The organism is Lachnospira multipara ATCC 19207 (genome assembly GCF_000424105.1).
Taxonomy (GTDB): Bacteria; Bacillota; Clostridia; order Lachnospirales; family Lachnospiraceae; genus Lachnospira; species Lachnospira multipara.
The window spans coordinates 1-57671 of the sequence record NZ_AUJG01000002.1; the positions used below are offsets into that span (position 1 = coordinate 1).

General features: G+C 35.6%; 70 protein-coding genes and 2 pseudogenes (1 of these 72 running past the window's edge). 67 read left to right on the plus strand and 5 right to left on the minus strand.

Translation table 11 applies throughout. From position 1 onward, the window contains the following. From G600_RS0102395 to G600_RS0102505, 24 genes and pseudogenes are all read left to right on the plus strand, one after another. Positions 1–192, plus strand: a 192-nt coding sequence (locus G600_RS0102395) for a GNAT family N-acetyltransferase (protein WP_027430502.1), incomplete at its 5' end; no start/stop codon positions are given. Positions 193–264: 72 nt separating this feature from the next. Continuing rightward, on the plus strand, positions 265–690 hold the full coding sequence (locus G600_RS0102400; protein WP_330361968.1) for a GNAT family N-acetyltransferase: 426 nt from the start codon (positions 265–267) through the stop codon (positions 688–690). Positions 691–715: 25 nt separating this feature from the next. After that, the gene (locus tag G600_RS0102405; protein ID WP_027430504.1) at positions 716–1150 is read left to right on the plus strand and encodes a cytidine deaminase family protein; all 435 of its coding nucleotides are present in this window, start codon (positions 716–718) and stop codon (positions 1148–1150) included. An 87-nt stretch (positions 1151–1237) separates the two neighbouring features. After that, complete coding sequence (locus G600_RS0102410; RefSeq protein WP_027430505.1) at positions 1238–2038, plus strand: hypothetical protein; 801 nt, start codon at positions 1238–1240, stop codon at positions 2036–2038. Between the two features lie 137 nt (positions 2039–2175). Beyond that, positions 2176–2922 (plus strand): N-acetyltransferase, encoded by a 747-nt coding sequence (locus G600_RS0102415; protein ID WP_027430506.1) that lies wholly within the window; start codon positions 2176–2178, stop codon positions 2920–2922. Between the two features lie 20 nt (positions 2923–2942). Next, positions 2943–3386 carry a GNAT family N-acetyltransferase gene (locus tag G600_RS13535; RefSeq protein WP_051195326.1) on the plus strand — a complete coding sequence of 148 codons (444 nt, stop codon included), beginning with the start codon at positions 2943–2945 and terminating at the stop codon, positions 3384–3386. A 32-nt stretch (positions 3387–3418) separates the two neighbouring features. Next, positions 3419–3508: pseudogene (locus G600_RS16135) on the plus strand (VOC family protein); the annotation flags it as partial. 34 nt (positions 3509–3542) lie between these two features. Beyond that, positions 3543–4064 (plus strand): DUF4256 domain-containing protein, encoded by a 522-nt coding sequence (locus G600_RS0102430; RefSeq protein WP_027430507.1) that lies wholly within the window; start codon positions 3543–3545, stop codon positions 4062–4064. Between the two features lie 20 nt (positions 4065–4084). Continuing rightward, on the plus strand, positions 4085–4756 hold the full coding sequence (locus tag G600_RS0102435; RefSeq protein ID WP_027430508.1) for a methyltransferase family protein: 672 nt from the start codon (positions 4085–4087) through the stop codon (positions 4754–4756). A 33-nt stretch (positions 4757–4789) separates the two neighbouring features. Continuing rightward, positions 4790–5446 (plus strand): C39 family peptidase, encoded by a 657-nt coding sequence (locus tag G600_RS0102440; protein WP_027430509.1) that lies wholly within the window; start codon positions 4790–4792, stop codon positions 5444–5446. An 83-nt stretch (positions 5447–5529) separates the two neighbouring features. Further along, complete coding sequence (locus G600_RS16220) at positions 5530–5745, plus strand: GNAT family N-acetyltransferase (RefSeq protein ID WP_408605547.1); 216 nt, start codon at positions 5530–5532, stop codon at positions 5743–5745. A gap of 366 nt (positions 5746–6111) precedes the next feature. After that, a complete protein-coding gene (locus tag G600_RS0102445; protein WP_027430510.1) occupies positions 6112–7059 on the plus strand; it encodes a hypothetical protein in 948 nt (315 codons plus the stop codon). After that, on the plus strand, positions 7053–7802 hold the full coding sequence (locus G600_RS0102450) for a hypothetical protein (protein WP_027430511.1): 750 nt from the start codon (positions 7053–7055) through the stop codon (positions 7800–7802). Before G600_RS0102445 ends, G600_RS0102450 begins: the two co-directional genes overlap by 7 nt. Positions 7803–7868: 66 nt before the next feature. Next, positions 7869–8666: a carbon-nitrogen hydrolase family protein gene (locus G600_RS0102455; protein WP_027430512.1), complete on the plus strand. Its 798-nt coding sequence runs from the start codon at positions 7869–7871 to the stop codon at positions 8664–8666. A gap of 161 nt (positions 8667–8827) precedes the next feature. After that, a complete protein-coding gene (locus G600_RS0102460; RefSeq protein WP_027430513.1) occupies positions 8828–9325 on the plus strand; it encodes a helix-turn-helix domain-containing protein in 498 nt (165 codons plus the stop codon). 287 nt (positions 9326–9612) lie between these two features. Further along, positions 9613–10578, plus strand: coding sequence for a GNAT family N-acetyltransferase (locus G600_RS15370; RefSeq protein ID WP_081669385.1), 966 nt, complete (start codon positions 9613–9615; stop codon positions 10576–10578). A 37-nt stretch (positions 10579–10615) separates the two neighbouring features. Beyond that, positions 10616–10825, plus strand: coding sequence for a hypothetical protein (locus G600_RS0102470; RefSeq protein WP_027430514.1), 210 nt, complete (start codon positions 10616–10618; stop codon positions 10823–10825). Further along, on the plus strand, positions 10825–11193 hold the full coding sequence (locus tag G600_RS13545) for a DUF2085 domain-containing protein (RefSeq protein ID WP_034245339.1): 369 nt from the start codon (positions 10825–10827) through the stop codon (positions 11191–11193). The genes G600_RS0102470 and G600_RS13545 overlap by 1 nt, the downstream gene beginning before the upstream one ends. Before the next feature lie 72 nt (positions 11194–11265). Next, a complete protein-coding gene (locus G600_RS0102480; protein ID WP_027430515.1) occupies positions 11266–12015 on the plus strand; it encodes an N-acetyltransferase in 750 nt (249 codons plus the stop codon). Positions 12016–12106: 91 nt separating this feature from the next. Beyond that, positions 12107–12550, plus strand: coding sequence for a hypothetical protein (locus tag G600_RS0102485; protein ID WP_027430516.1), 444 nt, complete (start codon positions 12107–12109; stop codon positions 12548–12550). A 24-nt stretch (positions 12551–12574) separates the two neighbouring features. After that, positions 12575–12772 (plus strand): hypothetical protein, encoded by a 198-nt coding sequence (locus G600_RS0102490; protein WP_155885925.1) that lies wholly within the window; start codon positions 12575–12577, stop codon positions 12770–12772. Then, positions 12763–12957 (plus strand): hypothetical protein, encoded by a 195-nt coding sequence (locus G600_RS0102495; protein WP_027430518.1) that lies wholly within the window; start codon positions 12763–12765, stop codon positions 12955–12957. Before G600_RS0102490 ends, G600_RS0102495 begins: the two co-directional genes overlap by 10 nt. 27 nt (positions 12958–12984) lie before the next feature. Then, positions 12985–13338: an immunity protein Imm33 domain-containing protein gene (locus G600_RS0102500; protein ID WP_051195327.1), complete on the plus strand. Its 354-nt coding sequence runs from the start codon at positions 12985–12987 to the stop codon at positions 13336–13338. A 25-nt stretch (positions 13339–13363) separates the two neighbouring features. Further along, the gene (locus tag G600_RS0102505; protein WP_027430520.1) at positions 13364–14014 is read left to right on the plus strand and encodes a CatA-like O-acetyltransferase, family 3; all 651 of its coding nucleotides are present in this window, start codon (positions 13364–13366) and stop codon (positions 14012–14014) included. A gap of 98 nt (positions 14015–14112) precedes the next feature. Here G600_RS0102505 and G600_RS0102510 read toward each other — a convergent pair whose 3' ends face one another. Together G600_RS0102510 and G600_RS13550 are read right to left on the minus strand one after the other, a co-directional pair. Next, positions 14113–14901: a DAPG hydrolase family protein gene (locus G600_RS0102510; RefSeq protein WP_027430521.1), complete on the minus strand. Its 789-nt coding sequence runs from the start codon at positions 14899–14901 to the stop codon at positions 14113–14115. 32 nt (positions 14902–14933) lie between these two features. After that, positions 14934–15302, minus strand: a pseudogene (locus G600_RS13550) (DUF1097 family protein); the annotation flags it as partial. 74 nt (positions 15303–15376) lie between these two features. Between G600_RS13550 and G600_RS0102520 the strand changes: the two are divergent. The 13 genes from G600_RS0102520 to G600_RS13560 all read left to right on the plus strand — a co-directional run bounded on the left by G600_RS0102520 (position 15377) and on the right by G600_RS13560 (position 25094). Further along, complete coding sequence (locus G600_RS0102520; protein ID WP_027430522.1) at positions 15377–16273, plus strand: LysR family transcriptional regulator; 897 nt, start codon at positions 15377–15379, stop codon at positions 16271–16273. Between the two features lie 197 nt (positions 16274–16470). After that, entirely contained in the window at positions 16471–17490 is a 1020-nt protein-coding gene (locus G600_RS0102525) for an NAD-dependent epimerase/dehydratase family protein (RefSeq protein WP_027430523.1), read from the plus strand. Positions 17491–17566: 76 nt separating this feature from the next. Further along, positions 17567–17875: a hypothetical protein gene (locus G600_RS0102530; protein ID WP_027430524.1), complete on the plus strand. Its 309-nt coding sequence runs from the start codon at positions 17567–17569 to the stop codon at positions 17873–17875. Further along, positions 17826–18929, plus strand: coding sequence for a hypothetical protein (locus tag G600_RS0102535; protein WP_155885926.1), 1104 nt, complete (start codon positions 17826–17828; stop codon positions 18927–18929). Before G600_RS0102530 ends, G600_RS0102535 begins: the two co-directional genes overlap by 50 nt. Positions 18930–18960: 31 nt before the next feature. Continuing rightward, entirely contained in the window at positions 18961–19779 is an 819-nt protein-coding gene (locus G600_RS0102540) for an SDR family oxidoreductase (RefSeq protein ID WP_027430526.1), read from the plus strand. Positions 19780–19997: 218 nt separating this feature from the next. Continuing rightward, positions 19998–20630, plus strand: coding sequence for a sugar O-acetyltransferase (locus G600_RS0102545; protein ID WP_027430527.1), 633 nt, complete (start codon positions 19998–20000; stop codon positions 20628–20630). Between the two features lie 52 nt (positions 20631–20682). Next, the gene (locus tag G600_RS0102550) at positions 20683–21225 is read left to right on the plus strand and encodes a DapH/DapD/GlmU-related protein (protein WP_027430528.1); all 543 of its coding nucleotides are present in this window, start codon (positions 20683–20685) and stop codon (positions 21223–21225) included. Positions 21226–21303: 78 nt separating this feature from the next. After that, entirely contained in the window at positions 21304–21783 is a 480-nt protein-coding gene (locus G600_RS0102555; RefSeq protein WP_027430529.1) for a YbaK/EbsC family protein, read from the plus strand. A gap of 28 nt (positions 21784–21811) precedes the next feature. Continuing rightward, on the plus strand, positions 21812–22348 hold the full coding sequence (locus G600_RS0102560; RefSeq protein WP_027430530.1) for a 2'-5' RNA ligase family protein: 537 nt from the start codon (positions 21812–21814) through the stop codon (positions 22346–22348). 59 nt (positions 22349–22407) lie between these two features. Further along, positions 22408–22818, plus strand: coding sequence for a peptide deformylase (locus G600_RS0102565; protein WP_027430531.1), 411 nt, complete (start codon positions 22408–22410; stop codon positions 22816–22818). A 63-nt stretch (positions 22819–22881) separates the two neighbouring features. Beyond that, entirely contained in the window at positions 22882–23694 is an 813-nt protein-coding gene (locus G600_RS0102570) for a nitroreductase family protein (RefSeq protein ID WP_027430532.1), read from the plus strand. Between the two features lie 263 nt (positions 23695–23957). Then, positions 23958–24572 (plus strand): DUF6088 family protein, encoded by a 615-nt coding sequence (locus tag G600_RS14905; RefSeq protein ID WP_051195329.1) that lies wholly within the window; start codon positions 23958–23960, stop codon positions 24570–24572. A gap of 48 nt (positions 24573–24620) precedes the next feature. Beyond that, positions 24621–25094 carry a GNAT family N-acetyltransferase gene (locus tag G600_RS13560; protein ID WP_051195330.1) on the plus strand — a complete coding sequence of 158 codons (474 nt, stop codon included), beginning with the start codon at positions 24621–24623 and terminating at the stop codon, positions 25092–25094. Positions 25095–25249: 155 nt separating this feature from the next. Here the strand turns inward: G600_RS13560 and G600_RS13565 are convergent, their stop codons facing one another. Further along, positions 25250–25915: a LysR substrate-binding domain-containing protein gene (locus tag G600_RS13565; protein WP_278244389.1), complete on the minus strand. Its 666-nt coding sequence runs from the start codon at positions 25913–25915 to the stop codon at positions 25250–25252. Positions 25916–25982: 67 nt separating this feature from the next. On the opposite strand from G600_RS13565, the gene G600_RS0102590 reads away from it, so the two are divergent. From G600_RS0102590 to G600_RS0102705, 23 genes are all read left to right on the plus strand, one after another. Further along, complete coding sequence (locus G600_RS0102590) at positions 25983–26777, plus strand: formyltransferase family protein (RefSeq protein ID WP_027430533.1); 795 nt, start codon at positions 25983–25985, stop codon at positions 26775–26777. 57 nt (positions 26778–26834) lie between these two features. Further along, positions 26835–27425, plus strand: a complete 591-nt coding sequence (locus G600_RS0102595) for a TetR/AcrR family transcriptional regulator (protein ID WP_027430534.1) — start codon at positions 26835–26837, stop codon at positions 27423–27425. A gap of 260 nt (positions 27426–27685) precedes the next feature. Then, positions 27686–28039, plus strand: a complete 354-nt coding sequence (locus G600_RS0102600) for a hypothetical protein (protein ID WP_027430535.1) — start codon at positions 27686–27688, stop codon at positions 28037–28039. Positions 28040–28226: 187 nt separating this feature from the next. Next, positions 28227–29369, plus strand: coding sequence for an ATP-binding protein (locus G600_RS0102605; protein WP_027430536.1), 1143 nt, complete (start codon positions 28227–28229; stop codon positions 29367–29369). Positions 29370–29524: 155 nt separating this feature from the next. Continuing rightward, positions 29525–29980 carry a MerR family transcriptional regulator gene (locus tag G600_RS0102610; protein ID WP_027430537.1) on the plus strand — a complete coding sequence of 152 codons (456 nt, stop codon included), beginning with the start codon at positions 29525–29527 and terminating at the stop codon, positions 29978–29980. Positions 29981–30026: 46 nt separating this feature from the next. Next, entirely contained in the window at positions 30027–31775 is a 1749-nt protein-coding gene (locus G600_RS0102615; RefSeq protein ID WP_027430538.1) for a 1-deoxy-D-xylulose-5-phosphate synthase, read from the plus strand. A gap of 175 nt (positions 31776–31950) precedes the next feature. Continuing rightward, positions 31951–32802 (plus strand): transporter substrate-binding domain-containing protein, encoded by an 852-nt coding sequence (locus tag G600_RS0102620; RefSeq protein WP_051195331.1) that lies wholly within the window; start codon positions 31951–31953, stop codon positions 32800–32802. A 2-nt stretch (positions 32803–32804) separates the two neighbouring features. Beyond that, positions 32805–33506 (plus strand): amino acid ABC transporter permease, encoded by a 702-nt coding sequence (locus tag G600_RS0102625; RefSeq protein ID WP_027430540.1) that lies wholly within the window; start codon positions 32805–32807, stop codon positions 33504–33506. A gap of 4 nt (positions 33507–33510) precedes the next feature. After that, positions 33511–34227: an amino acid ABC transporter permease gene (locus tag G600_RS13570; protein WP_051195332.1), complete on the plus strand. Its 717-nt coding sequence runs from the start codon at positions 33511–33513 to the stop codon at positions 34225–34227. Next, positions 34220–34972, plus strand: coding sequence for an amino acid ABC transporter ATP-binding protein (locus G600_RS0102635; protein WP_027430541.1), 753 nt, complete (start codon positions 34220–34222; stop codon positions 34970–34972). The genes G600_RS13570 and G600_RS0102635 overlap by 8 nt, the downstream gene beginning before the upstream one ends. Before the next feature lie 123 nt (positions 34973–35095). Next, positions 35096–35773 carry a B3/B4 domain-containing protein gene (locus G600_RS0102640; RefSeq protein ID WP_027430542.1) on the plus strand — a complete coding sequence of 226 codons (678 nt, stop codon included), beginning with the start codon at positions 35096–35098 and terminating at the stop codon, positions 35771–35773. A gap of 194 nt (positions 35774–35967) precedes the next feature. Next, entirely contained in the window at positions 35968–36381 is a 414-nt protein-coding gene (locus tag G600_RS0102645; RefSeq protein ID WP_027430543.1) for an aldo/keto reductase, read from the plus strand. 86 nt (positions 36382–36467) lie between these two features. Then, positions 36468–37088, plus strand: coding sequence for a TetR/AcrR family transcriptional regulator (locus G600_RS0102650; protein ID WP_027430544.1), 621 nt, complete (start codon positions 36468–36470; stop codon positions 37086–37088). An 11-nt stretch (positions 37089–37099) separates the two neighbouring features. Next, positions 37100–37642, plus strand: coding sequence for a flavin reductase family protein (locus G600_RS0102655; protein ID WP_027430545.1), 543 nt, complete (start codon positions 37100–37102; stop codon positions 37640–37642). A gap of 22 nt (positions 37643–37664) precedes the next feature. Continuing rightward, a complete protein-coding gene (locus G600_RS0102660; RefSeq protein ID WP_027430546.1) occupies positions 37665–37994 on the plus strand; it encodes a putative quinol monooxygenase in 330 nt (109 codons plus the stop codon). Positions 37995–38001: 7 nt separating this feature from the next. Continuing rightward, positions 38002–38811: a carboxymuconolactone decarboxylase family protein gene (locus G600_RS0102665; protein WP_027430547.1), complete on the plus strand. Its 810-nt coding sequence runs from the start codon at positions 38002–38004 to the stop codon at positions 38809–38811. A gap of 28 nt (positions 38812–38839) precedes the next feature. After that, positions 38840–39499 (plus strand): metal-dependent hydrolase, encoded by a 660-nt coding sequence (locus G600_RS14910; protein WP_027430548.1) that lies wholly within the window; start codon positions 38840–38842, stop codon positions 39497–39499. A gap of 33 nt (positions 39500–39532) precedes the next feature. Next, complete coding sequence (locus tag G600_RS0102675) at positions 39533–40375, plus strand: hypothetical protein (protein WP_027430549.1); 843 nt, start codon at positions 39533–39535, stop codon at positions 40373–40375. A 615-nt stretch (positions 40376–40990) separates the two neighbouring features. Further along, the gene (locus tag G600_RS0102685; protein WP_155885928.1) at positions 40991–41920 is read left to right on the plus strand and encodes a LysR family transcriptional regulator; all 930 of its coding nucleotides are present in this window, start codon (positions 40991–40993) and stop codon (positions 41918–41920) included. A 75-nt stretch (positions 41921–41995) separates the two neighbouring features. Next, positions 41996–43072, plus strand: coding sequence for an alpha/beta fold hydrolase (locus G600_RS0102690; protein ID WP_027430552.1), 1077 nt, complete (start codon positions 41996–41998; stop codon positions 43070–43072). 262 nt (positions 43073–43334) lie between these two features. Then, entirely contained in the window at positions 43335–44279 is a 945-nt protein-coding gene (locus G600_RS0102695) for an NmrA family NAD(P)-binding protein (RefSeq protein WP_027430553.1), read from the plus strand. 226 nt (positions 44280–44505) lie between these two features. Further along, entirely contained in the window at positions 44506–46875 is a 2370-nt protein-coding gene (metE, locus tag G600_RS13580; RefSeq protein ID WP_051195333.1) for a 5-methyltetrahydropteroyltriglutamate--homocysteine S-methyltransferase, read from the plus strand. Positions 46876–47130: 255 nt separating this feature from the next. After that, complete coding sequence (locus G600_RS0102705) at positions 47131–47409, plus strand: acylphosphatase (protein ID WP_027430554.1); 279 nt, start codon at positions 47131–47133, stop codon at positions 47407–47409. Between the two features lie 141 nt (positions 47410–47550). Here G600_RS0102705 and G600_RS0102710 read toward each other — a convergent pair whose 3' ends face one another. Beyond that, positions 47551–48807, minus strand: coding sequence for a GntP family permease (locus G600_RS0102710; protein WP_027430555.1), 1257 nt, complete (start codon positions 48805–48807; stop codon positions 47551–47553). A 78-nt stretch (positions 48808–48885) separates the two neighbouring features. Then, on the minus strand, positions 48886–50028 hold the full coding sequence (locus tag G600_RS0102715) for a glycerate kinase family protein (protein ID WP_027430556.1): 1143 nt from the start codon (positions 50026–50028) through the stop codon (positions 48886–48888). A gap of 201 nt (positions 50029–50229) precedes the next feature. Here G600_RS0102715 and G600_RS0102720 point away from each other — a divergent pair, with 201 nt between their 5' ends. The 7 genes from G600_RS0102720 to G600_RS13595 all read left to right on the plus strand — a co-directional run. After that, a complete protein-coding gene (locus tag G600_RS0102720; protein WP_027430557.1) occupies positions 50230–51327 on the plus strand; it encodes a CdaR family transcriptional regulator in 1098 nt (365 codons plus the stop codon). 10 nt (positions 51328–51337) lie between these two features. After that, the gene (locus G600_RS0102725; protein ID WP_027430558.1) at positions 51338–52273 is read left to right on the plus strand and encodes an ROK family protein; all 936 of its coding nucleotides are present in this window, start codon (positions 51338–51340) and stop codon (positions 52271–52273) included. A gap of 149 nt (positions 52274–52422) precedes the next feature. After that, on the plus strand, positions 52423–53034 hold the full coding sequence (locus G600_RS0102730; RefSeq protein ID WP_027430559.1) for an ECF transporter S component: 612 nt from the start codon (positions 52423–52425) through the stop codon (positions 53032–53034). A gap of 142 nt (positions 53035–53176) precedes the next feature. Next, a complete protein-coding gene (locus G600_RS0102735; protein WP_027430560.1) occupies positions 53177–53419 on the plus strand; it encodes a hypothetical protein in 243 nt (80 codons plus the stop codon). A gap of 300 nt (positions 53420–53719) precedes the next feature. Further along, positions 53720–55717, plus strand: coding sequence for a BMP family ABC transporter substrate-binding protein (locus tag G600_RS13585; RefSeq protein ID WP_034245347.1), 1998 nt, complete (start codon positions 53720–53722; stop codon positions 55715–55717). Then, positions 55718–56416 carry a metallophosphoesterase family protein gene (locus G600_RS13590; RefSeq protein WP_081669391.1) on the plus strand — a complete coding sequence of 233 codons (699 nt, stop codon included), beginning with the start codon at positions 55718–55720 and terminating at the stop codon, positions 56414–56416. Positions 56417–57017: 601 nt separating this feature from the next. Continuing rightward, positions 57018–57671, plus strand: the 5' portion of a protein-coding gene (locus tag G600_RS13595; RefSeq protein WP_051195334.1) for a pectate lyase family protein. It continues 1593 nt past the right edge of the window; the window shows 654 of its 2247 coding nt (coding positions 1–654); its start codon is at positions 57018–57020; its stop codon lies beyond the right edge, outside the window.

A 57671-nucleotide genomic window follows, 5' to 3' on the forward strand; every position in this document is an offset into this window, starting at 1 on the left:
AATGTGCTTCTTGTCATCAGAAAGTCAGATATGAAAATGGTTGGATGCATGCAGGTCCATAATGTTTTAACTGAAAGAATGAAGAAATATACAGGACATGTTGGCTACTCAGTGCGACCATCAGAAAGAAGAAAGGGATATGCAAAAAAGATGCTGGCTGAGGCATTAGATTTCCTTTCAAGTTTCGGATAAGCGGTCTTATACTTAAGTTTTTATAGACGATGGCAAATAGGAGTTTGTGATATAGATATGAGTATACGTTTAATGACAATTGATGATTATAAAAAAGTGTATAAGCTGTGGATGTCCTGTGCAGGGATGGGTTTAAATAATCTTGATGATTCAATAGAAGGCATAGAAAAATTCCTCAAAAGAAATCCTGATACTTGTTTTGTTGCAGAAGTAGATAACAATATTGTTGGTGTGATTATTGTTGGAAATGACGGTAGGAGAGGATATATTTATCATACAGCAGTAAATCCACAATATAGAAAGCGAGGCATCGCAAAGAGTCTTGTAGATACGGCTATGGAAGCATTACAGAAACATGGAATCAATAAGGCAGCGTTGGTTGTTTTCGATAGAAACGAAGTTGGAAATGACTTTTGGGAGAAAATGGGCTTTATCGTCCGTGATGATTTAGTATATCGAAACAAAGCTCTTGCTGAAATCATCAGAATAGACACATAAATTTAAATTTGTAATGGAGGATTCAATGGATATTTGGCAAAGAATGTATGAAAAAGCAAAGGAGCAATATCATCCGGAGGATGTATCGCCCTTTATATATGCGCATAATGTTGTGTGCGCAATTGAAGCTGATAATGGCGAGATTTATACGGGATTTTGTATTGAGAGCTGCAGCGGAGTAATGAATTTATGCGCTGATAGAGTAGCTGCTCTTAATATGTATGTAAATAGTGGGCAAACTAAAGTAAAAAGGTTTATTGCTTTTCGAGATAGTGCTCCAAATGGAGGTGGGAGCGGGATGCCTTGTGGAGCCTGTAGAGAATTCTATTATCAATTGGATGAAGCAAATGAAGACATGGAAATCATGGTTGACTACGAAAAAAGAGAAAGTATCACTTTAAAAGAGCTTATGCCAAATTGGTGGGGAAAAGAACGCTACGCTGAAGCAAAGAAAAACTAACAAATTCAAATTTTTCGGGGGAGGAATATCAATGAAAGTTGAAGATAATACAATCAGTGATTTTTTGATGGCGAGGAGGGAAATTAGATGAAGAGAAAAATATATATTTTATTGGCATGTATTACAATGGCTTTTATGTTAGGTGCATGTTCAGCTAAAACTGAAAAGCAGGATGAAGAAGTGGTAGAAACAAAGCAGGATGAAGAAGTAGTGCTATCTGAAAAGCAGAAAAAAATATTAAAAGAAGCTGGGCTTCCACAAAACTATGATGAGTTGGATGCTATGCAGCAAATAAATATTATAAACATTGGCTTAATGCTAGATTATATAGAAAATAAATATGATAAGGAATTTGAATTTTATAAATTTTATGCAGACTCAACCGGTTTTGAGGCTCCATCATTAGAAGTTTATCCTGTTGATGACAGTAAATGCATAGTAACCGTTAAAAGTGAAACTAAATCTGATTCAAAAAAAGTTACTTATACCGATGATTACCTAGAATTACAGTCGATGACCGAATATGAACAGGAAATAAGAAATTGTATAAAAGATAAGTTTCCAGAAACTGAATATGAGGTGTTTTCAACAATAAATATCCTAGAAGAAGGAGAAGGGGATGCATTATCCAGAGCATCAGCTACAACATACATATGCATGGTTGATCCTTTTGAAAAAGAAGAGGATGCTTTAAAAGCTGCAGAGGATGTAATTAGCTATATACAGGATAAAAATGGGAATAAACCTAATGGTGTTTATTATTATATGCAGACTGAAGAGCAGTTTAATCATACTTACGTCACATCTGCAAATGACGACTTCTCAGATGTTGAATACAAATATAGAATAACAACAAACAACAGCTATAGTAAAATAGAGGAAAAATAATTTTGTATGATTTGGATTAGTTGTAAAAATATTGAACTTTTCCAAGACTGGAAATCTAATCTTTTTCCAGACTTTTTTCTTGATTTGGGCAATTCGGCTAGTAACTTGGAGGTTTAGGATTACTGAAAGGAGCGGTTATGGAATATGTTTATGTAACAAAAGACAACCTCGAAGAGGAGCATATTTGCTGCGCAATATCAAATAATAAGGATGTTCAGGTTTCTTCTAAGAAGGCATGGCTTACGGAGAGGTTTGATGAAGGACTTGTTTTCCTAAAGAGCGTAGAGCGCGGAAAGTGCTTTATCGAATATATCCCGGCGGAAAATGCATGGATTCCGATAGAGGCAGATGGATATATGTACATTGACTGTCTCTGGGTGTCCGGGGCTTTCAAAGGACATGGATATTCTACTGATTTACTTACTGCCTGCATCGAGGATAGTAAGGGGAAGGGAAAAAAAGGGCTTTGTATTCTTTGCGCTTCAAAGAAGAAACCGTTTCTGGCTGATCCGAAGTTTCTGAAGTACAAAGGATTTGTCGTGAGCGATGAAGCTGATAATGGTATTCAGCTTTGGTATATGCCATTTGATAAAAATGCAAAAGCTCCGGTGTTTAAGGAATGTGCAAAACATCCGCATATAGAAGAGAAGGGATATGTTCTGTACTATACGAATCAGTGCCCGTTCAATGCAAAATATGTTCCGGTTTTGGAGCAGACGGCAAAAGAAAATGGTATTGCATTCAAGGCAATACATCTTGAAAGCAAAGAAGAAGCACAGAATGCACCGACACCAATCACGAATTATGCGTTATTCCATGATGGGGAGTATGTTACAAACGAGCAAATGAACGAGAAGAAATTCTTAAAACTTGCAGGAAAATAATAAAAAGGAGATAGTAAGAATTGGGAACTTTTGAGGTAAAAGAATGTAATGATACTGAAGTGGCAAAAGCATTATTCATTGAGTATTCTCAGATAAAAGGTGCCGAGGGGTGCTTTGTTTCTTTTGACAAAGAATTAGCTGATTTAAACAATTTTTACAAGGGTGGAGCAATTCTTGTTGGTTATGAAAATGGTAAACCTGCAGGCTGTATAGCGATAAAAAAAGTAGATGCCACGACCTGCGAAGGAAAACGACTGTTTATTAAACCAGAGTATCGTGGGAAAGGGTATGCAAGAGTTCTACTTAATTCCATGATAGAAAAATCGCGAATGCTTGGGTATGACCAACTGACATTTACTACTAAACCTGAAGTAATGAAAACAGCCTATGAATTATATAAGCGTATGGAGTTTGAGGAATTAGGCTGTGAAAACGGAACGGTATCTATGAGAATAGTATTATAGGACTTAATATTCAGTTGAAAGAAAGGTAAATGATGAAACTGAAAAATGTATTGATTGTAGTTAAAGATATAGAGAAGTCCAAACAGTTTTATCATGATTTGTTTGGAATTGTCGTTTACTTGAAGCATGTCAAAGCGAGGATTGGAGGGGTAAATCATGTTAGAAATATTAAAAGCGAGGTTTCAGGATAATAAGAATCTTCATATGGAACTGAGTTGGCTTGACGTGGAGAAACGTTTGCTTGAGCATCCGGAATCCATGGACGTTTTGAGAAGGATGGAGGAGAGCGGTGGAGAACCGGATACCATCGGCTATGATGAAAAGACGGGAAAGCTAATTTTCTGCGACTGCGCAAAGGAGTCCCCTTCTGGTCGCAGAAGCCTGTGCTATGACGAAAAGGCATTACAGGGGCGTACTAAAAACCCGCCGTCAGGCAGCGCCGAATGGAAAGCAAAAGAAATCGGCGTTTTGATTATGACGGAGGAACTCTATCGCCGACTGCAAAGTCTCGGGGAATTTGATTTGAAAACGTCAAGTTGGATTGCTACGCCGGATGATATTCGCGACAAGGGCGGTGCATTGTTCTGTGAACGACGTTACGGAACGGTTTTCACATTTCATAACGGAGCGGAATCGTACTATTCTGTGCGCGGGTTCAGAGGTTATACGCTTATATGATGACTCAGGGGGAGGACAGTATGACAAGCAAACTATTATTACAGGCAATTGGAAAATATGTGTTGGGATTACTGCTGTTTGGAGTGCTTCTTTTTGTCCCGGCAGGGACGGTATTCTATCCAAACGGATGGCTGCTGATGGCTGTTTTGTTTATTCCAATGCTCATTGCGGGAATCATCTTGATATTCAAGAATCCGAGTCTTTTGAAAAAGCGTCTGAATGCCAAAGAAAAGGAAAAAGAGCAGAAGTCTGTTGTGGTTTGTAGTGGTGTGATGTTTTTGGCGGCGTTTATTGTTGCTGGGCTTAACTTCCGGTTTCAGTGGCTTTTGCTCCCGAACGTAGCTGTTATTGTCGGGACGGTGCTTTTTTTATTGGCATATGCCATGTATGCGGAGGTCCTAAGGGAGAATACATACCTTTCCCGAACGGTCGAAGTACAGGAAAATCAAAAAGTAATTGATACCGGATTATACGGCATTGTTCGTCACCCAATGTATTCAGCAACGCTTGTTCTGTTCCTCTCAATGGGAATTATCCTTGGTTCGCTGTTTTCTTTTGGAATTCTACTGTTCTATATTCCGATTATTGCAAAGCGAATGAAGAATGAGGAAGCAGTTCTTGAGGAGGGCCTTGAGGGATACAAAGAGTACAAAACAAAAGTGAAATACAAAGTAATACCGTATATTTGGTAATGATCCAAAATAAAGGAAAGAAAAGGAAGAAAGATGAAAAAAGCAGCAAAAATCATAGGAATAATCTTAGCCGTGTTGGTAGCAATCCCCCTTGTATTGCTCCTAATTGTTAGCATTCGCACTGCACTAACGCAGGATGACTATTCGGCGGTGTATACGGATCCGAAGTATCAGAATCCGGTAAAAGTAGCTGACGTGGAAGTGATTCAGCAACACATTTCTTGTGGGTATGCTGTCATTGAGATGTTCTCTGCATGGAATGGGGGAAATGTGACAGAGGATAGTCTCTTCGATGAATATGGAACAGTTGTGACTTCCTCCGGCAAAAATTTTTGCAAGGAGATGAACAAGCAGTTCCCGGAATATACCACGACCATGCATAAGTACGTGAAGAATACCGAGTTTATCGATATCATGTATGAAACTTTAGAATCCGGCAAGCCGGTTCCATTTGAATGGGCGGCGATGTATGGGGATGAATGGACGCTGCATTATTCCCTGATTGTAGGCGCTGACATTCCAAATGATACGATTACGGTTGCAAATCCCTATGGCTATTACGAAGAGCTGACGCTGGAAGAATTATTGGAGCGCACCAGCTTCCGGGCGTATGAACATATGCCATTATTCATGCGAATGGGATTTGCAATTGGATTGTTTGAGAAGAACACACTCTATTCCGTGGAATAATGACTCTTTTGGTGCTCTTTTTTAAATTGTAACATAAAATACGTTACAAATTAAAAAAGGTTATTCGATTAAATCAAGATGAAATTGTAAAACTTTATGTTGAACCGCATTTTCAAGGAGAAAAGATAGGAAGTAAATTATTAAGTTTTGCAACCTCAGACAAAGGAGCAAAATGGCTTTGGGTTCTAGAACAAAATGAGCGAGGCATTAAGTTTTATAAGAAGAATGGATTTGATTTTACTGGGGAGAGGATGATAGAGGACGACTGGATTACATTAAAGAAAATGTCAATTAATTAACTTTAGATTAAATGAGACAAATTCCAGTTTGTCGATTTCTTTCAAACTTTAATAATAAATGTTACATAGAGCAGTTATCAGAAGATAGCTGCTCTTCTTTATTTCGCAAAAATTTAACTCAGTCGGGGTACAAGCTCCGACTGAGTTAAACGCTCCGCGAGGATGCGCACGGATTCGGACAGGAATTTGTCTGCTGAAGCAGACCCGAATCCGGCGCGCAAGACTCGCGAGCGAGTCTTGACATATTGTTGATTTGCGAAATTCGCAGATGAAATTAAAATATGATTTGTCTTGATTTTAGGCACTAAAGGTGCTATTTTTAAATTGTAACATAAAATACGTTACAATTTAAAAAGAGGTTTACATATGAAAGAATTTATAGAGAAGAGCATTGGGATGGAAGTAGATATTAAAGACATAGACTATAATAAAAGACTTCCAATGATCTATTCTTCATTATATGATTTCAAGATTGCGAGTATGCATAATATAGAGTGGCTAATAGCAATTCCAAAAGAAAAAATCAATTTGGCTCAATTACGAAAGAACCATAGGCAAATTGAAAAGCTTTTGGATATGCGTTGTGCTTTGTATATAAAGAATACCAGCACTTACTCTAAGAATGCAATGATAGCAGATGGAATTCCTTTTATTGTAGAAGATAAGGAAATATATCTTCCATTTTTAGGTATCCTTCTTAATTCTGCTCGTGAAAGAACTATAAAGCCAGTTCAAAGAATATCATTTTTAACTCAAAAAATGATTCTTACAGCAATCTATGAAAAATGGAATGGAATTACTGTTACAAAAGCAGCAGAACAGCTAGACATCACAAAAATGTCTGCCTCTAGGTGTTTTGACGAGATAGATTTTTTTGATATACCAATTCTTGGAACCAAGGGCAAGTCACGTGTCATCAATGTATCGGATGATATAAAGGAACTGTGGAATAGTATTGAAGTTTATATGAGAAATCCTGTGATTAATATCTTTTATATTAATGATAATCTGAATCTTCCTGTCTTTGGTGGAATGTCAGCGCTTGCTGAATATTCGATGATATCTGATAATAAATATCCGACTTATGTCGTGGCAAAGAAAGATATAAAAGATTTGGCACTGAAGGATAGGTTAGTTGATATAAAAAAAGACGAACCTGGCTGTATTATACAGGAAGTGGGTTACGTGGTTTCTTTCGGTAAAGGTGATGCTATTGATCCACTGTCACTGTTATTATCATTGTCAGATAATGAAAAAGCGGATGAAAGAATTGAGATTTCTATAAGAGAAATGTTGGAGGAATATGTATGGTAGCAGGGTTGCTAAAATTTAAAGAGTATTTTAAAGACTACTCAGATAGTTATGTATTAATTGGTGGTGCCGCATGTGATATTTTATTTACAGAGAATGAGGCAGCTTTTCGAGCAACAAGAGATTTGGATATGGTGCTCATTGTAGAGACACTTACACCAGAGTTTGCCGGAATCTTTTGGAATTTTATTAAAGATGGTGATTATAGGCATATAAGTGGAAGTACGGGAAAGCCACAGTTCTATCGTTTTGATAAACCGCAGGTAGAAGGCTTTCCAAAAATGATAGAGTTATTTTCTCGAACAGATTTTGAGCTTAAAAGTCACATTGGTATAACACCACTTCATGTGAGTGATGATATTTCAAGCCTATCGGCCATTCTTTTGGATGATGATTATTATAAGGTCCTTTTGAATGGACGAGTGATAGAGAATGGATTTTCTGTTTTAAGACCAGAGTATTTGATTTTATTTAAGGCTAAGGCGTATTTGGACTTGAGTTCACGAAAAGCAAAAGGAGAAAAGGTGGACTCTGCGGATATTAAAAAGCATAAGAAAGATGTTTTGAGATTGGCGGTTGAGATGGTTTTGAATCCTGTATCGGATTTGCCAGAATCTGTTATGGAGGATATTCGCCATTTCATTAATAATCTTCGAGAAGATGAATTTGACCAGAATAGTTTAAAGACGTATAGAGTTACAAATGATCAGGTGGTGAGTCGCTTGATAAGTGTTTTCGAAGCTTAAGGCTCAATAAGTACGTATTTTTGGGATAATGAAATTTATAAATCGGAATTTGTGAAGGAGAAGAGAATGAGAATTGCATTAGCTCAGATGAAGATGTCATCTGTTATTCGGAGCAACTATGAAAAGTCGCTGCAATTTATCAGGCAGGCTGCGGAGAATAAAGCGGAACTAATTTGCTTTCCTGAGATTCAGTTATGTCCCTTTTTTCCTCAAAATCCTGACCGCGATGTGGAGCAATATGTTCTTACGGAAGATAGTCAATATGTGAAGGGAATAAGAGATGCATGCCGGGAAAACCACATATTTGCTTCCCCCAACTTTTATATTGAGGAAAAAGGGCATAGATACGATATGAGCCTTTTGATTGATGATCAGGGAGAAATCATCGGCAGACAGAAGATGGTTCATGTCGCTCAATGTGAAATGTTCTATGAGCAGAGCTATTACACTCCGTCTGAAGAAGGGTTTATGGTTTTTGATACGAAGTTAGGTAAAATCGGGATTGTTGTGTGCTTTGATCGCCATTATCCTGAGAGCATTCGTACGGAAGTTCTACGCGGTGCGGAGCTGATTATTGTCCCTACAGCAAATACTAAGTCAGAGCCTTCTGATGTGTTTCAATGGGAGATAAAGGTTCAAGCATTCCAAAACAGTGTCAATGTAGCAATGTGCAACAGAGTTGGAGTGGAAGGAAGCATGGAGTTCTCCGGCGAGTCGCTAGTTGCAGGTTTTGATGGCGAGACGATTGAAATGGCGGGAGATCAGGAAGAGTTAATGCTGGCAGAGGTGAATCTTTCCGGAGCAACCCTAAAACGTCACCAACGGCCATACACATCTCTTCGAAGAACGGATCTGTATGAGTGAAGATAATTGTAAATGACGACAATTCAAGTTTTTGGGGCTAAAGCCAATATAAATAATACTAGACAGATTTGTCCAATAGCGTAAATACGACATTTTCTCGCTTTGTGTCGTGTTATGTTTAGTAGAATAATATTACTCTGTCAATGAAAGGAGGAAACAGTATGGATCAGAAAAAGATTGGACGTTTTTTAAAAGAACTTAGGAAAGAAAAGGATATTACACAGGAACAGCTTGCCGAAAAGATAAAAGTTTCAGGACGAACGGTTTCTAGATGGGAAACAGGTTCTAATATGCCTGATATTAGTTTGTTGGCTGAATTGGCTGATTTTTATGATGTTAGTATACCTGAAATCATTGATGGAGAAAGGAAAAGCGAGAATATGAATGAAGAAGTAAAAGAAACAGTATTGAAATTATCTGATTATACAGAGACAATTAATCAGAAAATTAAAGGAAGGTTATTTGTACTTACGGTTATTGCAATAATAGGAATGATTGCGTTCGTGATTATTGAATTTACAGGATTAGATACACCTGGAACTGTCTATGAAAGAGTAGCAGGTGCAGGTCTTGGGTTAGATTGTGGTATATTAATAGTCCTTGCAGTGTATCTTTCTGGACTTTTAGGAAAGATTAAGACAAGACGAGAAATGAAATAGTATTATTTGAAACAAAGGATAAGGAGATAAAGCTTTCTGTTCCAGTGAATAAGGGAAACGTTTAGCTGCTTTGAACAAAACTGTTGAGATTCAATCAAAGATTATTACAAATTCATTAGATATCGAAGAAGCAGAAGTTCTTCGAGCAGCAAACCTTTATACAGACGCGCTTGTTCTCTTGGATCAATATAATCATCAGTCACTGAGTAAATGAATTTATTGAAGATGTTGGCAAATAATATTTCAGCATAACTGACTAATAATAATTACAACATGAGGAAGACATAATGACAGATAAAGAGTTATGGGCAGAATTCTGTTCAAAAAATAATATTGATATAAATACACCTTATGAAGCATGGGCCTTTGGAGGTGCCACAGAGGCTGATACGGATAGGCTTGCGGAACTTGTTTTGAAGGGAAAGAAATTTGGAACCGCGAGCTCCTATGACGAATATGTAATGGAGAATGCTCTGGATGAGATTCCCAAGCCAGGGGATTATAGCGTGATTTTGAACAGTAAAGATGAGGCTATTTGTGTAATTAGAGACTATGATGTATATGTGAGGGCATTTGGGGACGTACCACCATTTCATGCTTATGCAGAAGGTGAAGGCGACAGATCACTAAAATATTGGCGTGATGTTCACACAAGTTTTTTCAAGGATTGCCTTAATGAAACGGATAAGCCATTTACACAGGAATCACGTGTAGTATGTGAGAAGTTCAGCGTAGAATACATTCCGGGAAAAGATATTCCGGAAGATGAACTGCTTTTTGTTGAGCCTACTATGGCATTGGCAAATGAAATAGCGGCTTACAGGCAGGAAATGTTGGATTCAGAGTCTTCTTTTGATGGCTGTTTTTCCATGAAGAGGATGCCAGATATACAAGAATATGTTGATTATTGCATAGGCTGGGCAAATCCAAGACGAGAAGCGGGTGAGCATGGCGAATCGGGAAATGTGCTTCTTGTCATCAGAAAGTCAGATATGAAAATGGTTGGATGCATGCAGGTCCATAATGTTTTAACTGATAGAATGAAGAAATATACAGGACATGTAGGCTATTCAGTACGCCCATCAGAAAGAAGAAAGGGATATGCAAAAAAGATGCTGGCTAAGGCATTAGATTTCCTTTCAAGTTTCGGATTTGAAGAAGTTAACGTAAGTTGTTTTCCGGAAAATGAAGCAAGCAAAAAAACATCTTGGCAAATTGGTAATAGTTGTTATAGTTTTAAAAATACCTTATAATATAATAAAATATTGACTTAGTATAGGAGGAGCCAAAATGATATGTCCAAAATGTGGTAGTGAAAATTGCAATGTTATTAATGAAACATATACTTCTGGAAGTGATTTCAGTGCAAGTAAGGGATGTCTTGGTGCATTATTATTTGGACCTATAGGAATTCTTTGTGGAGCTTGTGGAGAAGGAAAGCAGACCCATAATGTAAATTATTGGGTATGTAATTCATGTGGTTATAAGTGGCGAAGATAATGAATAAGAAGGATGAAGTATGGATTAAGTTAATGCATATAGGTCATGTGCTAGGTTGCCATCAAATGGAATGCAGGAGTTTTTCAATTGCTGGATATCAATTTCCTTTATGTGCTCGATGCACTGGAGTTTTAATAGGTGAGTTACTTGGAATAGCATGTATTATAGGTGGATTTCGTATATCTTGGATTACAATTCTGATATTTATTGCTATTATGGGAATTGATTGGTTCATTCAGTATATTAGGTTACTTATGTCAAATAATTTTCGACGTGTTGTGACAGGTATATTTTGTGGATTTGCTGTGACATACGTTTATTTTTATTTGATAAGTGAAGTTATTAGATTAGTTCAGGCAATATTTTGACTTTTATAAAGCTGGTACTTCTAGTGAAAATTAGTTGTACTAGCTAAATTTTTATATAAAAAAGGAGCGGTTATGGAATATGTTTATGTAACAAAAGATAACCTCGAAGAGGAACATATTTGCTGCGCGATATCAAATAATAAGGATGTTCAGGTTTCTTCTAAGAAGGCATGGCTTTCGGAGAGGTTTGATGAAGGACTTGTTTTCCTAAAGAGCGTAGAGCGTGGAAAGTGCTTTATCGAATATATCCCGGCGGAAAACGCATGGATTCCGATAGAGGCAGATGGATATATGTATATTGACTGTCTCTGGGTGTCCGGGGCTTTCAAAGGACATGGATATTCTACTAATCTACTTAATGCCTGCATTGAGGATAGTAAGGAAAAGGGGAAAAAAGGGCTTTGTATTCTTTGCGCTTCAAAGAAAAAACCGTTTCTGGCTGATCCGAAGTTTCTGAAGTACAAAGGATTTGTCGTGAGCGATGAAGCTGATAATGGTATTCAGCTTTGGTATATGCCGTTCGATAAACATGCAAAAGCTCCGGTGTTTAAGGAATGTGCAAAACATCCGCATATAGAAGAGCAGGGATATGTTCTGTACTATACGAATCAGTGCCCATTCAATGCAAAATATGTCCCGGTTTTGGAGCAGACGGCAAAAGAAAATGGTATTGCATTCAAGGCAATACATCTTGAAAGCAAAGAAGAAGCACAGAATGCACCGACACCAATCACGAATTATGCGTTATTCCATGATGGGGAGTATGTTACAAACGAGCAAATGAACGATAAGAAATTCTTAAAACTTGCAGGAAAGTGTTAGTCGTTTATATTGGAAGTCAATTACAAAATTCAAGTTTGTAGGTTGCAAAATGGTCCCATGGGGACGGGGTTAGGGGGTTCAGAAAAGAAATATGTTGTATATAAAAAGTATATCAATCCCGAATGTAAATCCCTATAAGGATTTAGGGTTCCAAGGGTTTAACAATCGATTTTATTATATGGATACTGCTTGGGGCAGACATAGTTGCCCTATCGAAGAAGTAGAGTATGAAGCCTTTTTTGGACAACGCTATAAAAAGGACACGGAGATAGGCTATCTCGTGGATGAAACCTTGGCGAACATTCTATATAGATTAGGGCAAAGAGACTTCGATTTTATGCAAAAGTTATATTCGGATGCCAAGATGCACTTCGAAGACGGACAAGTTAAGTTCACCTATCTTCAGAAGTTTTCGAATCCGGATATACAAGGTTTTGACTACGTCTCTAAGACAGATTCTTTCCCTATCTCGGAAACCTATCACGCGTATATCAAGGGGTTACGGGAGTCGTATGAGAAGAGTCGTCAGCAGTAGTTGAAAGATGGTAAGGTTCTAAAGATGGACGAGTATAGCGAGGCAGGAGAGGAATATGAACTATCTCGTCAGTGGCTGGATGAGCATGGTTTGGAGCGAGTGAAGCAGTTTTGCCTAAATAAATATGGCAGGGACGCATTTTATCAAGCGGGAAAGCATAATCTGGAACTGGAGGATTTTTACCAGATGCAGTTTGCTATGTCGAAAAAGCTATGGATTTAACCCGGAAATGGCTGAATGATAAAACGGATGTATCTCAAAAGTTGTATAATCTTTTAGATGATGAAGAATGTAGTTTGACACTTTATCAGGAATCTGAAAAAGATGAGTGTGTGATTGAAGTATGGAATTGCATTATTGATAAGGATTATTTGGATTTCAAAGTCCACATTGTTAAGAGCAAATAAGGAAAGGATTAAATAAAAGGTTGTATTATGGGATTATTTGATAAGTTTAAGAAAACTGAAGAAAAGAAGACTTTGAAAACTCACAACTTGGGTGGATGTGTCATTACTAAATCTTTAGATGATGGTACTTCTAAATTAAAGTGGATTTTCAGAGAAGAGTCAGTTAATCCAGTCGATAATGGCTGGCGAGCTTTGGGTGATACAGACACCGAAGAGTATATAAATGTACCGGAGAATAATCTGGTTGTCGATTTTGATAGGCTCATTGAAATAGAGCCAGCAGTGTTGGCTATATATGATATGCCTGTTGGAACAGATATGGAGTTTGACTCACAAAGAAAAGTATTTATAGATTCAAATACGGGAAAGGAATACCGATAACTTCAGATTTGTAGAGGTAATAAAAATGAACTATAAGATAATTGATAAAGAAAAATACTATAGAAAAGGAGTGTTTCGCCACTTCTCGGAAGACTGTAAATGTTCGACTTCAATGACTGCAAGAATAGACGTTACTAAACTTGTTGCATGTTCTAAGAAAAATGGCACAAAGTTTTACATCAACTTTTTGTATATTCTTTCAAAGGTTTTGAATTCACGTGAAGATTACAGAATGGGATATCTTTGGCAGAGGGATGAATTGATTTGTTATGACGTGATAAATCCTACGCAGTATGTTTTTCATGAAGATACGGAAACCTGTACGCCGGTATATACAGAGTATTATGAGGAATATAAAAAGTTTTACACTTGTGCTTTAAATGATGTTGAGGAAGCGAAGAAGACTCGTGAATATGGTTTAGATATGGCAAATCATCCAAACTGGTTTGATGCATCTTATATATCATGGCTTTCATATGACTCGCTTAATATTGAATTGCCTGATGGACATTTATTCTTTTCTCCTATTATCAATTGGGGAAAATACAGAGAGGAAAACGGTAGACTAGTTATGCCTGTAACTGTTCGACTTAATCACGCAATTGCAGATGGATATTTGGTTGCTAATGTATTTCGTCTTTTGGAGAAGGAAATCAATTCTTTTGTTGAGTCATAATCGCACAAACTTATTTTACATATTTAGGCAATTTTAGTTTTTCTAAAACCCCGAAAAGGCAAGAATTTGTTGCCTTTTTGGGGCTTTTTTGTCTTCATTTAAAAGTTATCTTTATTTTCGCTATACAATTGTGGAAGGAAAGATGCTAAGTTAGTAAATTCCTTAATATTATGAGCATATAGATTCTTTGAAACAGATTCTGGAACGCTCACACCTTCAGGTAAAGCTTTTATAAGCTCGCCATCTTCAGTCATTTTTACGCCAATCCAAAATCGTGAACATAACATTACACCATCTTTGTATGGATACCATTTGTGAGTCATTGCAGCTGCACAATTTCCTTCTCCAATTGCACAGACCATAGAAGCACACTTTTCGCTGCCAATAAGAGATTCATCATATCCAAAATCTCTAGGCCTTTTGAAATTAAGTTTAAGATAATCTGGACCTGATCCCGTATCCTCAATAATGTAATGACTTACATCCCATGTCTTTTGATTTACTGGAACGTTTGGATCCAAAACATACTCAGCTTTATCAGCCCTTGCAAAATAGTGATCTTCTGGATCCCATATTTTATATCTTAAATCAGAACCTACACTATGCCAAGGAAACCACCAATCAAGCATTTCAGGTGTAACTCCAGGCATATATGTCTCATTACAAATGAATCCCACTCCATCTGACATTGTTCCATAGCCAATTTGACAATACTCGCGGTCATTACCGCTTAAATATGAGTTTTTTTCACTTAGTGGAACAATTGATTTTATTGAAGGTCTACCATTTAAAATATCTAATTTCTCTTGTGGAATTTCTGCCAAATCCTTTTCATAGTATTTAAAGTATGATAGCTTTCTTTCTTCCTTTGATACTGCTACTTTCATAATGTTATTACTCTTTCCTATTCTTATCTCAATTAGTTATTTAAAAATTTCTTTTTTAAGTACTGATGAATTCTTTCTGCAAATAAACCAACATACAAAACACCTACTATCATGGCGATGCCAATCTGTACTGCTAAAGAGCACATTTTACAAATATCTGCTGATGACATTAAAACCAATCCTATAGCCCATCCAGTTAGCAATGATGGTGAGAAGATAAATTTTTCAAATCTATCTGCAATTAATATAGCTAAACCACCTAATATAAATAATGTAATGAACATTTCTATATCTTCCTGAAAACATAAGAATTTCATTGTAAGTAGAGCAATACAAGCCCACAAGTCACCTATTAGAAATCCAATAATAATTCTTAATGCATCTTGCTCTTTATTACCATTTGTGGAATATACTCCTTAGAATAGTTAATGGTATAATAAAAAAAGAGAATGAGTTAAGTAATTGGAGGTGTTTTATGAGCAAGGTTACAATAGAAGAGATAGAAATGTTTTTAAAAGTTGCTCAATGCAAGAACTTTTCTAGAGTTTCAGAGGAATTGTTTATATCGCAGCCAACTGTTACTAAGTGGATTCAACATTTAGAGAAAGAGTTAGGTCTATCCTTATTTGAACGTAATAGTAAATCAGTTTGTTTGACCGAAGCGGGAGAATTTTTTTATTCTAGATTTTCGAAAATGGTTGAAGAATATCATGATACTACGAAGACTGCCATGCGATTATATGGAAATGAGCAAATTACAATTAGCATTGGTGCTTTACATGGATATGGTTATGATTTCGACTTAGCATCGATAATGAAATCATTCTCTGAAAAGCATCCAAACATTATGGTTAATTTTGAAATATATAATCTTAGCGAATTAAATAGAAAGTTGAACGATTTAGATTTTATTTTTACTAATAACTTAGAATTGGATTACATTAAAGATTATAACATTACAAATCTTGAGGACGTTGAATTATACCTTGCTATAAGCAAGGAACATATGCTTAGTGGAAAGCGAAGTGTTTCCATGACAGACATAGCTGAAGAGACCTTTTATGTTTTGTCAGAAGATAATTCTGCTTCCTCTAAGGATTACGCTTCCATGTTATTTCCAATTGCGGCCAAAAACAATAAGCTTATTCCAGTTTCAAATGTTCAAAGCCAAATGATGAATGTGGCTTGGAATAAAGGCGTGGCTCTTGTAAGTAAATCTTTAATCAGAGGATATGAAAAAGACATACATTTGGTGCATATAAAGGATCTTCCAATAGATTTTAAAAAAATAATAGCTTACAAGAAAAGAAAGCTTTCATCTGAAGAGAGTGCTCTTTTGAAGCATATAAAAAGTTATTACACATATAAATAGTTATTATAGAGCAGTAAAAACAGTATATCGAACTTATAAATCAACACTTTTTACAAAACGTGTCGGGGCCTGTACTCCCTAAATCAACACATTTTGCAAAAAGTGTTGTTCTTTTTGTAGGCTCATTTTTTTATAATGACTTCAAGCTCAAAACAGAGAGCAAGAAAACAGATTGAAAATAAGAAAGGAAAAGATATATGAGTCAAACAAATAAGATGTATTTAGTAACAGGAGCAGCAGGATTTCTTGGAAGCACAGTCTGCAGAAAGCTTGTTGATAGAAATGAAAAAGTAAGGGCATTTGTCCTTGAAGGTGATAAGTCAGCCGCATATCTTCCTAAAGAAGTAGAAATCGTATACGGAGATCTTTGTAATAAAGATGACTTGGAGAGATTCTTTGAGACGCCTGAAAGTACAGAGGCAATTGTGCTCCACATAGCAAGTATCGTAACAGTTAACCCTGATTACAGCCAGAAGGTTATGGATGTGAACGTCGGAGGAACAGAAAATATCATAGAGATGTGCAGAAAGCACAATGTATCAAAACTTGTCTACTGTTCATCAACAGGCGCAATACCTGAGGAAGAAAAAGGAAGCATAAGAGAGTGTGAAGGGTCGATTCCACTTGACCCTGAGAGAATCAAAGGCTGCTATTCATTGTCAAAGGCTATGGCAACAAATGTGGTGCTCAAGGCTGCAAAGGAAGGGCTTAATGCATGTGTAGTTCACCCTTCAGGAATCCTTGGACCTGAGGACTTTGCAATGGGTGAGACCACAAAGACTTTAGTTGATATCATCAATGGTGAGATGCCTGCCGGAATTGACGGAAGCTTTAACCTTTGTGATGTAAGGGATTTGGCTGACGGACTCATTGGAGCAGCGGATAAAGGAAAAAGCGGAGAGTGCTACATTCTTGGAAATGAGCCTGTCAGCTTTAAGGATTTTACAAAGCTTGTTTCAGAGGAGAGCGGATGTAAACAGATGAAGTTCTTTTTACCGATATCAGCAGCAAACTTCATTGCAAAGATACTTGAGAAAAAAGCCAAAAAGACAGGAGATAAGCCGCTTATGACAACCTTCTCCGTTTACAACCTTGCAAGAAATAATCGCTTTGATTCAAGTAAAGCAAAAAAGGAACTTGGTTATACTACAAGATCTTACAGAGAGACCATACGTGACGAGATCAGATGGCTCAAAGAAACTGGAAAAATAGCATAATTTTTAATATGCTTTTGAAATTTCGAAACTTTGAAACTTTGAAACTTGCTAAAGCGATAATAGGAGAATTATAATTATGGAAAATAAGAATGTAGAAACAATACTTAAGAATGGTGACAAGGCTTTGTCTGGAATGCCTTATTTATATAGATCCAAGGGCCTTCCAAGTGAGGTTTATGATGTTAGGATGAGGGAAGACATAAATGGTGAACTTCTGGAACTGGCAATAGCAGACACTCTCATCAGATATCCTTACTTTGGTGTCAAATTCATAGAAAAAGATGGAGATTTCTATGCGGTAAGGAATGAAATGAAGCTTGAAGCACATCACAAAGATGGATTTATCCCACTGGGTGGACATAGTAACAATTATCATCTCATCTGAACTATCGGTAGCCGAACTTACTGATCCATGTGAAAAGAAGTACGAGCTAAATGGAAAAAGCATGAAGATTGAAGGCCTGTCTGGCAAGGGATATAAGCTTCCTGAAACAAAGAATAAAGATGATCATAGACGTTATGAGATCAGTTTTTCACAGAAGCAGTTTATGGATGCCTGCAAGAGCATTGGCGCATCTCCGATCACATATCTGAGCATATTGATGAGTAGAGGGATAAAAGAGATTTCTTTAGACTGTGATAAGACTATAGTAAGCAATTTCCCTATGGACGCAAGACATATATTAGCTTGTGATGATACCTTCAAAAACTGTGTTAAGAGTATGACTCTGCCTTACGGAAAAGAAGAGGAGAACCTTTCAGACAGTGAATTAGCTGCGAAATATAAAAAGCTTCTCAATGCCCAGAAAGAGCATGATTACTGTGCAAAGGAATTTAACAATATTAATATGCTTTTGAGTGTCATAGGACATTTTCATTCATTTGCAGGAAGACAGAAACTACTTGGATTCATGGAAAATCTTGCGCTGGACACTTATCTTATAAGTTACATAGGTCAGTTTGATATGCCGAGTGAACTTGTGGATGAGGTACATTTGTATTCAAACTGTTCAAGCGGTCTTGTGCTCAATATGACATGTCAGAGTGGAAAATTTATCATTGATCTGACACAGGATTTTTCGACTGATAAATATGTAAATGCACTTAAGAAGCAGTTTGAAAATGCAGGAATAGATTTAGTAGTATCTGATGAAATCATATTTGAAACACCATTTGATGAACTCTCAGAAATCATAACATCACCGGCAGACACTGGGGAACTGGTAAGAGACTGGTTTGATAAGTTTGTTGCTGCTGCAAAGGCCTCATCGCAGGCTGCAAAGGAACGTGCAGAAGCGGCCAGAAATATGAGCCCTCAGATTACTGCGCTATATTATGATGTTGCATCAGGCACAATGAAGAGCTTTGATCCAACCAAGAATACTAAAGAAGAGATGCAGAAACTAGTGGAAAATGCTTCCTCATTGTTGATTTCGTAAATTTTCAATAAAAAATAAGGAGGATAGATAAATGAGCGATGTATGTGTAGTAACAGGTGGTGGCAGTGGTATGGGGCTTTCAGCAGCTCTTCAGATGCCAAAGGATAAGATAATAATTGTATCAGGAAGGACTATCTCCAAGCTTGAAAAGGCTGTGGAACAGTTAAAGGAAGGTGGGCATGAAGCATATGCCTGCACATGTGATACGTCAGACCGGGAAAGCGTAAAAAAGCTGGTGGAGTTTGCAGCTTCAAAAGGAACTATCAGAAATGTTATCAATGCAGCGGGAATGTCGCCGAACATGGCAAAGCCTGAACTGCTTCTTAGAGTTAATGCGCTTGGTACAGTTTATATCAATCAGGAATTTTCAAAAGTGATGCCAAGGGGCAGTGTTATAGTGGATATATCCTCAAATTCTGCATATGCATTACCGAAGATTCTCCTAAATAAAAAGACCTTTGCCCTTGCTGAAACAGATGAAGCTAAATTTTTAGCAAAATGTATCAAAACAAGTAACCTTGCCAAAACGGATTATCAGAAGTCAGGCTTTGCTTATGCTCTTTCCAAGAGCTTCGTTGTCTGGTATGCACAGAAGTGTGCTTTTGAGTATGGGCAGAAAGGAATCCGTGTGTGCTCTTTAAGTCCAGGACTTATTGCGACTGACATGGGCAAACTTGAAGAAAAGGAAGGTGCCAGCATGCTTGAATATGCAGCCGAAAAAAGGATGGGTACTCCGGATGAGCTTGGATTTGCAATTGCTACTGTAGCAGATGAAAGGAACGGATATCTTGCTGGTGTAGATGTGCTTGTTGATGGAGGCAGTACAAACGGAAAGAGATTTAGGAAATAATAACAAAGATGATTTAACTTCTGGTCCAATGGACCAGAAGTTATTTTTGATTGACAAATATAGCGAGATTTCCGGACAGGAGCATATTTCGAAATTAAAAGAATATGATTGATATGTTTTATAAAAAATTGTAAATTCCATTAAATTGTTCTAGAATTATTTTAGGCGCTGGTTTGAGTTAGAACCAGGTAGAAAGGTATTTTGAAGAGGTTTTTTAAATGAAAAATATAGAACGAAGAGACAAAGAAATTGCTTATATTTGCGATGATGTTTTAATGGCAGAACAGAAAAAATGTAGAAAGATATTGCAAAAACTCAACTTCATGGATAGAAGTGATTTTGATGGAATCCGTGAGGTTGTAGCAGAACTTTTGCCGGAATCCGAAGGCGCTTTTATAAATCCGCCATTTTATTGTGATTATGGAAATAATATTAAAGTGGGAAAGAATTTTTTTGCCAACTATAATTGCACAATTATAGATGTTGCAAATGTTACTATCGGAGATAACTGCCAGATGGCACCTAATGTAGCTATATATACGGCAGGTCATCCCATATATCCAAGCACTCGCAATTCTGCTTATGAATACGGAAAAGCAATATCCATAGGTGATAATGTATGGATTGGTGGCAACACAGTAATCTGCCCGGGAGTTAATATCGGAGATAATGTTGTAATAGGGGCAGGCAGTGTTGTTACAAGAGATATTCCGGCCTGGAGTATTGCGGTAGGTAATCCATGCAGGGTAAAGAGAACGATTACTGAGGACGACAGGAAAAAGCTTTTTAAAGATGAGATGATAGATGATGAAGCCTGGAATGACATCGTGGAGCGAGGCTTTGCAGAATAAAAAGGATCGCATTTGAGAAATTAGTATAGAAAGAGGAGTTGAAGGTGAAATTATGGAAGAATTAAGAGTAGATATGAGAGAACGCACACCTGAGGAACAGGCAATATATGACAGGCAGGCACAGTTGATGTTCAAGCTGAATCATACCATGCCACGTACAGAGGAATATATGGGTGTGCTTAAAGAGTTATTCGAAGACAGAATTGGTGAAGGCTCATATGTTGCAGCACCTCTTGGGGGAGCTGCCATGGAGAAGCTTGTCATAGGTAAGCATTGTTTTATCAACAGTAATCTTCTTGCTATGTCAAGAGGAGGCATTACTATCGGAGATAATGTGCAGATTGCTGGAAATGTGCAGCTTTTATCCAACAATCATGATTCCTATGACAGACAGATTCTTACCTGCAAGCCTATCGTAATTAAGGATGGGGCATGGATTGGCGCAGGGGCAACCATATTATCAGGAGTAACAATTGGTAAGTTCGCAATTGTAGGAGCTGCATCTGTAGTAACACATGATGTAGGAGACTATGAGGTTGTAGTAGGAAGTCCGGCAAGAGTGATCAAGACATTGGATGCTGAGAAGTTTAAATAATATTGTAGTTAGATTTTGTTCACTAAGGGAAATAAATTTTTTGCAAAGTGAAATTTAGTTGAAAATGGAGGCAGGATGATGATTAATGAGAAGGTGAAGGCATTTCTTGATGAGAAGGCTCTAGGTGACAGACTTACAGAACATACAGAAACTATTGATACTGTGGAGCATGCGGCACAACAGATTGGATGTAGTGAGCCAGAGATTGCAAAGACATTGTCTTTTGTGGTGGATGAAAAGCCAGTAGTTGTTGTCATGGCTGGAGATGGAAAGGTTAATAGTTCTAAGTTTAAATCATATTTTCATACAAAGCCACATATGATTCCACGCGATAAAGTTAAGGAAATTACAGGCTTCCAGCCTGGTGGCGTTTGCCCATTTGCGGTACCGGAAGATATTCCAATTTGGTTGGATGTTTCTATGAAGCGATTCGAATATGTTCATCCGGCAGGTGGTAATGAATTTACATCCGTAAAGCTAACGCCGGCTGAGTTAGAAAAGGCATCTGGCGCGGAAGGCTGGGTAGATATATGCAAAGGCTGGGGAGAAGATAATTAATAAAGAATTATAATGAGAGGTTATTATAATGTATTTAGTTTCTGCATATTTTGATGAAACAAGTAATAAAATCTTAGAGGATTATATAAAAAAAGTGGCGTTAGCTTCGGGTAATGATTTTTACATAGCTAACAAAGTGCCAGCACATCTAACTCTTTTAGCCCTTGAGGCAAGGACGGTGGAAGAGTTGATTCCAAATTTTGAGGAACTTACTTTGCAAGATAACACTAAACTTAAGTCTGGTGAGATTTCAATAGTTACGGTGGGGCAGCTTATGCCTCGTGTACTTTATCTTGCACCTTATATTAATGAGTATTTATTTGACTTGCAGGCACGTGTTTATGAGGCTTTTAAGGATTTGCCAGGAGTTAAGATAAGTAGCTATTATAAGCCTTATTCTTGGTTGCCGCATATTACTATTGGAAAAACTTTAATTAGTGAGCAAATGTTAAGGGGCGTTGAGGTTATGCAGGATTTTAGAAGTCTAAATGGAAAAATTGTAAAAATTGGACTTGAAAAGGTCAATCCTCATGAAGATGTTAGAAGTGTGAATTTGCTCGTATAAAAAATATATATACTATTGCAAACACTTGTTATAGATTATTATAAAAAAGGAGTATGAGAATGGTTAAGAAGATAGTTAGAGATCCATTGTTTTTACAACAGAAGTCAGAGCTGGCTACTGAGGCTGATACAGAGGTTATCGTAGATTTGATGGATACATTAAAAGCTAATTTAGATAGATGCGTTGGCATGGCTGCCAATATGATTGGAGTCAAAAAGCAAATTATAGTTGTTGCTGCTGGTCCTTTTATTTTTCCAATGGTCAATCCTGTAATTACAGCTAAGAGCGGAAGATATGAGACTATGGAGAGTTGCTTGTCTTTGGACGGGGAGAGACCATGCACTAGATATAGGGAGATTGAAGTGGATTATTTTGATCAGAATTTTAAACCTAAACACGGGAAATACACAGGCTTTACAGCTCAGATTATCCAGCATGAAATTCAGCATTTTAGCGGGGAATTGATTTAGAACATAATTCAGGATTGATTTTGCACAACTAGATAGTGTAAAATTAATTAGGAGGTGTTTATTATGTTTTTTGATGATGTAAAAAATAGACGTAGTGTAAGAAGTTTCAATGGTGAGGGTGTTAAAGAAGAGTTACTTAAGGATTTAGAGAACTATTCTAAAACAATTACAAATCCTTTCGATATTCCTGTGGAATTTCTTTTTCTTAATGCCAAGGAGTATGGTCTTTCTTCTCCTGTGATTACTGGTGAGAAGGAATACATTTTAACTAAGATTAAGGCGGTGAAAAATGCAGATTTAGCCTTTGGTTACAGCTTTCAAAATTTACTTATGTATGCTCAAAGCAAGGGACTTGGTACAGTTATGATTGGCGGAACTATGCCAAGGGAGAAGTTTGAGAAGGCAGCAGGAATTACTGATGGTGAGCTTATGCCATGCATTAGTCCTATTGGCGTGGTTTCGAAGAAGATGGGAGTGAAGGAAGTTTTGATGCGTAAGGGCATTAAGGCTGATACACGTTTTCCATTTACTAAGCTCTTTTTTGAAGAGGACTTTAATAAGGCCTTAGATGAGGACAGGGCTAAAGAACTTGGAATTTATGAGGCCCTTGAGGCAGTTCGCCTTGCTCCATCGGCAGTAAATAAGCAGCCTTGGAGAATTGTTGTGTCAGGAAATGTAGCGCATTTCTATGAGAAAAAGGATAAGGGCTATGATAATGGTAAATATGATCTTCAGAAAGTGGATTTAGGAATTGCTCTTTATAATTTTTCTAGGGGCTTAGAGGAATTAGGAAAGAAAGCAGAGATTAGGATATCTGATCCGGGACTTGAAATAGGGGCTAACACAGAATATATTGCAAGTTACGCTTGGAAGTAAATATTATTAAATTTATGTCTCTTTTACTTTTATAAAACCCCGAAATGACAAGAAAATTCTTGCCCTTTCGGGGCTTTTTGTGATTTGGATTAGTTATAAATTTATTGCAATTTATTATTAATTCCAAATTCGACTTAATAAAGTCTCAGACTTGAATTTTTCTGCTGCAAAAATTGTACTAGATTAGAAAGTTCTATAAAAAACTATTTAGTTTCAGTTTCGTCAGATAGATGATATAATTTATCTGACGAAAGGAGGCTATTATGAGAGATTTTTGTCAGCCTATAATTGAAGATAAAATTCGTAAATTTAATTATGGTCATGCGTTTACAGCTGCTGATTTTTTGGATTTTGCAAGTGTTGATGCTGCGAATAAGGCATTATCTAGATTAAATGAACTTGGAACAATTAGAAGAGTCATTAAAGGTGTTTATGAAAAAGCTGATCCATACGTGGACATTGACGACATTGCACCACCTGATCCGGTTGAAGTGGCTAAAGCCTTAGCTAGGAAATTTAGTTGGAGAATTGGCCTTTCCGATTCGAAGGCAGCAAGGTATGTTGGCGTTGGTGTAAAATATACAAACCATTGGACATTTATAAGTGATGGCCCCAATCGTAAATACGAAGTTGCACATTATGTGCTGCAATTTAAACATCGATCTAATAAGGTTTTTGAAGGCAAAAGTTTTGAAACTATAAGTTTGTATGAGGCTCTTAAATTTATTGGAGAAGATAATATAGACGAGAAAGTTCAGAATAGAATTAGCAATACATTTGATTTCGAAAAATCAGATGTTATCAAATGGCAGATTTTAAAAGAAGTAGATAATTTAGATGATTGGGTATCTACGAAAATAAAAGAAATTCTGATATAAAAAGTCAGGCATTAAGTTTTTTAGAAAGTTGGTGAACTAAAAATTAGAGTGGAATTACAGCAAATTAGGGAAATAGACATAAAAAAGGCATTAGAAATTTATAATTCTAATGCACATTTTCTAAAGAATCATCTTGGAACGAGTATGGTTACAGAGGATTTTCTTAGAAATGAATTAAAAGAAATGACGGAGCATGGTTTTACTAGTAATTTTGTGATGCTAGACGAGGAACCGGTTGCGATTATTGATTATATGCAAAGAAAAGATGGCTTCGTTTATCTATCAATGTTGATGCTTGAGGCAAGCAAACAGTCTATTGGATTGGGGCGAAGAATTTACGCTTTTTTTGAAAATCTAGTAGCTAAAGCCGGTGGCAAAACTATTAGAATAGATGTTGTGGATGATTATGAAGGAAATGTCCTGCCTTTTTGGGAGAAAATGGGATTTGTAAAAACACGACATGATAGATTGACTTGGGGCGAGAAGGAATCTGGTGTTTGCGTGATGGAAAAAGGTGTGTAATTTTGTTTTCGTCAGATAGATGATATAAATTATCTGACGAAAGCAAAATGATATATATATATTTGTAAATTACAAAAAAATAGATTGTATTTAATTAATCCGAATTGTGGTGGACGTCCTTGAACTATATCTAGAATAGTTTGGAAGGGTGTTTTTTACAGAGGAAAAGCAATGGCATCATTGTAGAGTTTCTGTAAAATTCTAATAAAAGAACTTAGGCTGTCACGCTTGTCCGCCTTATGTGTGCAGAGTACACATGAAAAAGTTTCCTTACAGTCATAAGGAATCCATGAAAACTGTCCACTGTGGTCGTTAAGAAAGCCGGGAGCAAGGCATATACCTTTACCTGAGGCGATGTTAGTTAGCGTTGTGTCATGATCTGGACTGTTAAAATAGTTAATTTTTCCTGATGAAATAAGCTTTTGCTGAACTGATCGAAGAAGGGAGGGTGAGCCGCCACCTACCATAAGTGTACGACCATAAATGTCTTCATCAGTAATAAGATTTTTAGATGAAAGAGGATCATTTTTATCACAAATTAAATAAATATGACTTTCAAACAGCTTGTGGACGTTGGTTCCTGCAAGCTGTTTTGTCTGTTCTTCAAGGGCAAATACAACATCGGATTCATTTTTGAGAAAGCTATCCATGCTATTAGTGTATTGGAATCTTGGAGTGATTTGAGTGCCAGGTGATTGTTTTTCAAATTCCTTGATTGCTTCAGGAAGAAAAAATTGCAGAATTATATAAGGAAGCTGGAGATTGCAGGGCGACTTTACTCTTAGAAAAGAAAATGGAAACTGGAAGTTTGTAAGTTCCAGAGCATCAACATATTAATATGAGTAAATATATGATATAATTTTTTATATATTAAAGTGGAGGCGGCAAATGAAAATATCAGTATTTACAAGTAATCAACCAAGACATATAGGTCTTATTAATTCTTTATCTAAGATTGCTGATAGGGTATATGCAATTCAAGAATGTAATACTGTGTTTCCTGGAAAAGTAAAGGATTTTTTTGATAATTCGGATGTAATGAATACTTACTTTAAGCGAGTTAGGGATGCAGAAACCGAAGTGTTTGGTAAGGTAAGTTTTATCTCGGGGAATGTTTCACATCTTGCTATAAAATCTGGGGATTTAAATAGTTTATCAGAAGATGTACTAAAACCAGCATTAGATTCTGATATTTATGTTGTTTTTGGAGCAAGTTACATAAAAGGATGGCTTATAGATTTTTTGGTTGCTCATAAGGCAATTAATATTCATATGGGTATAAGCCCATATTATAGGGGCAGTTCTTGTAATTTTTGGGCAGCATACGATGGACATCCTGAACTTGTTGGAGCAACAATTCATTTACTTAGCAAAGGTTTAGATTCTGGATGTATGCTTTATCATGCTCTTCCGAAAGCAGAAGCACTAGATCCATTTGTATTAGGTATGAAATCTGTAAAGGTTGCACAGGATTCATTAGTTGAAAGAATTGCAAATAAGGACATTTATAAATATGAACCTATAAAGCAGGATAAAACAAAGGAATATCGTTATAGTAGAAGTACTGATTTTACAGATGAAGTTGCTAAAGATTATCTTGAAAATTTATTATCACCAGAGGAAGTTATGGTAAAATTAAAAAATAGAGATTTGGATTTATTGAAGAATCCATATATTATTTAAGATATGATTTAGAAGAACTAAATCCCTATACTATAATAAATATAGGAGACGTGAACTATGAATAAAAACGATAGCAAGTATTTTAAATCAGCTGAAAAGATGCATAATGCCCTTATTACTTTACTAAATAAGAAAGATTTTGAATTGATTACTGTTAAGGAGATTTGTGAACTAGCAGGAGTAAACAGATCAACATTTTATCTTCATTATGATAATTCATATGACCTTTTAAAGGAGACTATAGAGGCAGTTTACAAAGATTTCTTTAGTAGGTTTTCTGCTGATGGAAATAAGGAAATCAATTTGAAAGAAAAGTCAGATGAAGAATTAATTTTAGTTACACCTAATTATTTGATGCCTTATTTAGAATTCGTGGAGGACAATCGTAAGCTCTTTTTTATAATGTATGAAAAGAATGAGATGATGGGTGCTGAGAAAACTTATGAGAAATGGTTTAAAGAAATTTTTGGACCAATACTAACCAGGTTTGGCGTATCACAAGAAGATCAGCCGTTTATTATGATTTTTTATTTGAAAGGTATTATTGGCATAATTAATGAATGGCTTGCTAGAGATTGTAAAGAGTCAAAGGAAACAATTATTAGTATAATTCAAAAATGCATTCCAAGTACTAGAAAAGATGATTAACTCAGTCGGAGAAATCCCCCACCTCTAAGCGTTAGCGTAGGTGGGGGTTATGACAAACTATACTCAGTTTTTTTATATCTAAATCAAAATACAACACTTTTCATAAATTGTGTTGGGACTTTAAGTCTCAAAATCGACACATTTTAAGAAAAGTGTTGTTCTTTTTATATTTAGGTTAACCTATAATTATCTCAAGCTCAAGACAGGGAGCTAATAAGAAATTATATACGGAAATCTATGTAAAATGGAGGAAAAATAAGATGAATAATTTAGACAAAGTATATGCAGAAAGTGTAGCAAAGGATTATATGCCAAAGGAAACAAGCAAGGTGCGTCAGCTTAAGAAGCTTGATGATAAAGCAAAAAAGCCAGCATTTATTACAGCTTTATCGGTAGGTATAATAGGAACTTTGATTTTTGGAACAGGAATGTGTTATGCCATGGGAGTACTTGCAACAGGCATTGTAGCAATGATTTTTGGTATTATTCTTGGAATTGTTGGAATTGCAATTTGCATCATTAACTATCCGCTTTATTTAAAGCTTCTTCAAAAAGGTAAGTCAATGTATGCATATGAAATCTTGGAACTTGCTAAAGAAATTACAGAAGAATAAAAACGGTCAGCTATAGCTTTTCCTTATCACAGTTGATTACATTTGCATAAGTAATTGGCTTGTCATATAATCTTTTACAAGGCGATAATCCGGCGCGCAAGACTCGCGAGCGAGTCTTGACGATATAAGCATTACAAATGATTTTTCCGGATAAACCTTAAATTGATTAGAATGAAAAGGATTATTTATGGAAGAAATAACAAGAGAAGAATTGAATAAATTAGATAGGGATTCTTATGAATTAATCGATATTAGAGATGATGGTTTAATTGCTTATGGAATGATAGATGGAGCATTACATATTGAAATCGGTGATTTATTAGATACTGATAAAATCGACAAGATTGATAAATCAAAGAAGCTTGTATTCTATTGTGAAATTGGAAGAATGTCACGTGATATTGATGATTCAATTGGATGTTTAGCTGATAGAGAATGTTATAGCCTAGCAGAAGGTTATGTAGGTTATGTTCGAAGCAAAGTTAAAAGCGATAGTGATATAAAAGCTAAAACAAAGAAGGCAGAGGAAAGCATTAGAAAAAAGTATCATAAACAGTTATTCTCACCTTTTGCTAAAGCTTGTAAAAACTATCAGCTTATTGAAGATGGAGATCATATTGCAGTATGTATTTCTGGCGGTAAAGACTCAATGCTTATGGCAAAGTTATTCCAGGAAATACAAAGACATAAACAAAAAAGTTTCAAACTTACTTTCTTAGTTATGGATCCAGGCTATAATGAGGAAAATCGTGCATTAATCGAAAGCAATGCAAAAGCCCTTGGAATTCCTATTACTATTTTTGAAAGTGATATCTTTGATACAGTTGATAATATTGATAAAAGCCCATGTTATCTTTGCGCTAGAATGAGACGTGGCCATTTATATAGTAAGGCTAAGGAATTGGGCTGCAATAAGATTGCCCTTGGTCATCACTATGATGATGTAATTGAGACAATTCTTATGGGTATGCTTCATGGTGGTCAGATTCAAACTATGATGCCAAAGCTTCATAGTACTAATTTTGAGGGAATGGAGCTAATTAGACCACTTTATCTAATTAGAGAAAAGGATATTTGTTCCTGGAGAGATTATAATGACTTACATTTCTTACAATGTGCCTGTCATTTTACAGATACATGTACAACATGTCATGTGGATGGTACAACATCATCAAAGCGTTTAGAAACCAAGAAGCTTATTGCAAAATTAAAGGAAACAAATCCATTTGTAGAAGCTAATATCTTTAGAAGCGTTGAAAATGTTAATATTGATACAGTAATTGAATATAAACAAAATGGTATTCGCCATAATTTTTTGGATGAATATTAAAGAAAAGACGACACAAAAAATTTACTTTGTGTCGTCTTTTTTAACTTAGTCGGTGCAATTTTTTTTTTAGAAAAAATATAAATTATATTTGACTTAAAGTTAACTTTAAGTGTTATTATACTTTTATCAGCTGATAAATATAAGGAGGAGCGAATATGTCTTATACAATCTCAGAAGTAGCCAAGATGATGGGAATTAAGCCTTCAGCCCTTAGATATTATGACAAAGAAGACTTATTGCCAGATGTTAAGCGAGTTAATGGTATACGTATTTTTGAAGACAAAGATTTTGGATGGCTTAGGGTGCTTAGTTGCCTTAAGAATACAGGTATGCCAATTAATAAAATCAAGAAATATGTTCAACTAGCTCAATTAGGTGATGAGACTTTAGAAGAACGCTACGAATTGATTAAAGAGCAAAGAGAAAATGTGCAAAAGCAAATTGATCAATTAAATTATTATATGCAGGAATTAGATTATAAGGATTGGTATTATCAAACTGCAATAAAATACGGTTCTGAAGAGGTTGTTAAAAGTAATATACATTATGCTTCAATGGAACCGGATAGAATTCCTAAGTTGGATGATGAGTTAGATTTTACAAATAACTAAAAAATTGGATAAAGTAGATATATATTTGCTTTAAGAAAGGAATCAAATGTACGAATTATTAAAGAAAATAGATGGTCCTGATGATGTTAAGAAACTTTCACAGGATGAATTAAAATTATTAGCAAATGAAATGCGTGAAGCACTTTTTAATAGACTTACTAAGATAGGAGGTCACTTTGGCCCAAACTTTGGTATGGTAGAAGCAACAATTGCAATGCATTATGTTTTTAATTCCCCAAAGGATAAGTTTGTATTTGATGTTTCCCATCAGAGTTATCCTCATAAGATGCTAACAGGACGTAGAAATGGATATATTGATGATGAACATTTTCTTGAAGATTCAGGCTATACTAATCCAAATGAAAGTGAACATGACTTCTTTAATGTAGGTCATACATCAACTTCAATAGCTCTTGCCCTAGGTTTAGCAAAAGCTCGTGATTTAAAGCATGATAATGAAAATGTAATCGCAGTTATTGGTGATGGTTCTCTTTCAGGCGGAGAAGCTATGGAAGCTCTTAATGTTGCTGGAGATATGGATTCTAATTTTATTATTGTTGTTAATGATAATGAGATGGCTATTGCAGAAAATCATGGTGGAATGTATGAAAATCTTAAAGAACTCCGTATTTCAAATGGAAAGTCTAGCAATAACATTTTTAAAGCTTATGGACTTGATTACATTTATGAAGAAGATGGAAATGACATCTCAAAGATGATTGAAGTCTTTAAAAAGGTTAAGGATTGCAAGCATCCTATTGTAGTACATATTCATACTCAAAAAGGTAAGGGATATGAACTTGCTGAAAAAAATAAGGAAAATTGGCATTGGACTTTGCCATTTGATAGAGAGACGGGAAAGCCTACATTTGACTTTGGAAATGTTAAGTCTTATACAGAAATGACAGTTGATTTCATTATGGATAAAGCTAAGAAAGATAAGGAGTTCTTTGTTATAACACCTGCCATGCCTGGAGCAATTGGTTTATCTATAGAGCAAAGATTAGAACTTAAAGATCAATACCTAGATGTTGGAATTGCTGAAGAAGCAGCTGTTGCAATTGCATCTGGCGCTGCAAAAAATGGAGCAAAGCCATTATTAGTTACAAATATGACATTCATTCAAAGATCATATGATCAGATTTCACAGGATTTATGTATTAATAATAACCCTGTAACAATGGTAATGAATTATTCTTCATTTGATGGATTAACAGATGTGACTCATTTAGGAATTTTTGGACTTTCTGTATTTACTAACATTCCAAATCTTGTGGTACTTGCACCAACATCGGCAGAGGAATATGTAAATATGCTAGAATGGTCAACAAACCAGAGACAACATCCTGTAATGATTCTTATTCCAGGTAATGAAGTTAGTCATCGTAGTGCAGATGTAGATTTTTCAGATATTAATAAGTTTAAGATGGAACAAAAGGGTGAAAAGACTGCTATTATTGCCCTTGGAGATTTCTATCAACGTGGTGAAGAATTGGCAAAGGAAATTAATGCAAAGTTTGGTTACGCACCAACACTTATAAATCCTCGCTTTGCTTCTGGACTTGATGAGGAAATGTTAGAAGAACTTAAAAAGGAACATTTGCTTGTTATTACATTAGAAGATGGTATCATAGAAGGCGGCTTTGGCCAAAAGATAGCATCATACTACGGAACTAGTGATATGAAGGTTAAGAATTACGGATTAAAAAAGGAATTCTATGATCGTTATAATCCAGAGGAACTTCTAAAAGAATTAGAGATGACAACTAGTCAGATTATAGATAGCTTAAGATAGTTAGCGATAAGCAAAAACTATAATAAACAATAAATTTTATATAATTGTTCCAACCACATAAGTATGTTAACATTTTCATCAATAGAAGATAGCTAACTACAGTGCTGACTGGAAAACCAGAGGTAAGTTAATTTTAGCTTACCTCTATTTTTTTAGTCGAAAGGAGAAGAGGAAAATGTTTAAAAGAGAAAATTTTAAGAAAAAATCATTATTAAGAAAGGTGACAGCATTAGGACTAACACTTACACTTTTACCAGGAGTACTTACAGGATGCTCTACAAAGTCAGAAGCAAGTGATGTGAAAAAGATTGTTATAGGTTCAGGTAATTCTTATAACCCATATTGCTATATTGATGAGAACGGTAATGCAGTAGGGTATGAATATGATGTGTTAGCAGCAATTGATGAATTGCTTCCACAATATGAATTTGAATATAAGAGCATGGCATTTGATCAGATTTTATTATCTCTAGATTCTGGAAAGATAGATGTAGCTGCGCATCAATATGAATATACAGATGAAAGAGCTTCAAAGTATCTATTCTCAGATGAATCATATACATCATATATTACATACATTTCGGTTTTATCTGATGATAATGAAATTAATGGATTAGAAGATTTGGCAGGACAAAGAGTTCGAGCTGGTGGTGCAACTTCTGCCACTACTCAGATTTTAAAGAAGTGGAATGCGGATCATCCAGGCAAGGAAATCATAATTGTTAATTCTGATAGCAGTACAGATGAGGAAGTTGTTGCAGCACTTAAAAATGGCGCCGATAGAGCAACTGTTTCAAAGAAGAGTGATATAGCTAAGTTAAATTCAAACTATAGTGATGATGGTAATGATTGGATAAAGGCTGTTGGCGAACCTGTTAATAATTCTCAGACATATTATTTATATAAGCAGGGAAATGATGAATTAAAAGAAGCTATTGACGGAGCGTTAAAAACTTTAAAGGAAAATGGTACATTATCTGAACTTGCAATTAAGTGGGTTGGTTATGATGTAACAGAAAGTGAGTAAATATGGGAGATTATTTTAGTTTTGATAGATTCTTAGTAAGAATAGGTCAGATAACTCCCTATGTATTAGTAAATTTCAAAATGGTTTTTTGGGCAATGCTAATTGGCACAATTTGTGCCATAGCAGTTGCCATACTTCGATTAAAAAAGATACCTGTTATTGAGCAGATTTTAATTGTCTTTATTTCTTATATGAGAGGTACACCATTACTTGTGCAAATGTGTGTAGCTTACTATGGTATTCCAATTGTTTTTGGAAATCTTATTTATAATGCCTTTGGAATAAATCTTAATAGATTAGACGCTATAGTCTTTGTAATTATTGCTTTTATTCTAAATGAAGCTGCCTTTCTTGGAGAGATTTTTAGGGGAGCTATTCTTTCAGTTCCAACAGTTCAAACAGAAGCTGGATTGTCAATTGGTATGACAAGATTGCAAATTTTATTTCGAATCGTATTACCACAGGCTATTAATGTAGCTATTCCGCAATATGGCGTTGACCTTATTGGCGTTTTTCATAATACAGCACTAGCTTTTACGTTAGGAGTGCTTGATATGATGTCTAGAGCAAGGACATTGGGAGTTTCTACAGGACATACACTTGAGGGCTTTGTTGTTGTAGCCATAATTTATATCATTATAAGCTTGATTTTAAAAGCTTTATTTTATCTATTAGAGAAGAAATTTCAATATGGAAGAAGGTGATTAGATGGGGTTTAATTTTAGTTATTTTGTGACTTCATTTAAACAGGCTCTTTTGTATGTCCCAGTTACGATTAAGATTATGCTTGTTACATTTGTAGTGAGTTTTATTATAGGAACAATAATTGGTGCTGTAAGATTTTATAAAATTCCTTTTTTTTCAAAATTCTTTTCCATATTTGTAACTATATATTTGGGATTGCCAGTTACAGTTGCATTAGTTCTTTATAATTTAATCTTTCTTACATGTTATAACGACTTTGCTAATTTCTTTCATATAAATAAGCAAATAAGTGATATTAACCCTATATTTGTAGCTTATATTGCTTTAATTGCGGGTTATTCATGCAATTTAAGCGAAACTGTAAGAGGTAATTTAAGAAGTATAGACAAGACTCAATTTGAAGCAGGATATTCTATAGGATTAACTAAACTTCAGACCTTTAGAAATATTATTTTCCCTCAAATGATTCCAAACATGATTCCTGGCTTACTTAATAACTTGATTGGTATTTTAAAGGGAACCAATCTGGTATCAACTATAGGAATTACAGAAGTAATGGTAGCAGCTCTGTACCCATGTCAGGAGACCTATAGCTATTTAGAAGGATATCTTGCAGCAGCAGCGCTTTACTGGATTATAGGAATTGTAATTGAAAATATTGGACATTTTGTAATTAAATTTTCTTCAAAGAATAATAAAGAGGTTTGGAATTATGATTGAATTAAAAAATGTAAAAAAGAAATTTGGAAACAACGAGGTTTTACACGATGTTTCTTTAAGTGTAAATGATGGAGAGGTGGTGGTTTTACTTGGGCCTAGTGGCTCTGGAAAGACAACATTTCTTAGATGTATAAATTTTTTAGAGAGAGCAGATGCTGGTATTTTAAAATTTGATGAAGAGGAGATAGATTTAAAGAGGGCAAAGAAAAAGCAGATACTAGATATTAGAAGAAACAGCGCATTTGTCTTTCAAAATTATGGATTGTTTAATAATAAGACCGCACTTCAAAATATAATGGAAGGTTTAGTAGTAGTGCAAAAGCGCTCTAAAGAGGAGGCAAGAAAGATTGCACTTGATAGTCTTGAGTGGGTTGGCCTAAAGGATAAGGCGGATTACTATCCTTCACAATTATCAGGTGGTCAGCAACAAAGAGTGGGAATTGCAAGAGCGGTGGCACTAAATCCTAAGTTTATATTATTTGATGAACCAACTTCAGCCCTTGATCCTGAACTTGTTGGGGAGACTTTGTCTGTTATAAAAAAGGTGGCAAAGAAGGGCATCACTATGATAATCGTAACTCATGAAATGTCTTTTGCCCAGGAAGTGGCAGATAGAGTCATCTTTATGGATGGAGGCGTCGTAGTGGAAGAGGGAGCGCCAGACGAGGTTTTCTATAAACCTAAAGAAGAAAGAACAAAGAAGTTTTTAGCACGCATTTTACAAAAAGATATGTATTATATCTGATGAGTAGTCTTGCCAACCTATAGCTAGCCATAAAAATTTACTAGAACCTTGCCCTCGCGCCTAGTGATATAATTTTCATAAAGATATAATTTTCTTAAAGATAAAGGGAAGGAGAGAAAATATATGAAATTTTACGTTGAGAAAGCCGTACTAGATAGCGGCGTTAAAATAGTTTTCCCAGTAATTAAAGGGGTGGATAACAGCAAGGATTCAAAAGAGTGGCAAAAACTCAGACAGGAAAAGATTGAGGAGCTTCTAAAAAAATATGAGAATTTAGATGTGCATCAAGATCCGATTCTTGAAGGCTTTAATATTATTCATGACAAGGTTGGTGTTAAGAGAAGAAAGAATATTCCAGCTAGTGAAAATCTTATAAAGTTGCTTAAAAAGAACAAGGATTTATTTTACATTAATAAGCTTGTAGATATTTATAATATTATTTCTCTTGAATCAAAACTTGCCTTAGGTGCTCATGATATAGATCATGTTGATGGAAATGTAACATTGCGTTTTACTGATGGCACAGAAAAATATCAACCACTTGGTCAATCTGAAGCTGGTCTTAGTGCACCTCATGAGTATAGTTATTGCGACGATTCCAATGAGGTGCTTTGCCGATGCGAAATCCGTCAGGTTTCAAAAACCGCAGTTAATGAGAATACTAAAAATGTATTCTATATCGTGCAGGGTAATGAAGCAACAGATGATAATTATCTTATAGAAGTGGCTAATAAAATTATAGATATTACTACAAAATACTGTGGTGGCGAAGGTGAAGTGGTAATACCGAAGGTGATTTAACTTTGTAGGTGTGGCAATTTCTTCTAGAAATTGCCATGTAGCCTCGCGCAGATGCCGAAGGCATTCTAATGCGCGCAGGTTCAAAAATTTTTTTGAAAAACAGTTGACACGGTGTCAATTAAGTTGTATATTTAAATTGTGGTTGACACAGTGTCAACAAAAACTTTTGCCATACATTTAAGAAAGGAATTAATATGAAAGAAACAAAATTAGCTAAGATCGCACTTGGTGCATGGGCTTGGGGTAATGATGGTACTTTTGGAGATGAATTAAGTATTAATAGCCTTAAGCCGGTTTTTGAAAGAGCTATGGAGAACGGACTTAATCTTTGGGATACAGCATATGTATATGGAATGGGAACTTCTGAGAAGACCTTGGGACATTTTTTAAAAGGTCTTGATAAGGTATCTCCTGCACAGATTCCAGTTGCTTGGGCAATTGCAAAGGGTACATTACCTATTATTGGTGTAACTAAAGTTGAACATGTAGATGATGTCTTAAAGGCTATGAACATTTCCCTATCAGAGGATGATATTAAGGATTTAGAGGATCTAGCAGATAGCTTAAATTTTGACCTTGTAAGAATGTGGGAAAAGAAGATGGAATAATTAAGTAACATATTTTTTTACTCATAGATTGACACGCTGTCAACAATTTATTATTCTTAGAATAAGTAAAAGATGGGAGATTAATTATGGCAGTTGAATTAAAAGAGACAATCGATAAAAGACGAGAAGAGATTATGGATGCATGCGAAAGACTTTATGAAACTAAAGGCTTTCATGAGATTACAATTAAGGATATAAGTATAGAAACTTCCTTTTCACGTCCCTCGATTTATAATTATTTTCAGACTAAAGAGGAGATTTTTCTTGGAATTTTAACTAGAGAATACCTCAAGTGGAATTCTAGTTTGAAAGTTATTAGTGCATATGAAAATGTACTAACTAAGGAGCAATTTATAGAAAAAATAGCAAAATCTTTAGATGAGAGAAAGACGCTTTTAAAGATTTCTGCAATGAATCTCTATGAAATCGAGGAAAAGAGTCGTGATGAGCTGCTTGTTGAATATAAAAGAGTATTTAAAGATAGTGTTGCTTTATTTAACGATTGTTTAAAGAAACATTTTCCTAAAATAAAGGAAGATAAAAGAAATGAGATTAGATATGCCTTTTTCCCATACATGTACGGGGTTTACCCATATGCTTATCCAACAAAGAAGCAACTTTTAGCTATGGATAAGGTGGAATTAGACTATGTGAAAGTGACAATTTATGAGTTGATTTATACATTTTTAAAGTTATTATTAGAATAAGGAGTAAAATTATGAAGAAAAATATAGGAGCACAGTTAGCATTATATCCAGCACCAGTTATTGTAGTAGGTTCAATGGTAGAGGGAAAGCCAAATTGGACATTAGTTGCCCACGCTGGCACAGTGGCACACAGCCATTTAATGGTTTCCATGGTTAGTGCTCATTATACTAACAAAGGTATTCGTGATAATAAGAAGTTTTCTGTAAATGTAGTAGATGAGTCGTGGTTAAAAGAAGCTGATAGAATGGGCGTTGTTAGTGGAAACAAGGAAGATAAGTCTGAGGTTTTCGATTATACAATTGGTGAAAATGGAGCTCCATTAATAAATGCAGCTAAGATTTCTATTGAATGTGAAATGGATTACAATTACGAGCTTGAGGGCTTTGATAACTTCATTGGAAAAATCCTTGCAACTTATGCAGATGAGTCAATTCTTAATGAAGCAGGAAAAATTGATTATCATGTATTTAAGCCAGTACTTTTTGAATTCCCAACTTATGAATATTTTGTAACTGGTGACAAGGTTGGAGATTGCGCAAAGATGAATAAGTAGGATTGGTGTAAGGAGGTAGAATATGAGCATTACAGTAAATTTAAGGTACAAGGGAGAAAATGGCGCAGCCACTGCATTTGCAAAGGAAATGATCAGTTCTGGTACAGTTGAGGCTATTAGAAACGAGGCTGGCAACTTAAGATATGAATATTACACATCTTTTGATGATCCAGAGACCGTGCTTTTAATAGATAGTTGGGAGAGCCAGGAGGCTATTGATATTCATCATGCCTCACCAATGATGGCAACTATCGCCGCCCTCCGTGAAAAATACGACCTTCATATGAGCGTGGAGCGTTTTGTTTCAGATGAAGAAATTTCAGAAAAAGATAAAGCATTTATAAGAAAGTAGGTAAAATATGGAAGAGAAAATAGTTCAGACAGCAGGTAGACAACAACTAGGAGAGATTGCTCCGGAATTTGCACATTTTAACGATGATGTATTATTTGGTGAGAACTGGAACAATCATGACATCGATTTAAAGACTAGGACAGTAATTACAGTGGTTGCCCTAATGGCTCAAGGAATCACAGATAGCAGCTTAAAGTACCATCTTGAAAATGCAAAGAATCATGGCGTTACACGAAAGGAAATGGTAGCTATAGTAACTCACGTAGCTTTTTATGCCGGCTGGCCAAAGGCTTGGGCAGTTTTTAATTTGGTTAAGGAAGTTTATGGCGAGGATGTAGAAAGCTTGGCTAAGGAAGTTAAGGGCGAGACAGAAGAGAATTTGGTGCAAACTAAAGAGTCTTATGAAAAATCAATCTTCTTCCCAGTTGGAGAGCCTAATCCTTATGGAAAATTTTTTGATGGACAAAGCTTCTTAGCTCAAGTTTCAGATAAGCAGGTTCCTATGTTTAATGTAACTTTTGAACCAGGATGTAGAAATCATTGGCACATTCATCATGCCAAAAGCGCAGGTGGTCAGATGTTAGTTTGTGTAGGTGGTAAGGGCTTTTATCAGGAATGGGGCAAAGAGCCAGTGTTAATGACACCTGGAACTGTGGTAAATATTCCTGCTGAAGTGAAACATTGGCATGGTGCAGTAGATAATTCTTGGTTCTCACATTTAGCAATTGAAGTTGAAGGCGAGGACACAAGCAATGAGTGGTTAGAGGCAGTTTCAGAAGAAGATTATAGAAAAGTTAATGAAGCTTACAATAAATAATTTGTAAATTAATGTTAGGAGTATCCATATGCAAACCAATACTCACCTTGCAGTTGGCGCTTGCCTAGGGCTTACATTAACTTTGGCGGCACCGACGGAAATCACAGTACTTGGGCTTTGCGCTACTAGCATAGGCGCTATAATTCCGGATATAGATATTGATGGAACAGGTAAGAAGGAAACAAAATACATCATTATGGGAATCTCGGCTACACTGGCCATAGTGCCAGTGCTTGCCGGGCTTGTTTGTATGCCGGAAATTTTTGTTTGTTTAAAACGAACATCTCTTATGAGTCTGACATCTAGCACAGTAGCCAAGAGTACAATAAGTTGGAGCTACATAGCCTTTCTAATTAGAGCCATTATGGGTTTTGCACTGTTTATCGGTCTTTGCGCATTTTCAAATAAAACGGATCACAGAACTTTCAGTCATTCGCTTATGGGGACGGCTTTGTTTACATTTTCAATAGCACTAATAAATCCGATGGCAGCAGGCTTCTTCCTGGTTGGATATCTTTCCCACATAGGGCTAGACTTACTAAATTACAGGCCAGTAATGCTTATGTACCCGAAGAAAAGGGGCTTTAGCTTTAGGCTTTGTTATTCGAAGAGTAGATTTAGTTTGAATTTATTAATTTTTAGCGTGATTATTCTAATTGTTGAGAGTATAATAAAGGCGTGCTTATAAACATAGACATGCACAAAGGAAAGAGGAAAAAATATGGAGAATATTTTTAATGACAGCAACGTAAATATTGATGAATACAGGCCTGACAGCCCTGGAGTCATTATGGCTAAAAGAATAACAAAGCTAAAAAAATATAAGTCGATATTAATGATTTTTTTTATAGTTTTTATAATTCTTTCATATTTACTTGTGAAGACTGTTAATTTAATGCTAGTTATAATCGCTTTTGCGGCTTTTATTTTAGCAAGCTCATGTTTATTTATTTACGAAACAAAATTACAAAAAGAACTAGAAAAATTGCCGGAAGAAGAGAAGTTTAACCTCAATTATTATAGTTTATATAAAAATGTAAAAAAGCCAGGTTTGGTCAAAAATAATGTTTTGATGGCCCTTGCTATTAATGGTGCCTTGCTTAAAAATAGGGAGATTACAAGACAGGCCCTTGAGCTTATGAGTGCTAATTATCAGCCGGAGATTTTATATACGTTAAAAAATTGGCTTTCATCTGATTCTTGCGAGATTTCTGAGGCGGAGTTGCGTCGCTATAAGTCGCCTTATCCAATTGCTAGGATTGCAATTTTAATTTATGCCTTGTCAGGATTATTATATCTATATGCATTTATAGATGATTACATTCCAATTGGGGCTTATAAAGCATTTGCCCTTTATGAAAGCATTTTCTTTAGCATTATGATAGCTGCTTTTTGTGTTATCGTTATCAATGTTATATATAATATAATTAATAGAAATAAGATTTATGTAAATAGTCCTATAAAAGATAAGACTAAAAGAATTGTTCTCTTGATTTTATTAGCTTTGATTTTCATTTCTATTTTTATGACAAATAGTTTTTCACAGTATTTCTTTGGAATGTAAAGAATAGTGAAAATTGGACTTGCAAAAGTCAACCCTCATGAGGATGTGAGAGAGATTTTATTTCTCGTTCTAGCTATGAAGTAGGTGAAATTGTACATAAGGAAGTACATGGCTCTGAATATACGATATTTTAGGCAATTTTTCAGAGATTTTAGTGACTTTCAAAATATAAGGATCAGCAAATCTCTGAAAAATCGGGTATATTCTTATTTTTTCAGAGAAAATTGAATAAAGAAATTATTAAGGAACGAAGATTCTCTGAAAAATCGTTCCTTTCTTTATTTTTTCAGAGATTTTCAGTAGCGATTCCCTTTTGTTTGAGATGAATTCTCTGAATATTTCAAGAAATCTTTCATTTTTCAGAGATTTCGAATTCCTTATTTTTTTGAGATGAAGAATTTCTCTGAATATTCCGCAAAAACCTTCGTTTTTCAGAGATTTCGCGTTCCTTATTTTTTTACGAAGGAAGAATTCTCTGAATATTTCCGGAAATTGGCTGTTTTTCAGAGATTTTTGATTCCTTATTGGGAATTCGTAAAAAAGTTCATACATTTTTCTTCGAAAAGTTGTGAAATAGCAATCCCCGAGAATTAGTTACCCCAGGAAAATTCTCCATTGACTAACAAAAGAGTGGACGAGTACAATGGAAATACGATGGAAGGTGATTTTATGCATATAGATAAGTTAAAGTATTACATCGATTTGTACGAGTGTAAAAATTTTACAGAAACAGCTAAGAAAAATTTCATATCCCAAGCGGCCCTAAGCCAGTTTATCAGCTCCCTTGAAAAGCAGTTTGGTCTTTCACTTTTTGATAGAAGCCAAACTCCTATAAAGCCCACAGCGGCAGGTACAAGCCTCTATGAGGAGAGCAAGATTTTATATAAACAGTACGAGTACATGCTTGATCGAATGGATCGAATCAAGACAGAAAGTATGCCAGCCCTTCGCATTGCCTACTCTTCGCCGGTGGACATTCAGGCTCTGCTACCTATTGTTTCTCGATTCAAGGAAAGCTATCCAGATGCGGAACTAAAGCTAAATCGCATCACCCTAAAGGAAGCGGATGAGTACATTACAAAGGAACTTTGCGATTTGGTGGTTTCATTTTCAACGGAATTTATTGAGAACAAGCACACGAAATTCAAGGTTCTAAAAGAAGGCCGCTACATGGCTGTGGTGGGAAAGGGCCATGATTTGTTTGATAAAAATGTAATCACAACCGAAGAACTCTACAAGTACCCACTAATTATGCTAAGCAAAAACGTCATTGGTAATCTCTATGACAAGATGCTTGAGAGAGTAAAAGAAGATGGATTTAAACCTATGATTGAGAAAACTGTGGATGACATTGAGTCAGAGATGTTTTCAATTATCACAGATGGTTTTATTGGATTTGCACCGGAAAGCCAGAGTCTATCTGACTTTGGAGATTCTATAAGGATGATTCCGATTGAGGGTAGTAGCCATAAATACTGTATTGCAGCTTGTTATCTAAAGGAGAACACAAACCAGACCTTAAAGGCATTTCTTGAACTTATATAATTAGATTGATAATTAAAGTAATGAGAAATTACAAGGGCAAGTTCTAAAGAATATTAAACTAAGGAAATAAAATAGATGAAGACAGTTAAAAAAATACTAAAAATAGTTGCAATTTTTATTGCTGCATTTATAATACTTGGAATTTTATTTGTTATGGTGATGAGGGCTTGCAACTATTTGCATCACAAAATCATGTATAAGCATGGGGTAAACGAATCATCTTATATTGAATTAAATGGACAAAAGCAATTTGTAACAATTAAGGGAGAAAATAGAAATAATCCAGTAATTATCTATCTTCATGGTGGTCCAGGAGGTGCTGATAGCTACATGAATTACTGCTTTTCAGATTATCTAACTGATGAATATACTGTTGTATCTTGGGATCAGAGAGGTTGTGGCAGAACTTATTATAAAAATGCCAAGGTTGACCCATTAAATAAGACTGTAACTTTTAGTCAGTCCTTAGAGGATTTAGATGCATTAGTAAAATATGTATGTGATAAATTAAATCGGGATAGTGTAATAATTATGGGACATTCTTATGGCACAGTTCTTGGCAGTGTTTATGCTAGTAGCCATGAGGATTTAGTAAAGGCATACATTGGCGTTGGCCAGTTTATTTCTATAGAAGATGGAGACCTTTACAGTTATGAAGATGCATTAAAAAAGGCTAAAGAATCTAATATGGATACAAAAGACCTTGAAAAAGCTTATGAAAATTATTGTAATAAACCGGGAATTATGTCATTAATTGCCTTAAGACAGGAAAGTGATAAATATCATCCTGTAACTAAAAAAGCAGACCAGTTTGGACGAGCACTTTTTTCACCGTCTGCAGGAATATTAGATTTAAAATGGTTTATGAAGCAGATGACTGATACACAAAAATATGTCATGTTAAATCATGAACTTTTTGAATATACCTTGGCTTTTAATGCCTATGATAGACTGGATTATTCAATGCCTGTGTGTTTTATTTCTGGAGAGCAGGACTTTGTTTGTCCGCTAGATAGTGTTTCTAAATATTATGAAGCAGTTAATTCACCATTGAAAAAAATGTATATTATAAAGGATTGTGGTCATGATGTTCATTATGCCCAGCCAAGAGAATTTTGCGAAGATGTTAAGGAATTCTTAAAAAGCGTATAGTAAAAATATTATTACTACTGTGGCAAAGTAAACTTATAATGTAAGAGGGGAAAGAATGTTTAAAAAATACAGATTTATAATATGTGGTGCTTTAATAATTACAGTAGCAAAAGAGCGATGACTCCCATAAGTTTTTGTTATGACCTATAAACTTTTCTAATTGGACATTTGATAAAAAAATAACTATCATAATGTTAAAGAATTAACAAATAAGATTAACGAAACAAAAAGTTAATTTAAGTTGTATTTTAGGAGGTTTATTATGGCAAAGTTATTATTAACAGGTGTAGATGGAAATTTAGGTTCTGAGGCAGCAAGAGTATTACTTCGTCTTGCTAAGAAAGAGGATTTAATCTTTGTAGGTTATAGTGAGGAGGCTTTAAAGGTTTTTGCAGAGCAGGGTGTTGAAACTCGTCAGGCTAACTTTAACAATTATGAAGGTTTAGAGGAAGCTTTTAAGGGAGCAGATAGACTTGCACTTATCTCAATGCCATTCGTTGGCGTAAAGAGACAGAATGCTCACAAGAATGTAGTAGATGCAGCAAAGGCAGCTGGCGTTAAGCAGATTGTTTACACATCTCTTGTAAATGCTGGTGATGAAACAAATCCATCAGTAGAAAAGAAGGATCATATCTATACTGAAAATTATGTTAAGGAAGTAGGTCTTGATTACATTTTCTTAAGAAATTCACAATATGCTGAGGCAATGATTACTAACTACTTTACATATGTTCATGGGGATGGTGTTTTAAAGAACAGCCAGGGCGATGGTAAGATGGCTTACATTTCAAGAAAGGATTGCGCTAAGGCAGTGGCTTATGCTTTATTTAGAGGTGATGAGTATACTCGCGCAACACTTGATATTAATGGTCCAGAACTTATGACTATTACTGAATTTATTGAAATTGGTAACAAGGTAACAGGAAATTCAGTTACATACAAGGAACTTACAGATGAAGAAAATTACCAGGTTTTCGATGCTATGGGTGTTCCAAGAACTACAGATGGAGTGTTTAAGAAGGGTTCTGAGGCTCCATTCTCATCTGAGGGTATGGTTACATTTGCTCAGGCTATTCGTGAGGGTAAGATGGATACATTCACAGATGATTTTAAGAAACTTACAGGTTCTGATGCAATGACAGTTCAGTATATGTTTGAACATTGCGATGATTTCCAAATTGGTGAAAGACATTCAAAGGATGCCTAAGATTTTCTTTGAAAATGTGCTAATTATCTGTAATTTACAATAATAAATAAAAATTATATCTCATGATAAGAAATAGATATAACACCTAAAGAAGAGGTTTGTCATAAATTTAATTTATGACAAACCCCTTCTTTTTTGTATTTTACCTAAAGCTTTTTAGATATTATACTCCTCTTATAATAAAGATTTGCAAAGCTTTAAAGAAACATTTAAAAGGAGATAATTTATGAAGAGTTCAGTTATAGGTTTCCCAAGAATTGGAAAGAATAGAGAGTTAAAATTTGCAACAGAAAAATATTTTAGAAAGGAAATTACAAAAGAAGCCTTATTTGACATCGCAAAGGAAATTAGAAAAGAAAATCTTCTTTGTCAAAAAGCGACAGGAATTGATTATATTTCCGTAAATGATTTTTCTTTTTATGATAATTTCCTTGATTTAGCTTTCAGCTTTAATGTAATTCCAAAAAGATTTAAGGAATTGTCTTTGAATAAAATAGACACATATTTTGCTATGGCAAGAGGCTTTGAAGATGAGACTAGAAGTGTTAAGGCACTTGCCATGAAGAAGTGGTTTAACACAAATTACCACTATATCGTGGCTGAAATCGAGGATGATACCTGCATTAGTCTTGATAGTGAAAAGTATCTTGAAGAAATTCGTTTTGCAAATAGTCTTGGAATTACTCCAAAACTAAATATTATTGGTCCTTATACATTTTTTAAGCTAGTTAGATTTACAGGAGAGAAGGGACTTGAGAGCTTTTACGAGCCAGTGCTTAAGGCATATCTTGATTTAATTGAGGAGCTAAAGGGCCAGGACATTAGCTATCTTTCCCTTGAAGAACCAGCCCTTGTAGCTGACCTAACATCAGAAGATAAAGATTTTTTTGAAAATATTTACACTAGGATTTTAGCTAACAAGGATAATTTAAAAGTACTTCTCCAAACATATTTTGGGGATGTGAGGGATATCTATGTGGATTTGTTAAAGTATGATTTTGATGCCTACGGCCTTGATTTTGTGGAGGGAGTTAAGACTTTTAACTATGTTAAAAACTATGGTTTTCCAAAGAATAAGACACTCTTTGCTGGTATTGTAAATGGCAAGAATATCTGGAAGAATAATTACAAAACAAGCCTAGAACTAATCACTAATTTACTAAAAATCACAGAGGCCGAAATTGTAATTAACACAAGCTGTTCAATGCTTCATGTACCTTTGACTCTTGAGGCAGAAGATGATTTATCTTTTGAATATAAGAGACATTTTTCATTTGCTTATGAAAAGTTAAAGGAGTTAGCCGAGCTAAAGAATCTTTTAGAATTAGTGCTTAAAGAGAATACTGTTTTAGATTTAGCATTTACAGATCTAAACTCCGCTTTGAATAAAAAAGACATCTACAGCTACAACCAAAGTCTCTTTAATGGCCGCGTAAACAGCGTAAATCCTAAGGTAAAGGAACGTCTAGCAAATATTAAGGAAGAGGATTTTACTAGACTCCCTGAGTTTAATGACCGTGCTAAGATTCAAAGAGAAGTCCTTAACTTACCGGATTTTCCAACTACAACTATTGGTTCTTTCCCACAGACTAAGGAGGTTAGAGAGAATAGAAAGCTTTACAGACAGGGTCTTATAAACGAAGAGACATACAAGAATTTCATCAAGGAAAAGATTAAGGATTGCATAAAACTTCAGGAAGAATTAGATCTAGACGTACTTGTCCATGGTGAGTTTGAAAGAAACGACATGGTGGAGTATTTTGGTGAGCACCTAGATGGATACATTTTCACAAAAAATGCATGGGTTCAGTCCTATGGTAGCCGCTGCGTGAAGCCACCTATTATCTGGGGTGACGTAAGCAGAAAAGAGGCTATCACTGTGGATTGGTCAAGATACTCAAATTCCCTCACTAATAGAGAGGTAAAGGGCATGCTTACAGGCCCTGTGACTATTCTTAATTGGTCTTTCCCGCGTGAAGATATTAGCAAAGAAGAGATGACAAATCAGATTGCCCTTGCAATTCGAGACGAAGTTTTAGACCTTGAAGCTGCTGGTCTTAAAATTATTCAAATTGATGAGGCTGCTCTCCGTGAGAAGCTCCCTCTTCGTAAGTCTGATTGGTATAGCGAGTATCTTGATTGGGCAGTTAAGAGCTTTAGACTTGTAACAAGTGGAGTTAAGCCTGAAACTCAGATTCATACCCATATGTGCTATAGCGAATTTAATGACATTATCCCTGCTATTGATGCTATGGATGCAGATGTTATCAGCTTTGAGGCTTCACGTTCTGATCTTGTGATTTTAGATGCTCTTCGTAAAAATAATTTTAAAACAGCTGTAGGTCCTGGAGTTTACGACATTCACAGCCCTCGTGTGCCATTTACCGATGAGATCTTTAATGCCTTAAAGAAAATGTTATCTAAGCTTGATGGTAAGAAACTTTGGGTTAATCCTGATTGTGGCCTTAAGACTCGAGGCGAGAAGGAGACAGTTGAGAGTTTAAGAAACTTAGTAGCAGCAGCAAAGTTGTTAAGAGAGACAGAAGGACAGATAGCAGAAGATGGACAGAAATCTAGCAAGGTAAAGTCCGCTTAAGATAAATTTATAATAACTTATAAGCCTTGGCGCCAGATTTATATATGGATAAACACTAACTGGCGCCAGCTTTTTTCCTCCCCCCCTGGTGATACATTTTTACAAAAAATAATTAAATTAATATATACAAATATCAATGGAAATGCTAGTATAAATATAGGTATGCGAATTAAATAAATTTCCTATACATGCATAGAAAATGTATATTTTTGGACTGCTTATAGATTTGAAAAAAATTTACTAGGGGGAGTTTTTATGGACGAGATGGTCAGATATTATTATTTTTTTACAGGAAGAGTACAAAGTGTAGGATTTAGATATAAGGCCAGCTTTTTAGCCCAGGCCTATAAATTAACTGGCTTTGTAAAAAATGAATATGACGGCTCTGTTAGCCTAGAGGTTCAAGGTCCAGAAGAGACAATTGATCAGTTTGTGGAGGAGTTAAGAACCGATAGAGTTATTCGAATTTACTCCATGTCTAAGGAAAGATTGGATTTAGTGGTAGGGGAAAAGGACTTTAAGGTAAAGTTCTAATTTGTTTATTAAGATATATAAATACTCCCCATAAAGGTTAAGTAGTTTGGTTTTTGGTACCTTTATGGGGAGTTTATTTATGCTTTATTAAGCTATATTAAAGAGAAAACAAAATGTGTCAGTTAATATTAACTGAAAAAATTAGATTAAGTACATAATCACTGCGACTATTGTACTTGTTAAACCAACTAAAGCCTCATAAGGAATTAATCTCATTCTAGCCTTAATTGACATTGATACTGAACCACCAGTTGCATGGAAGAATGAACCGTGTGGTAATGAATCAACAACTGTTGCTCCTGCATGTATCATTGCTGCAGCTGCAAGAGCAGGGACACCTTGAGCAATTAATGTAGGTGCAAATGTCTGAGCGGCAATTGTAGCACCTGCTGTTGTTGAAGCAGTAGCAGCAGCCATAAGAACACCAGATAATGGAGCAAGGATAAATGCAGGCATGCTTAATGCTTCAAGAGCATTGATTACATCATACTGAAGTGCTGATGCCTTAATGATACCAGCAATTGTACCTGTACCAATTAAAAGAATTGATACGCCTACAACCTTAGACAAACCGAATTCTGTAATTGAAATAGTGTCCTTAATGTTTCTAGTAACTAAAATACAAACTAAACCACCAATAGGAAGTGCTATTAATGGATCAATTGTAATATTAGCAATTGGTCTTAAAGCAAGTAATATAATAACTACTAAAGGTCCAATAATTGCTGTAAAGAAGTTTGGTAACTTTGTGTCATTTACCTCAATATCACTTGCTTCAACCATAAGACCATTCTTCTTCTTTGAAAGAAGAGTTGCAAGAATAATTGTTACAACAAGTGCGCATAGGGCAGGAATTAAATTTTTTAGCATTAATGATGTTAAGTCAACATTGAATGCTTCGCTTGCTGCGATTGTATTAGGGTTTGGAGATATTATATTACCTGCCTTACCACCACCTATCATGGCAAGAAGAAGGGATTCTTTTGAGATGTTTGCCTTCTTACCAATTGCTAATGCGATAGGAGCAACTGTTATAACTGATATATCAATAAATACACCAACTGCACAAATAATCATAGTAGCAATACTAACGGCTGCAATAGCACGTTTCTGACCTAACTTATCTACGATTGTTTCTGCAATTTTTTGTGCTGAGCCTGTCTTAATTAATGCACCAGCTAAAATACCTGATGTCATAATTCTAAGCACTGATGACATCATACTTGATGCACCATTTACCATTGTACTAACAGTAGTAGTTAAACCACCACCACCGAGTAAACCACCAACTAAAGCACCTAAAATTAGGCTGTATGCTGGATGAACTTTCTTAATAATTAATATGATTGCGATGACGAGACCGATAAGTGCGCCAATTGTGTTAAAATCGTAAGTCATATTAAAACCTCCTAAACAATTATAAATGTAAATGTAGGATGGGGTATTAAACTAGCAAAAAAGTTAAGAACCTTTTAATTACTTAGAAATACTCATACCTGCTTTGATGAATCTAAACATTCTGATTGCGCCCTTATAATAAAGCTCTTCTGCACGAGTGAGAGCTTCTTCAAGTTCCATAGGAGCGTCAACCGTAGTCATAATTGACTCAATTCCGTAGTCAAAAATCTTATCGGCATCTTTACCTAAGCTACCGCTAAGACCGATGGCTGGGATATTCTTTGCTTTAGCACGTTTGCCTACACCCTGCATTACCTTACCAAAGCAGCTTTGCCAGTCTGTACGACCTTCACCTGTAATAACAAGATCTACGCCATCAAGACGGTCATCAAATTTAATCAAATCAAGAACTGTTTCGATTCCTGACTTCATCTCTCCGTTTACAAATACCTTAAGAGCAATACCGAGTCCTCCGGCTGCACCAGCGCCGGCTATGGCGTCAGGATCGACATTATAATTTCTCTTAATGATATCTCGATAGTTTTTCATACCCTCTTCTAGGATAGGGAGTATTTCTTTTGTTGCACCTTTCTGTGGACCAAATGTGTATGTGGCTCCATTCTCTCCACAAAGAGGATTTGTTACATCACACATAACTGTGATCTTAGCGTCCTTAATTCTTGGATCAATCTGAGAGGCATCAATTGTAACGATCTTATCTAAATCACGACCAAAACCTTCAAGTTCGTTACCATCTTTATCTAAGAATTTTACGCCGAGGGCTTTTGCACATCCAATACCACCGTCGTTCGTTGCGCTACCACCGATTGCGATAGAAATGTCTGTAAAGCCACGATCAAGAGCATCCTTGATCATTTCACCAGTACCGTAAGTAGTGGTGTTAAGGGGATTTCTTAAATTTGTTGGAACTAATGGCAAACCAGATGCAGCAGCCATTTCAATAACAGCCTGTGTTTCTGAAAACTTACCATAGTACGCTTTTACCGTGTTCATTAAGGGATCATGAACATCAAGGTAAATCTTTTCTCCGTTCATTGCTTCAATGACAGAGTCAGTTGTACCTTCTCCACCATCTGCTACAGCAACACCAGAGTATTCCACGTTCTCAAATACTTCATTAGCAGCCTGACCAAGTAGCTTGATTGTTTGAGCACTTGATAAAGTACCTTTAAATGAATCAGAAGCAAAAAGTAGTTTCATAAAAAGTTCCTTTCTTTTTAAAAAAGCAAAAGCAAGAAGAGCTTTTGCTTTTTGATATATAGTGAAAAGCTTTGTTGATTGACAAGCTTATAACAATAATATCATTTGAAATATTCTTTTTATATGTTAGATATGACATTTAATTTTTACAGCTCTTATGTTATTATTGTTATATGTAACAAAACTCGTGAGAGGTATTATATGAAAATAGATATTAGAGAGCAGTTAGCAAGCCAGATTGTAGACGCTATTAAATCTATTTGCGAACATGATATTAATTTTATTAAGGTGGATGGCACAATTAGTGCAAGTACCGATCCTTCAAGAATAGGTTCTTACCATGAGGCAGGTAAAAATGCGGCTATAAGCGGTGAAACTATGATTGTACATGAAGATAATAAGTTGCAGGGAATTAAGAAAGGTATTAATATGCCCATTATTCACAACGGGGAAACCATTGCGGTTATTGGTATTACCGGGGAACCTGATGAGGTAACTAAGTATGCATATTTTGCCCAAAGAATCACCTTGCTTTTAGTAAGAGAGCATGAGCTAGAACTAAGTAATCATGATAAGAAGGCCCAGATTAACTATGTGGTTTATTCTCTTATTAATGAAGACAATATCAATAGAAACTTTATGAAGCAGGTCCTATCCCTTGCGGGCATTAATAATTTCGAGGATAATTACGTCACTGTGGTTATTAAGGTAAGCAATAGATATAATCCTGTAAATTTATCTATGATTGAGTCAGACATTTTTGAAACAATTGGACATCTAAATAACAGCATCTACACCTTCAACTATCCTAATGAGTATGTGCTCATTATTAGTGAGAAGGAGCTTGATAAGAAGTCTTTTCTCATTAGTAACTTGGCTAAGCGAAACAGTAAGATCTTAAAGATTGGCGTGGGGGATGCAAGAATTCTTACTCGTCAGTGTGATTCTTATAGACTTGCAAACCTAGCTCTTACCTGCGTTGTAGAAGAGGGTAAGGTGGCACTTTTCTCAGATTTGGATGTAGAAATTTTGCTATCAAGTGCTACAGATGATGCTAAGAAGACATTTTTACAAAAGACAATGTGTAATTTATCAAAGGAAGATATCGAGATTTTAAAGGCTTATTTTGATGAAAATATGTCTCTTAAATCTACTTGTGACAAGCTTTTTATGCATAAGAATACCTTGCAATATAAGCTTAATAGAATAGCTAGTCAAACAGGCTACAATCCTAGAAGCTTTAAGGAAGCCTGCGTGCTACATATGGCTTTAAAAATTTTAGACATAGGAAAGGAATAAAGGGGATAATATGTACTATTACGGAATTGACATTGGTGGAACAACTATTAAATGTGGGCTTATTAAGTCTGGCGGACAAATTATAACTAAAGATGAAATTAAGACTCGCAAAGAAGAGAATGGCAAATATATCTTAGAGGATATTGCAAAATATATTAGAAAGAACAACAAAAACCTTGGAATTAAGGATGAGGAGATTGAGGCTATTGGCCTTGGCGTTCCTGGTTCTGTCCTTGATAACGGCGTGGTTAATAAGTGTATCAACTTAGGTTGGGGTGTCTTTAATGTTGTAAATGAATTTGAAAATTTACTTCACATTAAAACCCGTGTTGGAAATGATGCCAACATGGCGGCCCTAGGTGAATACTGGCTTGGTAGCGCTAAGGAATTTTCAAGTATGGTCTTTATAACAGTTGGTACTGGCGTTGGCGGCGGCATAATTATAGATGGCAAGCCTGTTAACGGCTTTAATGGTGCTGCCTGTGAGATTGGACATTTGCCAATAGTTACAGAAGACATGGGGGAGTGTAATTGTGGTAAGAAGGACTGCCTTGAAATTGTGGCTTCTGCTACAGGAATTGTAAGGGTTGCTAAGAAAATGTTAGCAGAAAAGGGAAATAACTCTACCCTTAAAAGAATTGAGAATTTAACAGCTAAGGATGTATTTGATGAGGCTAAAAAGGGCGACCTTTTAAGTATAATGATAGTTGATTATGTTACAGATTATCTTGGAAGGGGTCTTGCAATTGCCGCTGGCATGATTGATCCTGAGGTATTTGTAATCGGTGGTGGTGTTTCAAAAGCCGGCGATTACTTCATTGATAAGATAAGAGAAAGCTACAAGAAGTACGTTTTTCATCCATCAAAGTACACTAATATTATGCAGGCAAAGCTCCTTAATGATGCAGGCATGTATGGCTGTGCTTATCTTGCAGGCTGTAGATAAACAGCTGTTTTACAACTATAATGATAAAATTTATCGAAAAAATATAAAATAATAGTTGCACAATTAGATTGTGTCATATTAAAATGATATGAAAGATAGTAATTATAATGCTTTTTAAGATTTTTTTAAGGAGAAAGGAAGTTATATAGATGGATAGTCAGTCTAAAAAGAGAGTAGATGTTGTAAAGCTAGCAGGTATTGGTATGCTTTCAGGTATTGCATTTATTCTTATGTTTTTTGAATTCCCAATACCAGTTTTAATCCCAAGCTTTATTAAGCTTGATTTATCAGATTTACCAGCCCTTATTGGTGCATTTGCCTATGGCCCGATTGCTGGTATTTTAATTGAACTTATTAAGAACCTTTTACACCTTCTTGATTCCTCATCAGGTTTTGTTGGAGAATTATCTAACTTCTTACTTGGTGCTTGTTTTGTAGGTGTAGCAGGATGCGTATATAAGCTTAAGAAATCAAAGTCAGCAGCAATTATTGGTGCTACAGTTGGCGCTTGTGCAATGGCAGTATTTAGCCTTGTAACAAATTATTTTATTGTGTACCCATTCTACACAAACTTTATGCCTATGGATGCAATTATTGCAGCTTATAAGGCAATCATTCCTTCAGTGGATAATTTATTTGAGTGCTTGCTTATATTTAACGTGCCATTTACCTTTGTTAAGGGCATGATTTCAGTGGTAATTACTGTGCTTATTTATAAACCAATCTCACCACTTCTCCACGGAAGAATTAAGAAGAATTAGTTTTAGTTTAATGTTTAGTGCTCCCTTTGAAATTTATTTTTAAATAATAAGATAAAAGTATAAAGTTATAAGTAAATATTCCGATATAGAAAATAGAAGATAGTTAGTTTACCGCTTTTTCTTTTTCCAAGGAGGGATATTTATGATAAACGGAGTTATCGATTTATTAGCGGTTGAAGCAGTTACAACAATTCAGATTACACCAAAGATGAAGGATAAAAGCGAAGAGGAGCGCAAGAAAGAATATGTTGCTAAGAAACATCAAAGGAAGGATGTGAAGGAAGAGGACACACCCGAGTCAATTAATCTTTCTTCATCTACAACATATAGTTCAGATTGCAAACTCAAAACTTTTGTCCTAAGTAATACAGATTTTAGCTTGTAACTAAAAGAGTCCCATCCATTGGATTTAGTCCTTTGGGTGGGGCTTTTTTGCATGAAAATGTAGTGACTACGAAGGTTTAGCTATGATATACTGATACTGAAAATTTCTACTAGTTAGATTGAACGCAGTGTAAGCAATCCACCGCTTCAAAAGCGTAAGCTTTAAGCGGGGGTATAAAGCTTACTAGTGTCAGAAGGGGTTAAAGCCCCTTCTGACAGGTGGCACAAAGTGCCACTGCGTTCATGAGGAAGTAGCGAAGCGGATTCCGAATGTCCGCTTTACATTAAGGAGGCGAATATTATGTCAGTTCAGGATTATCAGACAGCACTTAAATCAGGAAAAAGAGCCTATAATGCATGTATGAACAGAGGTAAATCACCTTATTTACCAGTTCTTGAAGACTTCTTAGATGAAAGTACTATTGAGAGAGAAGTTAATTTAGGGGAGGATCAAATCCCTCTAAGTCTCGTAGTTGGTACATGTACTAAGGGTAGAACCAATGCTTTTGCTGACAATTTCATGCCTTTACTTGATTGGGGAACAGAATTTGCAGCTAAGTGGGCATCTCTTTCAGACAGCCAGGTAAATGAGGGCATTAGAGAGCCTATTAAAGTTTACGAATACATGAATAAATTTTATGTCTTAGAGGGCAATAAAAGAGTTTCGGTTTTAAAGTATTTTGGAGCAGTAACTATTAACGCTAAGGTTACAAGAAAGATTCCAAAGTATGACCCTAACAATGTAAATGTGCGTATTTACTACGAATTTATGGATTTTTATAAGGCCACTAAGATTAATGATATTTACTTTAGTAAGGAAGGAAGTTTTACTTCCCTTATGAGCCTTGCAGGAATTAAGAAGGGCGACTTTGCAAATGATGAGGACAAGCGTGATATGTGCTCTGCCTATCTTAATTTTAAGAATGCCTATTTAGAAAGAGGCGGGGAGAAGTTTGACTTTCCTATTGGAGATTCATTTTTACGATTCGTACATATTCACGGCTATAAGAACGTAGTGAATATGCTACCTATGGAAATGTCGCGAAATGTGGCAAAGACTTGGGCAGAGTTTGAACTTCTTGATGATAACAGCGAAGTGGATTTTAAGCTTGACCCAACAGATACACATAAAAAGAACATTTTAAGCTATTTACTACCATTTCCAAGTCAGCAGACTAAGAAGTTAAAGATTGGCTTTATTTATGAGAATAGCCCTGAAAAGTCAGACTGGGTTTACTCTCATGAGCTTGGTAGACAGTATATTGAAGAGGTCTTTGGAGACCAGATAGAGACAGTGGTTGCCAAAAACGTCATTCCGGAAATCGATGATGAGAAGGAGATGAAAAAGCTTATTAAAAATGGCGTCAATATCATCTTTGTTACATCACCATCCATGACTATGGCTTCCCTAAAGGTGGCTATTGCAAACCCTAAGGTTAAGATCCTTAACTGTTCCTTAAAGATACCACACAAATACATTAGAACTTATTATGCAAGAATGTATGAGGCTAAGTTCTTAAGTGGTATTATTGCTGGTTCTATGGCAGCTAGTGGTCGAATTGGCTATGTGGCTAATTGCCCAATTTTTGGTGTGACAGCTAATATCAATGCCTTCGCTCTTGGCGCTAAGATGGTTAATCCAAGAGTTAAGGTTTATGTGGAATGGAGCGGAATTAAGGACAATGATGTAGAGGCAAATTTTGCCGCTAACGGAGTTCACTGCATTTCTGACCAGGATATGATTACCCCTATGAAGGGTAAGAGAAACTTCGGTCTTTACTGCAATGGTGATACAGAAGGCTATAATACTCACTTTGCCATGACTGTATGGCATTGGGGTGTGTTTTATGAAAAATTGATTCAAAGCATTTTAAGTGGCTCTTGGGATAGAGAGGCGGAAGAGGATGGTAGTGTTAAGGCGCTTAACTATCTTTGGGGTCTTTCTGCTGGAGTTATAGAAATTATTGAGTCTAACTCAATTCCTGCTACAACTAAGAGACTTGTAAACTTAATTATGCAGGAAATAATAGAGGGTAAATTTAACATTTTCGAAGGTGAATTAATTGATCAGGAGGGGAATATGCGTAATAAGGAGGGTCAGGTTTTAAATCCTGAGCAGATTATTACAATGGATTATTTACTTGATAATGTTGTTGCTAGTTTTCCGGATTTAGATTCCCTTAATGATAGCGCTAAGCGTATGGTGGCAAGTCAGGGTATCTTTAAGCTTGATAAGACTACAGAGGCTAAATTATCCGCTAAGCTTAAAGAGAAGTTTTTAAAGAAAAAAGGAGAGTAAATGAAGATACTTGTACTTGCTGATGTAGAGTCAGAATATTTATGGGATTATTTTAAAAAAGAAAAATTAGAGGGTATTGACTTAATACTATCTGCAGGAGACCTTGATCCAAAGTATCTATCTTTTCTTGCAACCTTTGCTAAGGTGCCAATCCTTTATGTTAGGGGTAATCATGATGATTGCTATAAGGATACGCCGCCAGATGGCTGTATTTGCATAGAGAATAAGGTCTATGTCTATAAGGGCATTAGAATTCTTGGCCTTGGTGGCTCTATTAGATACAAAAAGGGCGATAATCAATACACTCAGATGCAGATGAAGAGCAGGGTTAATAAGGTTTGGCTCTCTATTAAGAAAAACAAGGGCATTGATATCTTACTTACTCATTCGCCAGCTAAAGGCATTAATGATGGGCCAGACCATGTCCATGTGGGCTTTGAGGTCTTTAATGACATTATTGCCAAATACAAGCCTAAGTTCTTTGTTCACGGCCATGTGCACAAAAACTATATGCTAAATTTTAAGCCAGAGATGCAGCTTAATCAGGATACCACTGTGATTAATGGCTATGAGAGATATATTTTTGAATATCCAGATAAGGATTCTTTAGAAAATGTAGAAGCTAGTAAAGATACAGCAGCCAGTAAAGAGGCAGCAGCGGATGAGCTAAAGAAGTCTAAAAGTTCTAAAGATTGTTAAAAAATATACATCTTGCATAAAAGATAATTGTATTGTATAATGATTTTGTTGGAAATTACCAAAACAATGTTTTGGGAATGTTTTTAGATAGGAATAGGGGATCTTATCTAAGAATGAATAATTTAGGATATACTTGGGTGAGATAATGTATTGGGGGATATGGCAGGAAAAACCATGGCAATGCTAAGATTTTGCACAAGATATTCATAAAGGTTTTAACGGGGACAGGAAAGAATCCTAATGAAACCTGAGAACTTGGTGGGCAGGAAAAACCCACCAAGTTTTTTTATTGCCTTTTTTATTTTATTTTTTCTCACATAAACTTGCGTATTTACTGACATCTTTTCTAAGGAAATACATTTTCTATGAAGATAGATATTATATCTAGTGTAAATTGCATAAATAAGACTTTAGAATTAGATATATTTTATAAAATAGTACCAAATTAAAGTATCTAGTACTAAAAAACTAGTAAGGTACGATTTATTTTAAAAATCTTAATTGTTACAATGACCATGTTGTTGTTTATATTGAATTCGAAGTGCATTTTTTGAACGCTTTATATTAAAAGTTATTTCAAAAAACGCATGGGAGGCAAAAAATGAATTTAGCTAAGAATTCAATTGGCACAAAGTGCCAAGTTTTATTACTTACACTAGCTATGCTTGTTAGTGTACTTATTCCAACTTCGCTACTTACTGCAAAGGCAGCTACAGGTAGCATAAGTTTACTTTCTAGCCAGGGAGATTTTGAAGTGGCATATGCTACATTTTCTCCAGTTAATGGCGCTAGTAGCTATAAGGCCTATGTTAAGAAGGCAAGCCAGGCAGACAGTGCCTATGTTCAGCTTGATGACGAATTAATTAGACATTATAGCAATTACATTAGAGTGGATGCTCTTGGTCTTGAAGCAGGTGATTATGTTTTAAAGATCGATGCAGTTGTTGGTAAGACAACTAAGAGCGTTACTACAGGAACTATCAGCGTAATGGCACATGACCGTTCAGGTTTCGCCTTCGTTGATGGAGATGCAAGTGGTGCTTATAACTCTAATGGTACTTTAAAATCTGATGCAGTAGTTCTTTATATTACAGAAGAGACTAAGAATACTGTATCACTTGACGTAGTTACAAGTTCAAAGGGTGCAACTACAAAAGCTACAGGTCTTCAAAACATCTTAGATGCTTACAAGAAGGGTTACGACTCACGTCCGCTTGATATTCGTTTAATTGGCCAAATCACTGATTTTGATGTG

Bases quoted from the DNA above. Each gene is read 5' to 3' on its own strand.
- G600_RS0102400 (WP_330361968.1), top strand. From the start codon at position 265: ATGACAATTGATGATTATAAAAAAGTGTATAAGCTGTGGATGTCCTGT.
- G600_RS0102405 (WP_027430504.1), top strand. From the start codon at position 716: ATGGATATTTGGCAAAGAATGTATGAAAAAGCAAAGGAGCAATATCAT.
- G600_RS0102410 (WP_027430505.1), top strand. From the start codon at position 1,238: ATGAAGAGAAAAATATATATTTTATTGGCATGTATTACAATGGCTTTT.
- G600_RS0102415 (WP_027430506.1), top strand. From the start codon at position 2,176: ATGGAATATGTTTATGTAACAAAAGACAACCTCGAAGAGGAGCATATT.
- G600_RS0102430 (WP_027430507.1), top strand. From the start codon at position 3,543: ATGTTAGAAATATTAAAAGCGAGGTTTCAGGATAATAAGAATCTTCAT.
- G600_RS0102435 (WP_027430508.1), top strand. From the start codon at position 4,085: ATGACAAGCAAACTATTATTACAGGCAATTGGAAAATATGTGTTGGGA.
- G600_RS0102440 (WP_027430509.1), top strand. From the start codon at position 4,790: ATGAAAAAAGCAGCAAAAATCATAGGAATAATCTTAGCCGTGTTGGTA.
- G600_RS0102445 (WP_027430510.1), top strand. From the start codon at position 6,112: ATGAAAGAATTTATAGAGAAGAGCATTGGGATGGAAGTAGATATTAAA.
- G600_RS0102450 (WP_027430511.1), top strand. From the start codon at position 7,053: ATGGTAGCAGGGTTGCTAAAATTTAAAGAGTATTTTAAAGACTACTCA.
- G600_RS0102455 (WP_027430512.1), top strand. From the start codon at position 7,869: ATGAGAATTGCATTAGCTCAGATGAAGATGTCATCTGTTATTCGGAGC.
- G600_RS0102460 (WP_027430513.1), top strand. From the start codon at position 8,828: ATGGATCAGAAAAAGATTGGACGTTTTTTAAAAGAACTTAGGAAAGAA.
- G600_RS15370 (WP_081669385.1), top strand. From the start codon at position 9,613: ATGACAGATAAAGAGTTATGGGCAGAATTCTGTTCAAAAAATAATATT.
- G600_RS0102470 (WP_027430514.1), top strand. From the start codon at position 10,616: ATGATATGTCCAAAATGTGGTAGTGAAAATTGCAATGTTATTAATGAA.
- G600_RS13545 (WP_034245339.1), top strand. From the start codon at position 10,825: ATGAATAAGAAGGATGAAGTATGGATTAAGTTAATGCATATAGGTCAT.
- G600_RS0102480 (WP_027430515.1), top strand. From the start codon at position 11,266: ATGGAATATGTTTATGTAACAAAAGATAACCTCGAAGAGGAACATATT.
- G600_RS0102485 (WP_027430516.1), top strand. From the start codon at position 12,107: ATGTTGTATATAAAAAGTATATCAATCCCGAATGTAAATCCCTATAAG.
- G600_RS0102490 (WP_155885925.1), top strand. From the start codon at position 12,575: ATGGACGAGTATAGCGAGGCAGGAGAGGAATATGAACTATCTCGTCAG.
- G600_RS0102495 (WP_027430518.1), top strand. From the start codon at position 12,763: ATGGATTTAACCCGGAAATGGCTGAATGATAAAACGGATGTATCTCAA.
- G600_RS0102500 (WP_051195327.1), top strand. From the start codon at position 12,985: ATGGGATTATTTGATAAGTTTAAGAAAACTGAAGAAAAGAAGACTTTG.
- G600_RS0102505 (WP_027430520.1), top strand. From the start codon at position 13,364: ATGAACTATAAGATAATTGATAAAGAAAAATACTATAGAAAAGGAGTG.
- G600_RS0102510 (WP_027430521.1), bottom strand. From the start codon at position 14,901: ATGAAAGTAGCAGTATCAAAGGAAGAAAGAAAGCTATCATACTTTAAA.
- G600_RS0102520 (WP_027430522.1), top strand. From the start codon at position 15,377: ATGAGCAAGGTTACAATAGAAGAGATAGAAATGTTTTTAAAAGTTGCT.
- G600_RS0102525 (WP_027430523.1), top strand. From the start codon at position 16,471: ATGAGTCAAACAAATAAGATGTATTTAGTAACAGGAGCAGCAGGATTT.
- G600_RS0102530 (WP_027430524.1), top strand. From the start codon at position 17,567: ATGGAAAATAAGAATGTAGAAACAATACTTAAGAATGGTGACAAGGCT.
- G600_RS0102535 (WP_155885926.1), top strand. From the start codon at position 17,826: ATGGATTTATCCCACTGGGTGGACATAGTAACAATTATCATCTCATCT.
- G600_RS0102540 (WP_027430526.1), top strand. From the start codon at position 18,961: ATGAGCGATGTATGTGTAGTAACAGGTGGTGGCAGTGGTATGGGGCTT.
- G600_RS0102545 (WP_027430527.1), top strand. From the start codon at position 19,998: ATGAAAAATATAGAACGAAGAGACAAAGAAATTGCTTATATTTGCGAT.
- G600_RS0102550 (WP_027430528.1), top strand. From the start codon at position 20,683: ATGGAAGAATTAAGAGTAGATATGAGAGAACGCACACCTGAGGAACAG.
- G600_RS0102555 (WP_027430529.1), top strand. From the start codon at position 21,304: ATGATTAATGAGAAGGTGAAGGCATTTCTTGATGAGAAGGCTCTAGGT.
- G600_RS0102560 (WP_027430530.1), top strand. From the start codon at position 21,812: ATGTATTTAGTTTCTGCATATTTTGATGAAACAAGTAATAAAATCTTA.
- G600_RS0102565 (WP_027430531.1), top strand. From the start codon at position 22,408: ATGGTTAAGAAGATAGTTAGAGATCCATTGTTTTTACAACAGAAGTCA.
- G600_RS0102570 (WP_027430532.1), top strand. From the start codon at position 22,882: ATGTTTTTTGATGATGTAAAAAATAGACGTAGTGTAAGAAGTTTCAAT.
- G600_RS14905 (WP_051195329.1), top strand. From the start codon at position 23,958: ATGAGAGATTTTTGTCAGCCTATAATTGAAGATAAAATTCGTAAATTT.
- G600_RS0102590 (WP_027430533.1), top strand. From the start codon at position 25,983: ATGAAAATATCAGTATTTACAAGTAATCAACCAAGACATATAGGTCTT.
- G600_RS0102595 (WP_027430534.1), top strand. From the start codon at position 26,835: ATGAATAAAAACGATAGCAAGTATTTTAAATCAGCTGAAAAGATGCAT.
- G600_RS0102600 (WP_027430535.1), top strand. From the start codon at position 27,686: ATGAATAATTTAGACAAAGTATATGCAGAAAGTGTAGCAAAGGATTAT.
- G600_RS0102605 (WP_027430536.1), top strand. From the start codon at position 28,227: ATGGAAGAAATAACAAGAGAAGAATTGAATAAATTAGATAGGGATTCT.
- G600_RS0102610 (WP_027430537.1), top strand. From the start codon at position 29,525: ATGTCTTATACAATCTCAGAAGTAGCCAAGATGATGGGAATTAAGCCT.
- G600_RS0102615 (WP_027430538.1), top strand. From the start codon at position 30,027: ATGTACGAATTATTAAAGAAAATAGATGGTCCTGATGATGTTAAGAAA.
- G600_RS0102620 (WP_051195331.1), top strand. From the start codon at position 31,951: ATGTTTAAAAGAGAAAATTTTAAGAAAAAATCATTATTAAGAAAGGTG.
- G600_RS0102625 (WP_027430540.1), top strand. From the start codon at position 32,805: ATGGGAGATTATTTTAGTTTTGATAGATTCTTAGTAAGAATAGGTCAG.
- G600_RS13570 (WP_051195332.1), top strand. From the start codon at position 33,511: ATGGGGTTTAATTTTAGTTATTTTGTGACTTCATTTAAACAGGCTCTT.
- G600_RS0102635 (WP_027430541.1), top strand. From the start codon at position 34,220: ATGATTGAATTAAAAAATGTAAAAAAGAAATTTGGAAACAACGAGGTT.
- G600_RS0102640 (WP_027430542.1), top strand. From the start codon at position 35,096: ATGAAATTTTACGTTGAGAAAGCCGTACTAGATAGCGGCGTTAAAATA.
- G600_RS0102645 (WP_027430543.1), top strand. From the start codon at position 35,968: ATGAAAGAAACAAAATTAGCTAAGATCGCACTTGGTGCATGGGCTTGG.
- G600_RS0102650 (WP_027430544.1), top strand. From the start codon at position 36,468: ATGGCAGTTGAATTAAAAGAGACAATCGATAAAAGACGAGAAGAGATT.
- G600_RS0102655 (WP_027430545.1), top strand. From the start codon at position 37,100: ATGAAGAAAAATATAGGAGCACAGTTAGCATTATATCCAGCACCAGTT.
- G600_RS0102660 (WP_027430546.1), top strand. From the start codon at position 37,665: ATGAGCATTACAGTAAATTTAAGGTACAAGGGAGAAAATGGCGCAGCC.
- G600_RS0102665 (WP_027430547.1), top strand. From the start codon at position 38,002: ATGGAAGAGAAAATAGTTCAGACAGCAGGTAGACAACAACTAGGAGAG.
- G600_RS14910 (WP_027430548.1), top strand. From the start codon at position 38,840: ATGCAAACCAATACTCACCTTGCAGTTGGCGCTTGCCTAGGGCTTACA.
- G600_RS0102675 (WP_027430549.1), top strand. From the start codon at position 39,533: ATGGAGAATATTTTTAATGACAGCAACGTAAATATTGATGAATACAGG.
- G600_RS0102690 (WP_027430552.1), top strand. From the start codon at position 41,996: ATGAAGACAGTTAAAAAAATACTAAAAATAGTTGCAATTTTTATTGCT.
- G600_RS0102695 (WP_027430553.1), top strand. From the start codon at position 43,335: ATGGCAAAGTTATTATTAACAGGTGTAGATGGAAATTTAGGTTCTGAG.
- metE (WP_051195333.1), top strand. From the start codon at position 44,506: ATGAAGAGTTCAGTTATAGGTTTCCCAAGAATTGGAAAGAATAGAGAG.
- G600_RS0102705 (WP_027430554.1), top strand. From the start codon at position 47,131: ATGGACGAGATGGTCAGATATTATTATTTTTTTACAGGAAGAGTACAA.
- G600_RS0102710 (WP_027430555.1), bottom strand. From the start codon at position 48,807: ATGACTTACGATTTTAACACAATTGGCGCACTTATCGGTCTCGTCATC.
- G600_RS0102715 (WP_027430556.1), bottom strand. From the start codon at position 50,028: ATGAAACTACTTTTTGCTTCTGATTCATTTAAAGGTACTTTATCAAGT.
- G600_RS0102720 (WP_027430557.1), top strand. From the start codon at position 50,230: ATGAAAATAGATATTAGAGAGCAGTTAGCAAGCCAGATTGTAGACGCT.
- G600_RS0102725 (WP_027430558.1), top strand. From the start codon at position 51,338: ATGTACTATTACGGAATTGACATTGGTGGAACAACTATTAAATGTGGG.
- G600_RS0102730 (WP_027430559.1), top strand. From the start codon at position 52,423: ATGGATAGTCAGTCTAAAAAGAGAGTAGATGTTGTAAAGCTAGCAGGT.
- G600_RS0102735 (WP_027430560.1), top strand. From the start codon at position 53,177: ATGATAAACGGAGTTATCGATTTATTAGCGGTTGAAGCAGTTACAACA.
- G600_RS13585 (WP_034245347.1), top strand. From the start codon at position 53,720: ATGTCAGTTCAGGATTATCAGACAGCACTTAAATCAGGAAAAAGAGCC.
- G600_RS13590 (WP_081669391.1), top strand. From the start codon at position 55,718: ATGAAGATACTTGTACTTGCTGATGTAGAGTCAGAATATTTATGGGAT.